Below are 56922 nucleotides of genomic sequence, written 5' to 3'. Positions count from 1 at the left end.
GGAAAGTCCGGAACGATATTGCCGATGACGGCGTGTTCAAGCACTGGCCAGTTCTGCCAAGAGGGATCATGGCAGTGGCAACGCAAGATCCGGCCGTCGCCGGCGATCTCGAGGGCGACAAGGACTTCACCACGCCAGCCCTCTACCCAGCCTGCTCCGATGGAGATTTTGTTCAGCATCCGGAGGTCACCACATATCGCGCCACCCGGCAGCTCCGAGCAGATGGCGCGAACGAGCCGCAGGGATTCAAGCGTCTCGTCGAAGCGCATCGCCACACGTGCGGCGACATCGCCGTTTCGGTGCGTGGCCATCCTGACGTCTAACCGATCGTAGGGCGGCCATGCGTGGTCGCAGCGCAGGTCCGCCGCTTGCGCGCTGGCGCGCCCGGCGAGCCCCGTGAGGCCAAGCTGGGCTGCGAGTTGTGGCGCCACCCGCCCCGTGGTGAGAAAACGGTCCTGCAGGCCGGCATGTTCGTCATACACGATCCGCAGTGCGCGGACCTTGCGCTCGATGCCGTCGCACTGCTTGCGCAGCCAATCCAGCATCGGCGGCGTCAGGTCGATCGCAACACCTCCGGGCACCACTGCATCCATCATGAGCCGGTGACCGAATACCTCCTTAGACAGGCGCTGCCAGTCCTCGCGCAGTCGCGAGAACTGGGCCAACCCAAAGGCCAATCCGGCATCATTGCCCAAGGCACCGAGATCGCCCAGGTGGTTGGCCACGCGTTCGCGCTCCAGCATCATGGCACGCAGCCAGGCTGCCCTTGTCGGTATCTCGCTGCCCGACGCGGACTCGAGCGCCATGCAGTAGGCCCAGGCATAGGCCACCGTCGAGTCGCCCGATACACGGCCGGCTAGCCGGTGGGCTTCAATCGGTGCGACTTCGGTGAAGCGTCGCTCGATGCCCTTGTGCGTGTAACCCAGGTGGGCTTCCAGCCGCAGCACCTTCTCTCCGACGACGGAGAGGCGGAAGTGGCCGGGTTCGATGATGCCCGCGTGCACCGGGCCGACGGCGATCTCATGCACGCCATCGCCATCGACGCGTACGAAAGGGTAGGCCGTCGGCAGCTTGCCCGCGGCGACCAGCGGCTGCGTCCCGTGTCGCAAGGGAAATGACTCGGGCTGCCACAGGCCATGGTCCAGCCAAGGGCGTCGGTCGCGGCTGCCGTGCACATGGATGCCCGAAAGGTCAACCATGGCGCGCTGCATCCGCCCGGCGCACGGGAATATGGCGCTCAGATCCGGAACTCCCTGCGCTGGATCGTCGAGCCGCAGTTCGAGCCAGACCAGGCCCTCCGGTACGGCATACGCGGCACATGCCGCCAACGCGCCCCCCGCGGCGCTACGGTCGACACCCCACACCGATATGAGGCGCCCTCCCGTGTCATTAACCGTGCGCGCTGCCGCGCTCCATGCGTCGGGACTGACCAGCCCGTGCCATACCGGCAGCGGTGCCGGCAGGCCATTCAGCTTGAGTCCGAGTTCAGGCAGAGCCATGCGCTCAACTCCCCAGCATGGCAGCCGCCTGGCGGTACCATGCATCCAGATACGGCGGGATATAAAGTCCCAGCATCAATCCAAGTACGAGGTGTGTGAACACCGGAATCAGCGCCGGCGGGTGTGCCAGGGGTTTCAGGGTGGTCTCGCCGAAGACCATCGGCTGCACGCGACTGAATACCGACGCAAAAGCCAGGCCGAGCGCGACCAGCAGGAAGGGCGTGGCCCAGGGTTGCTCACGCATCGCGGTGGTGACGATCAGGAATTCGCTGGCGAATACCCCGAAAGGCGGCATTCCCAGGATAGCCAGCACGCCCAACATCAGGCCCCAGCCGACCGTGGGGCTGACGCGGATCAGCCCGCGGATCTCGTCCATGACCTGCGTACCCGCTTTCTGCGCCGCATGGCCGACGGCGAAGAAGATCGCGGACTTGACCAGCGAATGCACCGTCATGTGCAGAAGTCCGGCGAAGCTGGCGATCGGCCCGCCCATGCCGAAAGCGAAGGTCATCATGCCCATATGTTCGATGGACGAATAGGCGAACATGCGCTTGACGTCCCGCTGGCGGATAAGGAGGAAGACAGCCGCCACGACGGAAACCAGGCCGAAGCCCATCATCAGGTGGCCGGTGAGATGGTTGTTCAGCGCGCCGTCCGTCAACACCTTGCAGCGCAGGATGGCGTATAGGGCCACATTGAGCAGCAGGCCGGACAGCACGGCGGACACCGGGGTCGGCCCCTCGGCATGCGCGTCCGGCAGCCAGTTGTGCAGCGGCACCAGGCCGACCTTGGTCCCATAGCCGATAAACAGGAAGGCAAAGGCCAGGGTGATGATATTCGGGTCCAGCCGACCCTTGACCGCATCGAGGTTGGTCCACAGCAGCGCGCCGCCCTCGGTGCCAATGACCTGCTCGGCTGCCATGTAGAGCAGTACGGTGCCAAAGAGTGCCTGGGCGATACCCACGCCGCACAGGATGAAGTACTTCCAGGCTGCCTCGAGGCTGGCTGCGGTCCGGTAGACGCTGACCAACAGTACCGTGGTCAGCGTGGCGGCCTCCATCGCGACCCACACGATGCCCATATTGTTGGTCGTCAGTGCCAACAGCATCGTGAACGTGAATAGCTGGTACATGCTGTGGTACAGGCGCAGCCGCGGCGGCGTCATCTTGCCGTGGTCGCGCTCCACGCGCATGTAAGGCCGCGAGAAGATCGACGTGGTCAGGCCCACGAACGCGGTCAGAGTGACCAGAAACACGTTCAAGGCGTCTATGTAGAACGCACGGTCCCACACGAGCGTGGGACCGTCGTCGATGATCCGACCGGTGAGCAAGCAGGCCGCGATGAAGGTGCCCAGGCTGAACGCGACGTTGACATCGCGCGCACTATCGCGATGGCCCACCAGCGCCAGCACCAGCCCGCCGGCGAGCGGGGTTGCAAGCAGGAAGGCTAGCGCAATCAACTCAGTCCTCCTTCAGCTTCTCGAGGTGGCGGATGTCCAGGCTGTCGAACTGCTCACGGATCTGGAACATGAACACGCCCAGGATCAGCACGCCGATCAGCACATCCAGCGCGATGCCAAGTTCAACCACCATCGGCATGCCGTAGGTTGCCGAGGTGGCGGCAAAGAACAACCCATTCTCCATGGCCAGGAAGCCGATGACCTGCGGTATGGCCTTGGAGCGGGTGATCATCATCAGGAACGACAGCAGTATGCAGGCTAGCGCGATGCCGAGCGTGCCGCTGGCCAGCTTCACCGACAGCCGCGAGATAGGCATGGCCAGGTTGAACGCGAAGATCACCACCAGGATGCCGATCACCATGATGGTCGGGATATTGATCAGCGTCTCCACGTCCCAGCGGATATCAAGCCGGTCGATGACGCGGTGCAGGAGATAGGGGATCAGCAGCACCTTGAGCACGAATGTCACGCCGGCCGACAGGTACAGGTCCGGCTGCCGGGTCACGTAGCCAACCACGGCCGTCGCCAATGCCAGGGTGGCGCCCTGCAGCGTGAACAGGTGGATTAGCGAAAGGACGCGGCGCTGCGAGATCATCCCGAAGGCGAGGATGAGCAGCACCGCACCGAGCAGGTTGACGAACTGGGTCAGTAAGGTGCTCATGTCAGCGGGCAAGCAGCAAATGCACCAGCATGCCGATCACCGCCAGCAAGAAGGCAGTGGCCAGGAACTCGGGGACGCGGAAGATGCGCATCTTGGCACTCACTGTCTCCAGCGTGGCAAGCAGGATGCCGCCCACGGTGAGTTTGAACAGCAGCGCCGGCAGCGCCAGCAGCATGGACAACGGCGCCTGGGCCTCTGCGATGCCCCAGGGGAAGAACAACGCCAGTCCGATACAGGAGTAGGCGAACAGCTTCAGGCTTGACGCCCACTCGATGAGTGCCAGGTGGCGGCCCGAGTACTCCAGGAGGAGTGCCTCATGGATCATCGTCAGCTCCAGATGCGTGGCGGGGTTGTCGACCGGCACGCGGGCGTTCTCCGCCAGCGACACCATGGTGAAGGCAACGCCGGAAAAGGCCAGCCCGGGGTAGATCGCGAGGTCACGATGGGCGAGTGTCTCGACGATGGTGGTGAGCGACGTCGACTTGGAGACTAGCGAGGCCGAGAACAGCACCATCAGCAATGCGGGTTCGGCAAGAAACCCGATCAGCATCTCGCGCCGCGCCCCCAGGGTGCCGAAGGCCGTGCCGATGTCCATCGCGGCCAGCGAAATGAAAACCCGCGCTAGCGCGAACAGGCCGACCAGCGCGATCGCATCAGCCGCAGGTGCCAGCGGGAGGTCGGTCGAGAGCGTTGGGATGATCGCGCACGCCAGGGCCATACAGCCGAACACCACGTAGGGTGTGGCGCGGAACAGCGGCGACGCGTTGTCGGCCACCACCGATTCCTTGTTGAACAGTTTGTGCAACATGCGATATGGCTGCCAGAGGCTGGGCGCGGATTTGTTTTGCAGCCAGGAACGCCATTGATTGACCCAACCCGTCAGTAGCGGCGCCAGGGCGATCGAAATCGCGATTTCTAGCGACTGCGACAGCAAGCCGGAGACCGTCATGGAAGCCTCATCGCATCACCGCCAGCAGCGTGGCAACTAGTGTCAGGAAACTGTATAGCAGATATACCGAGATGCGCCCTTGCTGCATCAGGCTGGCCAGTCGCGCCAGGTATGAAGCCAATTCGGCAGTGGGTAGGTACAGCCAACGCCAGAAGCGGTCCTCGACGGTCACCCGGTAGCGCGGCTGTTCGTCGAACGGCGTCGGCAGGTCGCGCTGCATCAAAAAGAAGGGTTCGAAGATCTGACGGATTGGCTGGCCGAAACCCTCGGCGGTATCCTGCATGCGCGCGGTGCCCCAGGGAAATCCGCAGGCCCATGGTGGGCCGCGGCGCAGCCGGCCATGGTAAAGCCAGCGCACGAGCAAGTAGGCGAGCGCAAAGCTAGTCAGGATGCCGAGGAGGAAGATCACCGGCCCGTAACTGGCTTGACCTAGGCTGCTCGGCGCCAGCAGCCAACTGCTGGTAGCCGCTCGGGCGCCCAAACCGGCGGCAACCAGCTGCTTCGTTACCGGGTCGATCAGCTGGATGAACTGCGTCGGCAGCAGGCCAAGCGTCACACAGCCGAGGGCGAGCCATATCATGCCTGCGCGCTCCCAGGGACCGGCGTCATGCGCGTGGGCGAGTTTGTGCTCGCGCGGCTGGCCGAGGAAGATCACACCGAAGAACTTGACCATCGTGTAGCCGGCTAGGGCCGCCACCAGCGCGATTAGCGCAGCGACCACCGGGATCAGCATCGTCAGCAGCGGCACGGGCAGGCCTGGCGTGAACAGGAAGCTCTGCAGCAGCAGCCACTCCGACACGAAACTGCCGAGCGGAGGCAGCCCGGCGCTGGCCAGCGCGCCCAGTAGCGTAAGCCAGCCAACCCAAGGCATGTACCGAATCAGCCCGCCCAGCTTGCCGAGACTTCGCTCGGCGGTGGCATGCAGTACGCTGCCCGTGCCGAGGAAGAGCAGGCTCTTGAATAAGGCATGGCTTGCGACGTGATAGAGCGTCGCGGTCAGGGCCAGTGCCGCCATCGGCCTCATGTCGTAGGCCGAGAAGATCAGGGTCAGGCCCGTGGCGACGAACAGCAGGCCCATATTCTCGATGGACGAATAGGCCAGCAAGCGCTTCATGTCGCTCTGCACCGCGGCAAAGACGACGCCGAACAGGGCAGTGGCCAGGCCGACGGCCAGAAGCAGCGCGCCCCACCACCACAGACGCATACACAGCAGGTCGAAGGACACGCGCAACAGCCCGTAGATGGCTGTATTGAGCATGACGCCGCTCATCATCGCGGAGACCGGCGAAGGCGCGGCCGGGTGTGCCTCCGGCAGCCAGACATGCAAGGGCAGGACGCCGGCCTTGGCGCCGAAGCCGAACACGGCAAGCAGGAAGCCGACCGAGGCCCAGAAGGGCGTCAGAGCCTGGTCACGCATGTTCGCGAAGGTGTAGTCACCGGTGTTGGCCTGCAGAACACCGAAGCAGAGCAGAATCGCGATCGCGCCGATACGCGCCATCGTGATGTAAAGGTAGCCGGCGCTGCGTACCTCTCGAATGCGGTGGTTTGCTGTCACCAGGAAGAACGACGACAGCGCCATGGTCTCCCACATGACCATGAACGAGTAGGCATCGTCGGCCAGGATGACACCGGCCATGCTGGCCAGGAACAGGTGATATTCCAGGCACAGCAAGCCTGGCGGCGTGCCCTCACCCTTGCGGAAATATCCGGCTGCAAATATAGAGATGCCCGCCGCCGTACCACCGATCACCATTAGGAAATAGGCGGAGAGGCTGTCGAGCCGGATGTGGAAGGGCAGTGCTGGCAGTCCAATGGCTAGTACGGCGACCTCGGGCGTGCCAAGCACAGCGGCAAGTGCCAGGCCGAAAAGCGCCAGCCCAAGCAATCCGCCGAGCGGGAAAAGAACGCGAGACACCAGGGTCAGCCGCTGCAGCGCGGCAACGCCTGCGGCCCCGACGAACAACCAAGCCCCCACAACAACAAGCACCCAGTCGATATGGAGCCATTGAGCGACGGGGGGCACGCTGCTCATGGCCTAGGCCTTGCGACGTGTGGCGCGCCGTCTGGTGGGGGGGGGCGCTTCGGCCTGCGCCGGTGCCTGTTCCTGTGGCGGTGTTCCGTCGTCAGCAGGCTCGGTATTGCCCGCGTGCAACCCGCTGGGCACGTACTGGACCCCATGTTGAGCGAGGTATTCGCGGATGAGCTGGCGCACCACTTGCGATGCCGTCAGATCCTGTTGTGCACAAAGGCGCTCGAAAGCGGCCTTCTTGTTGGGATCGATGAGCAGCGTCAGCCGAGCAGTCTTGATCTCCATGGAGCCTCAACATGCCAATACGATGGTCAGATGCGTCACATCATACATGAACGCCGTGCGACCCAAAAGTGCTTGCCGCCGCCGCGGTTCACCGTCAATGAAGCGACGGCAAAGGTCGCTAATTGCTTGCGACAACCTAGCATACGGAATGAAGATTGCATATGCTACAGAACCTAATGTAATGCAGTAGCGGTGTAATCAACATGTTAATCCTATTAACATATTCCGTCCCAGATTGACCTTGTGCGCAGGCGCGCCCTAGCTGGTCTTTGGAACCTTTGCTCACGTGGCATTTTGTGAGAACCCTCATCTGCCTGAGGGTGACGAGGCGTGGGCGATAGGGAACGGTGATCGACTCTTTCGATGGCCTCGAATCCAGGCAGACAAGGAGAAAGATATGTTTGCGCATCTTCTGCTCGCGGTCGATGGCTCTTTTCTATCTGATGCCGCCTGCCATAAGGCGCTTGCCCTTGCGCAGCAAATGAACGCCCGGGTTACGGCGCTTCGGGTTGGCCCGAACTACCATGTTCTGACCTATCACACTGAAATGCTGACGGACACCCGAGAGCGTTTCACGCAGGAATCCTGGGAGGAGGCCACGAAATATCTACAAGGCGTGGCGAGCGAAGCCGCCGCCGCAGGGGTGCCCTGTGATACGACGTATCTGGTCAACGATCACCCGTACGAAGCCATCATCAAAACAGCCGAGGATAAGGGCTGTGACCTCATCGTGATGGCGTCGCATGGGCGGCGCGGCGTGCAGGGACTGGTGATTGGCAGTGAGACGCAGAAGGTCCTGACTCACAGCAAGATCCCTGTACTGGTGTATCGCTAGATACCATGGCATCGAAGCGCGTGAGGCATTGGCGACAATGGGCTGGCAATGCCATGGACGTCCATTCGCCTGGAAGCAAGCGGCGACAGGACTACGAACCGACCGGGGGAGTGACCATCTCCACTGGCCGTATGGAGGACGGAGAGGCGACCATGGAACTGCTTGTGGAACAGGTGGAGGTTTGGGTGGCAGGGATTCCGGACAAGCCAGGTGGACTGGCCGGATCGTTGGCCCCCCTATGCGATGTGGGAGCCGATCTGCAACTCATCATCGCGCGCCGCAATCCGGACAAACCTGGTGACGGCGTCGTATTTGTCACCCCACTACAGGGTGATAGAGAGATTGTGGCCGCGGCTCTGGTTGGCTTCAACGTGACACAAACGCTGCACTGCGTTCGTGTCATGGGGATTAACCAACCGGGCATCGCATCGGCGCTGACGGAGAAGCTTGCCAAAGCGAATTTGAACCTCCGCGGGTTCTCCGCTTCGGTGATCGGTACGCAGTTTGTCGCCTATGTGGCAGTCGACTCGCAAGCCGAAGCCAATAAGGTAGTTGAGGTTCTCCAGGCTGCCTGAGGTCCAGCGCTTATGCATCAAGGAGAGGAGTAGTGGGGCGCCGGAGCGCCGAGGAGACGTATTCACATTGCCCGCTTGAAGGGCATGGACTGCGGTCCTGCGCCACCCTGCCTGTTGCCGAATCCGGCTAGTTGACGCCAGCACCACGCATGGTGGCTGATCGTAGGCTCGTCCTGAGCCCAATGCGTCGCAATAGTGTCTGAATAGCGGCCGTGGCGACGTCGTCCGTCTCTTGTACATCCTTGAGTACCGCCTGAATCCGCAAGGCCAGCGCTTCAGCAAGCCTTGCCGCAGTGTCGCGCAGCGGACAAGCGTCGCATCTCGCGTAAAGCGCGACATCTCTAAGCAAGGCGTCACCCCGATAGATAGCCACCAGCACCTTCGGTTGGTAGCTACCGTCATCGAGCGCTTTTGCGCGCGGCGTGACGCGATAAGTGACCGCCGGCTTGTGCATGGATGCCTCCCGATAGTTGCCAGACCCTGACTCCGGTCTCGGCATGCCGTAAAGCCAAGTATGAGATTGAGGCCAGCACCACGCATGGAAGGTCCCGATTGGGCGGTAGGCATCTCGGGATGCCTCGCAGTGGTCATTATCAGTGCGATGCCGAGGCCGACCTGCAGGGTGAGGCTGGTAGTCCGCTATGCGGACATCGGTCACTCGCGGTCATTCTTAGCCAGAACCGTAGCGCCAACCTGGGGCCGGGTGGCATAGGCCACCCCATGCTGCTCCAAATAGTCGCGGATCAACTGGCGCACCACCTGCGACGGCGTCTGATCCTGCGCCGCGCACAGGGTTTCAAAGGCTTTCTTCTTCACGGGGTCGATCAACACGGTGAAACGAGCGGTCTTGGATTCCATGCAGCTTAGAGTAGTGTTGTATGATAATAGCGTTATCATTATATACAAGTGAGCGGCCAAGTGCAGCCTGTGGTTCGGGCATACCCAGACGAGCATGTTCCGCCGCCGGCGGCAAGCCATATGGGTAAGCGCCTGGAAGTTGCTTAGGGGCCGCTTTTTATTTGAGGGCGATGTGCTAGACGCGACAATTGAAATGACCAACCGCATGGGCTTGCAAGGTCGCGGCTCAGCGCGGCTAACCTTTACCGCTGCCCAGTTCGAGTCCGAGATCCTGCTTGTCAGCAATGACTGCACAGCGAACGCCAAGAATGTGATGGACGTGATGCGACTCTCAGCGCGGGCGGGAACTCAGGTACGTATTCAGGCCACCGGCCCGGATGAAGTTGCTGCCGTGAAAGTCATCGCCGCACTGCTGACGGAGTGAGGAATTGAATACCACGCCTGATGGAGCCCCACACATGGACCCCAATCGCACCTCCTTTGAAGCCTACTTAAAGTTTCTCTCCGAAGCCCCCGACGACGGCACGCCGACCGTACCGGAAACCCCACTTGCAATTTCACTGCATTTCGATGCGCTGGCTACCCAAAGCATCATGTCGCGACGCGACCCCGACAAGCTTGTTCTTGGCTACACGCGGACGATGATGGCGTTTTTACTGCTGCAGCCGGCACCCACCAGGATCTCGATGATCGGCCTCGGCGGGGGATCATTACTCAAGTATTGCTATCGGCATCTTCCGAATGCGAAGGTGGTCGCAATCGAAATCGATCCGGCGGTGATTGCATTGCGCGATACGTTTCATATTCCGCCCGACGACGAACGGCTCGAGGTGGTTTGCGCGGATGGCGCCGAGTATGTCAAGAATCAGGACGCGCGGCCGGAAGTCATATTGGTGGATGGTTTTCTCGCTCATGGCATGCCGACACAACTGGGCATCGCGGACTTCTACGCAGCGTGCCATGCCCGGCTCGCCGACGAGGGGGTATTGGTCGCGAACTTCCTCGACAGCGATTCCGATATCCCTTCCTATCTGGACGAAGTTCGTTCGGTGTTCGGCGACTCATTTTCCATTTCCCTGTCCGAGGACAGTTGCAACTACACGCTGCTCGCTTGGAAGAGCGCGCGGGCACTACCCTCGCTGGACGAACTGCTGATGCGCGCGCGCATACTGGAAACCACGCATCCCCTGAATCTGCGCGCGGCCGCGCGTCGTCTGAAACAGGGCAAACGGCTCGCGTCAGATCACACATTCTTGCAGAAGCTCACGGGCTGATGAGCTGGCGGGCCGATGTTGGATAGACACGGCCTGAACCGAAGGTAACGCCCACCGATGCGACCATGCCGATCCGATACTTGCGCAGACTGACTGGAAGGGAGCGCAGTCCAGAAGCCAACCGGCAACTGGCGCGTTATCTTGCCTTTGTGGCGGGCGCCACCAATGCAGGCGGATTCTTGGCGGTGCAGCAGTACACCTCCCATATGTCGGGCATCGTGTCCGCCATGGCTGACAATCTAGCGCTCGGCAGTGTCGGGCTCATTCTGGACGGCCTCGGTGCCTTGTTATCGTTTCTGGCGGGCGCGGCCTGCTCTGCGATTTTGATCAACTGGGGGCGGCGCGAGCGCCTGCACAGCGAATACGCGCTGCCGTTGATGCTGGAGGCGGCGTTGCTGGTATGTTTTGGTCTGCTAGGCAGCAATCTCGAGCATCACGAATGGCTGTTCGTGCCGGCGACGGTCATGGTGCTTTGCTTCATCATGGGGTTGCAGAATGCCATGATCACCAAGCTCTCGAAGGCCGAGATCCGGACCACGCATATCACGGGGATGGTCACCGACATCGGCATTGAACTGGGTAAGCTGTTCTACTGGAACCTGGCCAAAGCCGATGCCGCCAAGCCCATTGTGCTGGCCGACCGGAGAAAACTGCGAGTGCTCGTGACGCTGGTCGCGCTGTTCTTTACCGGCGGCGTAGTCGGGGCTGTGGGCTTCAGGCATGTTGGGTTCAGCGTCACCCTTCCATTGGCCACATTGCTGCTCGCCCTTGGTGCGGTACCCGTCATGGATGATGTGCGGATCCACATGTTGCGCTCGGATTTCCTCCCGCGGCAGGCCGCTCGTGCGCGCGTATGGGCACGCGAGGTCAAGCGAGACGTCCACGCGGTGTGGTTGGCAGCGCGCGACCCTCGCACGCCTCGGTATGCGAAAGCGCTAGCCGTGTTAGTCGCCGCCTATGCCTTATCTCCTATTGACCTGATTCCGGATTTCATCCCGGTCCTGGGCTATCTGGATGACGTGGTGCTGGTACCCCTCGGCGTGTTGCTGGTGGTCCGGTTGATCCCGGCTGAGGTGATGGAACAGCATCGCGCCGCCGCCGCGCTCGCTGCAGAGCGCCCCGTCAGTCGCGTCGCGGTCGTCGTGATTGTTGCGCTCTGGCTTGCCGCTGCTGCAGTGGTGGTGGCCTGGCTGGCTCGGCTGCAAGTTTGACTCGAACGCTCGAAATAGAAGTGGTGTACCCATGGTTGGGCAACTTGGTGCCAAATTGGGAACAGCGTGATGGCGTGGAGCCATGGATAACGTGCTTTGGGAGTGCTGCGAATGAATGCGCGTCCCATGCACGACTTTTGTGTGTCAGATGAACGATAACCAACAAACGAGCCTGCTTATGCTGATCGCGCTCGGCAAGGAGCGCGGATTCCTGACCCACGGTGAAATCAGCGACCATCTTCCTGACGGCAAGGACCAAGCCAGCATTACTGACAGAATTCTGGCGATGTTGGCGGAGCTTGGCATTGAGGTCGTGGATAGAGCGCCTGCTGACACGATGCTGTTAATCGAGGACGCGCCGGTCTCAAGCTCCGATGAGGCCACATTGGAGGAAGCTACCGCCGCCATCACGCAGAGCGATAACCGATTCGGTCGTACCACCGATCCCGTGCAGATGTATCTGCGGGAAATTGGCGCCGTCCAGTTGCTGACGCGCGACAACGAGGTAGAGATCGCGACCCGCCATGAAGAGGCAATCATGGAAATGGTTGACGCAATGGCGAGGTGTCCAACCGTCGTCTCCGAGATATTAGCCATGGCCGAGCAAGTCGAGCGCGACGAGTTGTCCGTAGATGAACTCGTTGATCACGTCGTCGATGCCCAAACCGTGCCCGCTGACAATCCGGGCAAGGATACCGGGTTACAGCTCGACGCCAGCGTAGGCGAGGAGGATGGAGAGCCCGATGATTGCGCCCGGAGTCCGAACACCGCCTCGAAGGCAACGTCAGCTGCCGCCTTGAAGCGGGATGTACTCGAGTGGCTCGCCAGCGTGCGAGCGCGGGTTATCGAATTGACCGCGTCCCACGGGCCTCATGAAGGTGGCACGCTCCGCGATATGCAGGCGCTGGCAGCGATTCGATGTGTGCTCGCCAAGCTGCGCTTCAGCCCAATCGCGATTGAGCGGCTCAGCCGAGTCCTCAACGTGCATCTTGAGGACGTTCGTCAAACGGAACGGCGACTCGCTGGAATCTTGATCGGTCAATGCGGCATGACACGCGATGAGTTCGCGCAGCGCTTAAAGGGTCGTGAAATCCAGTTCGACTGGCCGGAAGCGCTTGGGGCGGACTGTCCTACCCCCAACGGTTTGCTGCCGCGGCAGCTTCTGGAAATCCAGGCGCTGCAGCAACAACTGCTTGCCATAGAATCTCGCGCCGCTATTCCCCTTGAGGATCTGAGGGAAGTCGGCCGGCTGGTGACAAGAGCGCAGGTCAAGGCTCGCCAAGCAAGAGCCGAGATGATCGAGGCTAACCTTCGCCTGGTCGTCTCAATCGCCAAGAAATACATCAATCGTGGCTTGCCACTGTTGGATCTCATTCAAGAGGGCAACATCGGGCTGATGCGGGCGGCGGATAAATTCGACTACCGCCGTGGTTATCGATTTTCGACCTACGCGACCTGGTGGATTCGCCAGGCGGTGACTCGCTCTATTGCTGACAAGGCACCCACCATCGGCATCCCGATGCACCTCGTGGAGGTCGTTGGAAAGATCAATCGGGCCTCGCGCGAGTGCTTCAGTGAAACCGGAGCAATGCCGACGTCGGATATCTTGGCGGCCAAGGTGGGGATGAGCGAGAAGAAGATCAAGTCCATTTTGAACGTTGTCAAGCAGCCGGTATCGCTTGATATGCCGGTTGGGGAGAGCGGGGATGCGTTGCTGGGAGACACGTTGGCGGACGAGATCACCGCCTCTCCTCTTGATGCGGCAGTTCAAGCGGGGCTCAAGCGGGACTTGGAAGCCGTCTTGTCGACGCTGGGTGCGCGGGAGGCGAAGATTTTGCGGATGCGCTTCGGGATCGGCACTGCGACCGAGTACACGCTGGATGAGATTGGCCTGCAATTCGGCGTGACCCGCGAACGTATTCGGCAACTGGAAAGCCAGGCCCTGCGAAAGCTACGGAAGCCCGAGAGCACCGAACGCCTGAATGCCTATCGCGGCGAGTCGTGAGTGCTTCGCACGCGATGCGTTAGCAGGCCGGCAGGTCGACCAGAGGTACGCGGACAGGCCAATGGGGGTAGCCGCACAAATGATTAGTCAAAAAATTAGATTCTTTCGCTCACGGATTCCCTCATTCGAGTGCACCCCTGGATGCCATGACTGCTGTGGACCGGTGACGACCTCAACGGAAGAGATGTCGAGGCTTCCCGTCAAGAGCGATGCCGAGCACGAAGCTGCGCTTACAAACCTTAGTTGCCCTCATCTTGGCAACAAGGGGTGTCAAGTGTATGCTGAGCGCCCGTTGATTTGCCGGTTGTTCGGGACAACACCACGACTGGCCTGCCCGAACGGAAACCGGCCGGAGGCGATGGTCGATCCGTCTATAGAACGGCAGATTCAGCGCTTTTTCCTTGAAACGCGTCACGTGTTGGTTTGAGGTAGCGGGCGCGGTCTCCTACATGGGCGCAACGCGGTTCGAGGAAATACAGATCCAGACCGAAGCTACGCCACAGATGATGGCCTCCCGACTGAAGGCGCTTGAAGCGGACGGCATGGTCGAACGCCACCCATATAGCGAAAAGCCGTTGCGCTATGAATACCGTCTGACGGACAAGGGGTGGGCGTTCTATCCCGTGATCTACGCGCTGCGCGCCTGGGGCGAAACGTGGGCAAAGAAGAAGGACAGGGAACTGGCGATGCATTTCGTGCATCGCGAATGCGGGGACGACGTCGGGCTTGCCAGCATCTGCCCGCACTGCGGGAAACCGGTGGAGCGCAAGGATCTGCACGCTTCAATGGGTAACGATTTCGCGACGGAACGCGCAGCGCGACGTGCTTCCTTCAAGCGGAAATAACTAGACATCACGAATGGCGGCACGAGGCGCCCATGTCGCCTGTCCACTGAGCGCATGCCTTAGTCTGGCGCGAACGGCTGTCCAGAAGCGAATCGGCCTGTTCCCGGCTGATTTCTGATATCCGAGACCTGGTACTCCTTCCACTCGATCAAGCGGTTGCGAGGTCGGCATTCGGCCGAGGCGCTCTCCGACTGATCGCGCCACCTTCACACTTCCCGACCGCCTCTCCAACACGCGCAGCGCATGCGCGCACTGCGGGTCATCCGCCGCACTACCGCTGCGGTGTCGCTCCTGCTATTGCGGGCAGCCTTATCGAATCCTCTTCGCCTAGCACGCTCCTTTGATGACAGCGAGCTTGCCGCCACGGGCTACCGTCTCAGCCTTAATCGTCGGCGCTACCCACTGATCTCCCGTTCATCGGTCGCCGTCTGTCGTTGCTTTTCGTAGTCGCGACGCCCCTTCGGCCAACTGCCGTTTGTGAGCAGATCACCGCAAAGCCTTGTTTTTCTTGATACTATGATTTTCATAGCTACACTAAGACGTACCGATGTGTGAGACGTCACGCACCGTCAATCTTAAGCAGCAGGCGCCACTGCGAGAAGCGACTTTTTACTCAATGACCTCAAGGAAATCGATCATGACTAGCAACATCGCCAAGCGCTTCGTACTCACTATCGCCCTGGTTACCGCCGCTGCCGGGGCGCAGGCAGCCGGACTGTCCCATCACGGCGCGGGTGGCCCGTACACCGACAGCGCCCGTTCGGTGCAGGAACCACGCAGTCCGTACACCGACGGTGCGCATGTGGAGTCCCACTGAGAGGTAGGCAGGCGTATCCGATGAAGACGTGCCGCCGCACGAGTTCGATCCTGAAATCGTGGCATGTCGTGCGGTCGCTTTGCCGGCTCTGACTGTCGAACCGGCCGCGCTCAACCTGTTTCCCAAGGAAGGACCCCGCAATGTTCAGTCATGTAGTGGTCGGCACCAACGACCTGGAAAGAGCCAGGAAATTCTACGACGCCGTTCTGGGCACGCTCGGCTATGGCGAGGGCCTGCTCCGAGCTATCGGCGACTATGCCTATCTCTCCGACAAGGGCTTGTTGATAGTGACCCGGCCACTTGATGGTCAGCCGGCCACCCCCGCCAATGGCGGCACGATTGGCTTCACCTGCCAGTCGATGGACCAGGTGGATGCCCTGCATGCCGCCGCGGTCGCCAACGGCGGCAGATCCGTCGAGGATCCGCCTGGTGTACGCAACACGGAAGCGGGCCCGCTGTATCTCGCCTATGTGCGTGATCCGGATGGCAACAAGCTCTGCGCTCTGTATCGCATTCCTGCCTGACACAGCCGACAGCGACGAAGGCTCGTTCGAACGGCCCTGGCCACGGGGCATCCAGCGGCTTTGCCGCAAGTCCTCCACGAAGCGAGGGCGGAACCATTCCCGATATCGCGTCAATCGATAAACGGCCAGTCAATCAATTTACAAGCTGTGTACTCGGTGGAGTAACACCACTGACGACCACGACGCCCCAATCCTTCCACTTGCCGAGAAATTTGATATGCAAGATAAGCCCAATTTCAATCGCCGTCGCTTTTCCGCAGCCGCGGCGGCAAGCGTTACCGCGGGATCGCTCGGAATTTTCAATCTCTCACAGCATGCAAATGCCATGACTACAGGTGCCCCACTTCAGGGCAGTGACGGGGTTGCCGTGCATCCGTTTCATGTGAATTTTCCGGAATCAAAGCTCGTCGAATTGCGTCGACGCATCAGGGAAACAAATTGGCCTGAGCGGGAAACTGTTTCGGATGAATCCCAAGGTGTGCAGCTCGCGACGATTCAGGCACTCGCGCGCTATTGGGCGACCGGTTACGACTGGCGCAAGGTCGAGGCGAAGCTGAATGCTCTGCCGCAGTTCATAACCGAAATCGACGGGTTGAACATTCACTTCATCCACGTTCGTTCGAAGCATGACAATGCCTTGCCGCTGATCATCAACCACGGATGGCCCGGCTCGATCATCGAGCAACTGAAGATCATCGATCCATTGACCAATCCCACAGCCCACGGTGCGAGCGCATCGGACGCTTTCCACGTGGTGATTCCGTCAATGCCCGGCTATGGATTTTCAGGCAAGCCGACGAGCACCGGCTGGGGTCCCGAGCGCATGGCCAAGGCATGGGCAGTCTTGATGAAGCGCCTCGGCTACACCCGCTATGTCGCCCAGGGCGGCGACTGGGGTGCATTTGTCGTCGATCAAATGGGATTGCAGGCTCCTCAGGGACTGCTTGGCATCCACACCAATATGCCCGCGACGGTTCCAGCCGACATCGACAAGGTGCTCCAGATCGGCGGCCCGGCGCCAGCCGGCCTGTCAGCGGAGGAGAAACGCGCCTTCGAGCAGCTCGACCTGACGTTCAAGGAAGTGAACTACGCCCGGCTGATGGGCTCGCGTCCGCAAACGCTCTACGGCATTGCCGATTCACCTGTCGGCCTCGCCGCGTGGCTCCTCGACCATAACGATGCCGATGGTCAACCGGCTGCGGCAGTCGCCTCGGCTCTGCAGCGGACCAGCAGCGCTACAGGCGAACTGACGCGCGACGAAATCCTCGACAACATCACGCTGTACTGGCTGACGAATACTGGTGTTTCGGCATCTCGTCTCTACTGGGAATACAAGGGCGGCTTCTTTAATGCCAAAGGCGTCAAGATCCCGGTGGCCGTGAGCGTGTTCCCCGGCGAGCAATATCAGGCGCCGCGGAGTTGGACGGGGCGGGCGTATCCCAATCTCGTCTATTACAACAAGGTCGACAAGGGCGGGCACTTTGCGGCCTGGGAGCAGCCGATGCTTTTTTCCGAAGAGCTTCGCGCGGGCTTCAAGCCAGTTCGCGTAGAGACGATGCGCCCGCATGACAATTGACCTGTTCAAGCTCACGGGCCGCAAGCCAATGAGCATATAAGCCTTCGTGAGGCTGCACACATCTGACTTGACTCGCAAGGCAACACACAGTTTAAGGCTGGAGACCGATCCCATGTCAAACAACGCTCCCATATCCTCATCGCGCCGGCACTTTGTCGGTACGGCCGTCGCAGCGACCGCCGCCGGCTCGCTGAGCCCGCTCGGCTTCGCAGGCACAAGCCTGGCATTCGGCAAGATCACGGAGCCTGCGATCGGCGACAAGACCGCGATTCGCCCGTTCCGCGTTCACGTCCCCGAATCGCAGCTCGTCGACATGCGGCGGCGCATCAAGGCCACGCGCTGGCCGGACCGTGAGACCGTGCCCGACGAATCGCAGGGCATTCAGCTCGCAACCATCCAAGGGCTCGCTCAATACTGGGCGACCGGCTATGACTGGCGCAAATGCGAAGCGCGACTGAATTCGTATCCGCAGTTCATGACCGAGATCGACGGGCTCGATATCCATTTCATCCATGTACGGTCGAAGCACGAAAACGCGATGCCGTTGATCGTGACGCACGGCTGGCCTGGATCAGTCATCGAACAGTTCAAGATCATTGATCCGCTCGTCAATCCGACCGCGTACGGCGCTCCGGCTTCAGATGCGTTCCATCTCGTGATTCCGTCCTTGCCTGGCTACGGATTCTCTGCCAGGCCCACCACGACTGGCTGGGGGCCGGAGCGCACCGCGCGCGCGTGGGTCGTGCTTATGAAGCGCCTTGGCTACGACAAATTTGCTTCGCAAGGCGGCGATCTCGGCGGCGTTCTGACCAACATCATGGCCATGCAGGCGCCACCTGAACTGATCGGCATACACGTGAACTTCCCTGCGTCCGTGCCGGCGGACATTCTCAAGTCGCTTGTCGCGGGCGATCCGACGCCCGCTGGCTTGTCGGATGAGGAAAAGCATGGGTATGAGCAATTGAGCGCAAACTTCAAGAGAAAGCGCGGATATGCACTCGAAATGGGTACGCGCCCGCAAACGCTATATGGACTCGCCGACTCGCCCGTCGCGCTGGCTTCCTGGCTCCTCGACCATGGCGACGGTTACGGCCAGCCCGCCGCGGCGTTGAGCGCGGCCGTGCTCGGTCATCCCGTCAACGGCCATTCCGCCGGCGCGCTGACGCGAGACGACCTGCTTGACGACATCACGCTATATTGGCTGACCAATACTGGCATCTCGGCAGCGCGTTTCTACTGGGAATCGCACTCGAACTTCTTCCTTGCAGCCGACGTCAACGTGCCGGCTGCCGTCAGCGCGTTTCCGGGGGAAAATTACCAGGCGCCGAGGAGCTGGACCGAAAAGGCCTATCACAACCTGATCTACTTCAATAAACCTGAAACAGGTGGGCACTTTGCGGCGTGGGAAGAACCGATGATTTTCGCGAGTGAAGTGCGCGCAGGATTAAGGCCCTTGCGGACATAAAGCGCGAAACGCTCCGATGCGCATGTATCGGAGCGCATGTCTTCTACGACAATGCGTGGAGCGCGGAATAGGCCCGCGGCATTCGGTAATCTACAGGCGGCTCCATACTGAACATCAACGACGGGTGAGAGGCCGCTATTTGTTCGAGGCAGACGCTTGAATGTCCGGTCCGGCGCTCAGACGAATGACGCCCGATGGCCGACAAGCGCCTGATCGACCCCGAGATCCGCGACGCCAGTGTCAGTCGGCAAGAGCTGCCCTTCGGCCTGGGGCAGCCTCTACGACTGCGTCTAATGCTCAAGCAGTCATTCGAAGGGGCAAGTGGGCCGCAGGCTCATGGGCGCCATGCACCGAAATCACCACAGCCCAACGCGCGCTCCGCTTGAACTGCGTGCCCCCTGTCATGGACAACGCTGCGAACTTCGCAAGAGCGCACAAATCCGCATAAGGCGGTCGAGGCGTCGCTTGCGCGATTCATCAAGGCTTCGACCAGCCCGACATCGTCCGGGCGTGCGCGTTACTGGCCGAAATGACGCCTGGCAGGAATGGGTTATGCGGGATCTGCTGGGGGCGCTAGGGGATTGCGCGGCGCGGCACCGGAAGACGGTCGACGCGTGGCAAGGCCCGCGACGATTGCTTAAGCCGTGAGAATATTGACTAGATGCTCCATTTTGCCTTCTGCTTGTGCAAACGCCTCAGCTTCCTCCGTGATCGATCTTCCCGCTCGAAAGACCGTCTGAACAATGCCAGCGAGTGTGTGGTGTTTCACCAGGACGAATCCCTGATGCTTCCCAGAGGACAGGAGCTGCGTATAGGCTTTTAAATCGTGATACCCCACGCGTTTCTGGCTCTCCATTGCGCCCCCGTTTCGACGAGGAGGAATCGTAACGTTGGGGCAGTGCTCAGTGCGGCCTTGGACTGCCGCCAATGCGAGCGGAGAGGTATTGCCTATAGGCGTATTCAACGTCAGCAACGATCTGACGCAGGACCAGCGCATCGATCGTCGCGTTGATGATATCTACCGGCTGGTCCATCGTTTCGGCGGCGTCGCGCGCAGCGCGGATAGTAACCTCGTTGGCAGCGGTGCCGAGGTAGGCCTGGATGCCAAGGAATTCTCGCACGGCCCTGTAGTGCCGGAACAAGGTCGGCGACACCTTCCGGTCGTAGCCAAACTTCGTACCTAGGCTCAGGCCGGCACTGATGCGCACCAACTCCGTCACGCTGGCAGGAATAGTGTCAAGGTCCGGGAAGTGGTGTAACTGCTGAAAGACCTTCAGGAGCACCAGCAGACCAAGTCGGGATTCTTGCCCGCGTGTGGACCGGGTTGCCCAGTCCAGCTCTTCCGCGCTTGGTGTGTAACAGGCCCGCAATTCCTTGAGGGAAAAGACCTTCGGGAAACGCGGGTAGGCGGTACGCTCGACGGTGGCCATACAGGATCTCGACAATCGCTGAAAGGCCGGCCAGCCTAGCTGGGTCAGGTGACAGTTTGCTGCTTATTTCCACAAGTAATTAGTATCGCTTCTTATATAACCAGAAGGATTATGATAGCGGCTTGGGCGTATCTTGGTCAGGGGCCGCTACCACGATCATGACCGGTAATACTACCCAGATCGTGATCGACCTGGTCGATTTGTCGTCGGCCGGGCCTGAGCAGGCAGGCGCGATCCACGTGCGCTTGCGCAAGATGTTGCCCGCTGTGGCGGGCTTTGCCGCCGGTGCGGTGCTGGGCGCGCTGGCGTTCGCTGCCGTCAGCTTCTGCTGTGTCCTGCTGCCGGTACTGCTGCTGGCGGCGCTATGCCGCCAGCGGTGGCAGGCCAGGCTGGTGCTGGCGTGAAAACCTGCGAGGCGGCGCGTTCAACCATGACGCGACCCTCGCCCCCTGATCAAGACTGACGGGCCAGCCTGCTAGAACTTGTGACGGATGCCAAGCACCGCACCGAACTGGTTTTCCGAGCCGGAAACCGTGCCGAAGCCGGTCCCCTGAATGGAGCCGGTGCCACCTGCGGTCAGGCCTAAATTCGAGCCATCCTTGTTCTTGGTGTAACCGAGGTTCAAGTAGGCATCGGTACGCTTGGACAGCGCGTAGTCAGCCGATGCCACGAAGCTCCACGGATCCGCCTTGGTGCCCCGGAAGTCCTGGAAGTAGGCAACGCCGGTCAGGGACAATGCCGGGATCAGCTGATAGCGCAGACCCAGCCAGTACAGATTAGAGACGTTGTTAGCGCCGAGATTACCCGGGAGCGTGGCGCCACCGAGCGCCTTGGCCCAACGATATCCGGCGTAGGCCTTGGCGGGGCCGATGGAGTACGAGCCGGCCAGGCCGGCGCGGCGGATTTCGGCCTCCGTCAGGGGACCGGTCGCGGCCGCGCCGGGATTGGTTGAGTCGTAGATGGCGCCGACAGCGAACGGACCCGCAGCGTAGGTCAGGCTGGCACTGTACTCGCGCCCGATCCTCGGGCTGCCAGGGACTTCACCAGAGGCGCCGGCGCCGGTGTTCGCGCCAAAGCTGTACAGCGCCTTGGCGGACAGGCCACTGAAGGTGCCGATGTACTTGACCGAGTTATCGGCACGGCTGCCGAAAGCGGCGTCCTGCCCCAGGATCGAGTAGTTGGTGCTGACGGCCATCGGGTCGAAGTCAACGTTGAAATCATGGAACGGCGTCTGATGCCGGCCCAGGGTCAGGGCGTTCCAATTGTTCTGCAGGCCAACATAGGCCTGGCGACCAAACAGGCGGCCTGCGAAGGATGACTTGCCGTCGTCCACCGTGAAGCCGTTTTCCAGCACGAAGACACCCTTCAGGCCACCTCCGAGGTCTTCCACGCCGCGCAGGCCCCAGCGGCTGCCTGCCAGGTTGCCGGAGGTCATGCGCGTCACGCCATGGTCGCCGCCGGGTTGGTGGTTTTGGTACTCGATGCCAACGTCAATCAGGCCATACAGTGTCACGCTGGACTGGGCATACGCACTACCGGCAGCCAAGACGGCGACGGTGGCTGCAAAGTGTTTCATCTCCATATCGCCTCTTTCCTTGTTAGCATATTGGGAAACCTCTCTACAGTGCTTGTCCTGGCGAAAACACTGCGCGCAGTGCCTTGGAATAATAGCCCGTTCCCGGCTGACATTGACGGATCTTGGGCGACTTCAGTGCATTCGCGCCAGGCCGTGAATTGAGCGGCGAGCTGTTTGCGATGGCGCATGACCGGCTACGGGGACATTCCGATGACGGTTGCTGCCATGAAGGCGGGAGCAGAACACTTTCTTTCCAAGCCGTTCCGTGAACAGGAACTGCTCGATGCCGTCACGGAGGCACTACAGAAGGAGGGCTCGCGACGTGAGCATTTGTGCCGACTGGCTGCAGCGCGCGACTGCTTTCGTTCCCTGACGCTGCGGGAGAGTGAGGTCATGGCGCATGCCACATCAGGTTTGACAAACAAGGAGATTGCCGCCGCCATGTGCATCAGCGTGGTGACTGTCAAAGTTCATCGATGCCAGGCAATGCGAAAAATGAGGGCTCGGAGTTTCGCTTATCTGGTGCTACTTGCGCAAACTCTCGGTCTCGTGCTGCTTCCCTCTAAGTCCGAAGCTGCTGAGCAGCCTGCTATCCGGCTGCGGCCTCGACAGCTTAGAACCGCAACCCGAGCGTAGGGACGGCATCGGGCGGCGTGCAGAGGACGAAGGTCATGTAAGGACTGCACGACACACTCACGATGGAGGAGTGTCCGTCTTGCGAGGACGCAACGCTTTTTCAATGCAGTGGATCATGTCCGTATCCTGGAAGGGCTTGTAAAGGACGCACGTCGCACCCAATGCCATGGCACGCTGATCGAATCCCTCATGCGCAAATGCAGTCATGAAAATGACAGGCATATCGAGATTGCGTGCGCGCAGGGCCTCTATCAAAGCGAAGCCGTCCATGCCGGGCATTTTCGCGTCTGTGATCACGCAGGACAGGCAAGGCAGCGAAGTGCACCGCAGTAGCTCTTGACCGCCTCCGAACAATTGCACGCCAAGATCGAGCGAACGCAGCAGCCCGCCCACGGCATTTCGGACAGCGACATCGTCGTCAACTATTGCGATCGTGGCGCGAGCTATCACACTGACTCCTTGTATACGCGTTGAGCGCTGGCAATGCTCTGCTGGAATAGTAACGCCAAACCGGTGCATACCCTATCATACGATGGTATTGCCGATTCCTCGGGTGCACGTCCCACGCTACGTTGCGATGAAGTCACGCTGGCCAGGAAAATCAGTCCCCCCGCGATAGTGAGCCGGCCAGCTATTCTGTCCGATTCATACCAAGGTATTACATACATGGTTGCTTCGAAATGGCACCGCATATTCAAAAGTCCTTGTGGGTGCGGGCGGCCCCGGGACCGTTTGATGATTGATGATTGATGGTAGATGGCGCTATTGGGATTGTCGATGCTGCTGTAGTAGCGGAGCAGCGTCGCGTCCTTAGCCTGCAGTCGGCCTGCTTGCCCGCAGTGACGCGTTATCTTGCTGAAATCGTCGAAGGCACGAGACTTGGCTTGGTGCCGCCAGCCGCTCGATCGCAGACCGCGGCAAGTGCCAGTCTTGCTGGTACCGACTCAAGTTCCCGCTGCCCTCCGGAGCAGGACAGCGGTGAATCGGTCAGCTTACTTTAGGCAGTTCACTGCACGCCGGATTCCTTCACCATAGGTCGGATCGGCCTTGGTGAAATTCTCAATCTGCACGCGCACGATCTCCTCGGGCACGCCCTGCATCGCCACCGCGATGTTCGCGAACAGCCGCTGCCTCTGGCCGTCGTCGAACACCTGCTTTGATTGCGTCGTCGTTGCGTCCGCTGGTCTGATAGTGCTGGTGGATTTCATAGGCGAGCGTCAGGTTCAGGTTGCCGTGGTCATAGGCGGTGGCAAAGGAATACAGCGCCGGATTGCGCGGCACCGTTGTTTTCTCTTCCGGCAATCCCCAGGCGATGGCGCCGCTCAAGCCGTGCCACGTCGGCGACTGGTAGTACAACGAGTTCTTCTGCCGTCGATCAAATGAGCTGGTGTTCTGGACATTGTCGCTGGTAGAGGCAGCGCCATTGCCTATCAGCGCCATGTAACCCGCAGTGGTGGGGTAACGGGTCGTAGCTCTTGGTCGCACTTGTGTATGGTGTGTCCCAGTTGCCCATGAATAGGGTGCCGTACGGGCTCTGAAGGCCGAGCCGGGTATCTCGCGCGGCGATTTGCCCCGTGCCGTTGTCAATCGACAGGGCGCTTTCGATTTGCCAGATCGCCTTGATCCCGTTGGCCAACTGTTCCTCGCCCCGTAAGCCGAACACAGAGCGGTTATTCGTGAGCCGCGCCGTATTGCCCAATCTGGTGCCGTCGGTTGCGGTGGTCACGGTCACATACTCGATCGCCGTGTTCAGCCGGCCATAGATCGCGACGTTGTTGTCCGCCACGGCAGAGGTGCCGCGGCCGCGGCCAAAGACGCAGCCAGGGCCACGTGAATGCGCCGGGGCGCGATTGCGTTAGTGCGGCTGGCAGGTGCTTCGGGCTGCTTTCGGGAGCGGCTCATGCTGTTATTGGTTCCCTTCCTTGCTACGCGCGGGGAGGGATGCCGACGGTTCAACGGCCGTGTCCGCTTTGGGCGGTGTACCCGTAATCTTCGGGACGCATTCGCCGCGGAACCATGCAATGGTGACGGGCTCGCCGGCCAGCATGCGCTTGACCGGCGGCACAACCTGCTCGCCAATCAGCATGCCCAGCAGCCCGATCAAAGCAATTGCGGGCGGCGCAGGCGAGCGGACCTGCATCAGTGCATAGATAATGCCGACCAGGATGCCGGCGCCAAGGGAGATGAGATAGAGTTTCATATGTGACAAGGTTGGAGAGGGGGAAATCGGTGCGACGTCACGCCGGCGGCAAGCCCAGGCCGAGCAGGTGTCTCACGTGGGGCGGCTCGACGCCCACGTGGAAGCTGGCCAAGTCGCGCTGCACATCGGCATCGGCGTGCGGTACGCGCTCGTGCTGGCGCAGGTGCTCGGCCCACGACTCGACCAGGAACCACTCGGTCAGCAGTTCGGGGTTGGCCGGATCTTCCATCACGCCCCAGCTGAACGCGCCGTCACGCAAACGCTCTTCCGACAGCTTGTGCACCGCATGCAGAAACGCATCGCGGTTGGCGGGCGGGATGCAGTATTCGATCAGGATCATCACCGGACCACGGTCGTGCGCGATCTCGCCGGCCATCTCCGGTTCGGGCCAGTGACGTGCGGGACCGAGGTCTTCTTCGCCGCGCGGCAGCCGCATGCGGTGCAGGATCAGCGCGGTAACGACCAGCCCCGCCGCGGCGATCAGCAGCGCATGCGGTGTGCCCAGTGCCTGCGCCACAAAGCCCCAGACCAGGCTGCCACCTGCCAGCGCGCCGTTGAACACCATCTGGTAGACCGCCAGCGCGCGGCCGCGCACCCAGTTCGGCAGGATCGCCTGCGCCGCGCCGCCGAGCGTGGTCAGCGCCATGATCCACGCGGCGCCAAGCAGCAATAGCAGCGGCAATGCCAGCCATATGGGTGGTGCGCTCGACAGAGCCGCCATGACGACCGCCGTGACGATCGCGGACAATAGCACCATGCCATCTGCATCGAGCCGCTGCTGCAGCCTGGACATCGTCAGCGCGCCAAGGATCGCGCCAGCGCCCACTGCGCCCAGCAACACGCCATAGAGGCCGGCACCGCCATGCAGCAGCTGACGGGCTACCAGCGGCAACAACGCCCATACGCCGCTGCCGAAGGCAAAATGCACGGCAGCGCGCGCCAATACTACGTGCAGCTTGCTGTGCGCGCGTGTGAAGCGTAAGCCTGCTCGGAAAGCGCTGAAGAAGTGTTCGCGCAGCGGATCGCTTGGCTTTTCGGGACGCTTCCACCAGATCAGCGCAGCGATGACGAACACATAGCTGAGCAGGTCTGCGCTATACGTGGCAGCCGCGCCGAATGCCGCGAGCAGCAGACCCCCGGTAGCCGGTCCAATCGCACGGGCGACGTTCACGCCCAGCGAGTTCAGCGCCACGGCCTGTCGCAGCGTGCTCGGCGGCACGAGTTCGGGCACGATCGACTGCCACGTCGGCCCCATCATCGCCGCACCCACACCGCCGACGAACGCCAGCCCAATCAGGATTTCGATTGTCAGCGCCTGGCGCCACGCCAGCAGCATCAGCGTGCCACTGACCATGGCCAGTCCGATCTGGATCACGATCAGGAAGCGGCGCCGGTCGAGGATGTCGGAGAGCACACCGGCCGGAATCGCTAGCAGGAATACTGGCAGCGTGGCAGCCGCCTGGATCGTGGCGACCGCCGCCGGTGAAGTGGAAAGATCGGTTGCCAGCCATGCGCTGGCCACATCGCGCATGAAGCTGCCAATGTTACCGAGGATCGTGGCCACCCACAGTACCGCAAACGTGGGTTGGGCCAGCGGGGCAAACGTGCCCCCCGATGCAGGCCTGGCTGCCGAGGTGGCAGATTGCGTCATGGTTGTCTCCGCGTGCGAAGGTCATCCCACGCCACGAGCAGGAACCCACCCACCAGGCCCAGATGTTCGAAGAACGCGTTAGCCATCATGAACTACGCCTCGGGCGGTGCGCTCCAAAACCGGTTGGCCAGGAACGTGGCCATCAGCGTGAACGCCGCCAGCGCCAGTGCGCCTAGCCAGCGCCAGAAGCCGGTCAGGATCATTGCCGACGCACCAAGCTCCAGCGCAATCGTCGCCGCAGCCAGCGGCACGGCGGGCGACAGGCCGAAGCGCTGCATCTCTGTCACTGCGCTGGAGAAGTCAAACAGCTTGACCAGCCCGCCTTGCAGGTACGCCGCGCAAAGCAGCAGCAGGGCGATCCAGCGCACCCAGCGCGGCAGCAGGTGGGAGGAATTGCCGGCTGCCACCAGCGGAGAAGACGAGGAATGCATGGCGGGTCTCCGGTTTCAATACGGTACGGATTGCGAGATGCGTTAGCGGCCGGGAACGTTCAGAACGCCCAGCACGAGCAGCCCAGCGCCCCCCAGAAGCTGCTTTCGTCCGACGTCGGCACGCTCGATGTCCAGGCCTTGGCGTGAGCATGACCATGCACGCCGCACGAGCTGGCGCAGCCACAGGCGGTGTTCATCGCGAGCTGCTTTGCCTTGGCCGTCGGGCGCGGCTGGTACTGGCTGCCATGACGGGCCGGAGACCAGTCCGGCATCGCCGGCGGAATGTCCGGCGAGTGCTTGCCGAATTCGTTGTCGCCATAGACCACCTTGCCGCCCAGCACCGTCATCACAGACGTGATGTCCTGGATGTCGTCGCCCGGCACGGCGAAGTAGTCGGCCGACAGCACGGCCAGGTCGGCCAGCTGGCCCACCTTGATCTGGCCCTTCTTGCCCACTTCAGATGAGAACCAGGTGTTGGCCTCGGTCCACAGGCGCAGCGCCGTTTCGCGATCGAGCAGGTTGGCCTGTGGATACATCGACATGCCGCCGACGGTCTTGCCCGTGGTCAGCCAGTACAGCGAGACCCACGGGTTGTACGAGGCCACGCGTGTGGCGTCGGTGCCGGCGCCGACTTTCACGCCTCTTTCCAGCATCTTCTTGACCGGCGGCGTGGCTTCGGCAGCGCGTGCGCCATAGCGCTCGACAAAGTACTCGCCCTGGTAGGCCATGCGGTGCTGCACCGCGATGCCGCCACCGAGCGCGGCGATGCGGTCGATATTGCGGTCGGAAATCGTCTCGGCGTGGTCGAAGAACCAGTTCAGGCCGTTGAACGGGATGTCTTTGGCTACCTTCTCATAGACATCCAGCGCACGGGAGATGGTCTGGTCGTAGGTGGCATGCAGCCGCCACGGCCAGCGCTTCTCCGCCAGCAGGCGGATCACCGGCTCCAGATCGGCTTCCATCGACGGCGCCATGTCGGGGCGCTCGACGCGGAAGTCCTCGAAGTCCGCCGCCGTGTAGACCAGCATTTCACCGGCGCCGTTGTGGCGATAGAGGTCATCGCCCTGGCCGGGCTGCACCGTCGACGTCCACGTCTTGAAGTCGCTGAGTTCTTCCTTCGGCTTCTGCGTGAACAGGTTGTACGCCAGCCGCACCGTGAGCTGCCCGTCCTTGTGCAGCTCCTCGATGATGTTGTAGTCCTCGGGGTAGTTCTGGTAGCCGCCGCCGGCGTCGATCACGCCGGTCACGCCCAGGCGGTTCACCTCTCGCATGAAGTGGCGCGTGGAGTTCTTCTGGTATTCGGGCGGCAGCTTCGGCCCCTTGGCGAGCGTCGCATACAGAATCGTCGCGTTCGGCTTGGCCAGCAGCAGGCCGGTGGGATTGCCAGCCTTGTCGTGCACGATCTCGCCGCCCGGCGGATTTGGCGTGTCCTTGGTATAGCCCACCGCGCGCAGCGCCGCGCCGTTCAGGATCGCGCGGTCATACAGGTGCAGGATGAACACCGGCGTGTCGGGCGCTACCGCGTTCAGTTCCTCGATGGTCGGCAGGCGCTTTTCTGCGAACTGGTGCTCGGTAAAGCCGCCCACCACGCGCACCCATTGCGGGGCGGGCGTGCGGGCGACCTGGTCCCTGAGCATGCGCATGGCGTCCGCCAGCGAGCGCACGCCGTCCCAACGCAGCTCCATGTTGTAGTTCAGGCCGCCGCGGATGATGTGCATGTGGCTGTCGATCAGCCCGGGGATGGCCCGCCGGCCGTTTAGGTCGACAACCTTCGTCTGCGCCCCGGCCAGTTTCATGATGTCCTGTCGCGTGCCGACGCCGACGAAGCGGCCATCGCGCATGGCCACGGCGTCGGCCTGCGGGTTGGTACGGTCGAGCGTGGCGAACTTGCCGTTGACGAGGATGAGGTCGGGAGTCGGGGTCGGTGACATGGCGAGTAGCTCCGAAGAGGCTGCCGCACCGAGGGCGGCAGCCGAGGCGATGAAGTGCCGGCGGGTAATGGACATCTCGGCTTATGCGTTCAGGAAGGCCAGCAGGTCAGCATTGACCTGGTCGGCGTTGATCACGCACATGCCGTGCGACGCACCCGGATATACCTTGAGCGTGGCGTTCTTGACGATCTTGGCCGACAGGCGGCCCGAATTGCCGATAGGTACGATCTGGTCGTCGTCACCGTGCAGGATCAGCGTCGGCACGGTGATTTTCTTCAGGTCCTCGGTGTAGTCCACTTCCGAGAACTCCTTGATGCAGGCGTACTGGCCCAGGAGGCCACCGGCCATGCCCTGCGCCCAGAACGCATCGATGGTGCCTTGCGAAACCTTGGCGCCGGGCCGGTTGAAACCGAAGAACGGCACGGCCAGGTCCTTGTAGAATTGCGAGCGGTTTTCCGCCACGCCCTTGCGGATGCCGTCGAACACCTCCATCGGCAGGCCGTTCGGATTGGCCGCGGTCTTGAGCATGATAGGCGGCACCGCGCCGATCAGCACCGCCTTGGCCACGCGCTTCGTGCCATGACGGCCGATGTAGTGCGCCACCTCGCCGCCGCCGGTGGAGTGACCGACCAGCGTTGCGCCCTTGATGTCGAGGGCGTCCAGCAGCGCGGCCAGGTCGTCGGCGTAGGTGTCCATGTCATTGCCCTGCGCGGGCTGGTCCGAACGGCCATGGCCGCGCCGGTCATGGGCGATCACCCGAAAGCCCTTCTGCACGAGGAACAGCATCTGGGCGTCCCAGGCGTCGGCATGGAGCGGCCAGCCGTGGGAGAACACCACCGGGCGGCCCGTGCCCCAGTCCTTGTAGAAGATGCGCGTGCCGTCTTTGGTCGTGACGTAGTGGTCCTGCTTTGTGGCGCGGCTGCTGGCTGGCGCGGCTTCCGCGGCCGTGGGCGTTAGTGCGACAATCGAAGCCACTGATGCGGCCGCGGCGCCAACGGTGCTGCCTACCAGCAGTTGCCGGCGCGATGCATCGATGTTGTGACCTGGGTCCTGGGTGTGTTCTTTTTGCATGATCAGGGCTAGCCGAAAGTTGGCACGAAATCCTGGATGAATGAGATCGCTGGTTGCATCGGCCTATGCGCGGAAATCGTGCGTAGGCCGATGACTGTCTTTTTCTTGATCAGCTGTTTAGCGTGCGGGCACCGGGGCGATGGCTTCATGCGCCGTGGCCGTGCGCTGGGCGGCCTTGTGGACCATCGTGTACGCGTAGTCGACACCCATGCCGTAGGCGCCCGAGTGTTCCTTCACCAGCTTCATTACGGCGTCATACGTGTCGCGGTGGGCCCAGTCGCGCTGCCATTCGAGCAGCACCTGCTGCCAGGTCACCGGCACCACGCCGGCCTGGGCCATGCGCTGCATCGCATAATCGTGGGCTTCCTTGCTTGTGCCTCCCGAAGCGTCGGCGACCATGTAGATCTCGTAGTTGCCTTCGAGCATGGCGCACAGCGCGAAGGTGGTGTTGCAGACCTCAGTCCACAGGCCGGCCACGATCACCTTGTTGCGGCCGTTGGCCTTCAACGCATCGCGCACCTTCTGGTCGTCCCACGAGTTCATAGAGGTGCGCTCCAGCGTCTTCTGGTCCGGAAACACGTCGAGCAGTTCCGGATAGGTGAAGCCCGAGAACGACTCGCTCTCGACGGTGGTGATCGTCGTCGGGATATTGAAGATCTTGGCCGCCTTGGCCAGGCCGACGACGTTGTTCTTCATCGCCTGGCGGTCCATCGACTGGACGCCGAAAGCCATCTGCGGTTGATGGTCGATGAAGATCAGCTGGCTGTTCTGCGGGGTGAGGACTTCAAGCTTGGGATTGGACATTGCGTGCTCCTGTTGGGGGCGAGAGTAGGGCTGCCGCGGCACCAGCCGCCGCGACAGAGCCGCGTCGGGGCGGCTAGGCATAAGGGCCGCGACTGGCGTTTGTATCCGGATCGCAACCTGACGCAAGAATAGTCGGCGCTGTCGGCCATGGCCATTGTCGATTCGTATTAGTCGTGCGCGCCTTGGTTTCATCGCGACACCGCTAGGCCGTGCCACAGCAAACGGGAATAGCTTCCCCGGCCCTTGCGGCGTGAGGAGACATAGGGCTGTGTGCGACTCTGATGTGTTGCACCCTGCATACTGGCTGGCTGGCTGGGGCTGGCTCCGAGAGCCACGCCGAACTAACCCCATGGTATAAGTATTCAGGATCTCGGCAATGTGATGTAATACAAAGTTTTGCGGGGATCATGCCAAATTGGCGTGAGTGGGCCTGCCCAGACCCGCGCACCGATGAGTGCACTGGAGATTGACTGTGACAATCAACAGCTTCGTAACCGCGGACACCAGTGCGAGTGATGAAGCGATGGTGCTAATCGTTGATGACGACGCGATGCTTCGCGGCGCGTTGGAGAACCTCTTCCGATCAGTCGGGATGCGCGTCGCACTGTTCGCATCCGCTGCCGAACTGCTAGCATTCGAGTTCCCGGACGCGCCCACTTGCCTTCTGCTCGATGTCAGGCTCCGCGGGCAGAGTGGCCTGGACCTACAGACTCGGCTGTCCCAAATGGGCATCCAAGTCCCAATCATTTTTATGACTGGTTACGGCGACATCCCCATGACCGTTGCCGCTATGAAGGCTGGTGCTGAGGATTTTTTGGCGAAGCCATTCCGCGAGCAGGTCCTGCTCGATGCCGTGGCGGCCGCCTTGCAAAAGGATCAGCATCGCCGCCATGGCATGCGTAAGCTGGATGAACTGCGAGCCAGCTACCAGGGCCTGACGCCGCGTGAGGCCGAGGTCATGCGCATGGTGGTGACCGGTCTGCTGAACAAGCAGATCGCCAGCGAGCTAAGTATCAGCGAGGTCACCGTGAAAATTCATCGCGGCCAGGCCATGCGCAAGATGAAGGCGCGCACCTTTGCCGAGCTTGTATTGATGGCACAGCAGCTCGGCATTTGCGAGTCGCTGCTTTGAGTCCCTGTAGCCGCCCGCCGTCGGCGGGCGGCATCTAGTCTTGAGGCGGCAGGGTGAACTGAAACACGGCCCCGCAAGGCGCGTTGGGGCTGGCCCACAGCCGCCCTCCATGTGCCTCGACGATCAACCGGCAGATCGCCAGGCCCATGCCCAGACCTTCGGCCTTGGTAGTAAAGAACGTCTGGAAAACCCGCTCCGGATCTTCCGGCTCCAGTCCGATGCCAGCATCCTGAACGGCAACCAGCACAGCGCCGGATGCGTCGAGGCTTGACCGAATCAGCAATTCCCGCGGCCGCTCTGCCACCTCTTTCATTGCCTCGATGCTATTCATCATCAGGTTCAGGAGCACCTGCTGCAACTGCACCCGGTCACCCACAACCGGCGGCAGGTCCGGCGCCAGCTCCGTCCGGAGCAGGACTTGATGGCGGCTTACCTCTCCCCGGATGAGGCCAATCGTGTCTTCGATAAGGGTGTTCATGTCAAGGTGCACCGTGACGGCGGCCGTCTTCTTAAGCAGCGCACGCATTCCTCCAATCACTGCGCCAGCCCGATGGCCATCCTGAACGACGCGCCCCAACGTCTCTCGCACCTCGGCGAGATCGGGCGGCTGGCGAGCGAGCCAGCGCAGGGCCGCATTGGCGTTGGCGACGATGGCGGTCAACGGCTGGTTGACCTCGTGAGCGATCGAGGCGGTCAGCGCGTTCAACGTCGTCACGCGGGTAACGTGTGCCAGTTCGGCCTGTGCCTGGTGCAGTGCCTCCTCGGCGCGCTTGCGCTCGGTTAGATCAAGTATGTAGGAGACACCTTGGTCCCCACCCTCTTCGAATGTCGCGCACCCTAGCAGGACGGGCACGCGGCTTCCATCCTTGCGGAAGAACTCTTTTTCGAACGGCGGCAAGGTCCCGTTGATCCGAAGGTCCTGGAGCAACCGTGCGTCACGCTCGCGCCAGTCCGGGGGCGTCAGGTCCGTCCAGCGCAAGGGGGCTGAGGCGAGGTCCTCGCGGTCGTAGCCCAGCATGCGGAGGAACGCGTCATTGGCCTCGAGGATTCGGCCGTCCAGGTGCCAGATACAGATCCCGATGATGTTGGCCTCAACCAGGCGCTGGATCTTCGCTTCGCGTTGTGCGAGATCCCGATACAAACAAGTAATCTCCAGGGCGATCGCGGCCTGCGAGGCGAGCATCTTCAGCACGGCGGTTCGGCTCGGCGCGAAGACGCGTGGTGAGAGGTTGTTCTCGAGGTAAAGCACCCCGATGAGCTTGGCCTGTGTGAGCAGTGGCAGGCAGAGAATCGATCGGGCATGATGCTGCAGAATGTACGGATCGGCGGAAAATGGGTTCTGTGTCGCGGCATTGTCGAGAATAATGTTCTCGCCGGTGCGCAAGACATAGTGGAGCATCGATACCGGCAGCGCAGTCGCAGTCACGCTCTCGTCGCGGAGCTGCACCGTGACAATATCGCCACCGGTCGTAGCCTCTGCTGCGATGCGCTGATCGGCCCCTCGGGGCAGGATCAGCAGTCCCCGTTCCGCGCCGGCCTGTTCAATCGCGGTGCGCATGAGGGTGTCGAGTAATTTGTCCAGGACGATCTCGCCGGACACAGCTTGCGACACCGCAATCACGGTGGCGAGGTCCAGGTGTTCGACTGGCGCCCCGATCGTCGTCGTCGGTGCGGGTGCTCGCTCTTCCCCCCAGAGGTGCGGATACAACGCATCGAGTTGCCGCACCTTACCGCCGGCGCCCCAGCGGAGATAGCCATGGCGGGCATCCTGCAAATACACGCGGGCAATCTTTTCAAAGCCACGCGCAGCATAGAATCGCGCGGCCAACTCGTTGGCGAGTGCCTGGTTATGGATGAAATCATTGTCCTGTGCAGAGCGGATGGCCTGCTCGTAGAGGCCCATTGCATCAACTTCGCGCCCATCGAGGCGGGCGATTTCCGCGCCAACCAGTGCGGCTCTGTTCTCGAAATTCTCTGGACAATGCTCGGACCAGATAAGGAGCTGGCGATGATGTACGGCCAATGCCTCCAGGTGCTGGGTCCGTTCTGGCGCGGCGGCCGTGCTGCAGCATGCGGCCCGCGCCAACGCTGCGTAGAAGTGGTATTCCGCCTGCTCGAAGAACGATGGCGATGTCCAGAGGAGACTTTCTGCCCTGTCCGCCGCCGTTATGGCGGCTGCGTGGTCGTCGGCGAGGAGGCGTGCCTGCAGTTTTCGGATCCAGTACCAGCAGGTGGCGAGGGCGGGGCCCGGAGCCTCATCCAGATACCGCTCAAACTGTTCCTCGTTGAAATCATCATCATCGAAGACGCCGAAGATCGGGGTCAGGCCGCGCAGAGTTCGCGCTAGCTGGAGCTGGGGGGTAACCCGGTCGACGGCGAGACCGAACCTCGCCCGGCGCGCGAAGCCGATCGCGGCCTCGGCTTCGTTCTGCACCTCGGCAAGCGGATCGCCGCAGGCGAGCAACTGCGTAATGAGGTTGTTGCGCGCGAAGGACGCATAGGTAAGGTCACCAAGCTTGCTGGCCACGTCGAAAGCGCGCCGCACCAGGCTGCGCGAGGCACGGATGGGTTGCGTCCATTGCATCACGTGGCCGCCGAAAGCCTGGTAGACGCGGGCCCTGAAGCGGTCCAGCCCGCGCTGCTCGACCAGGTTCAGGCCGAGCTGGCCGAAGCGGAATGCCGCCTTGTAGTCGCCGGACCGAGGCCCCAGGAGCATGCCGAGCCAGGTATAGGCGAGGCACGACGCGTCGCTGTTGCCATGCTCGAGGCTGAGGTTTGCCATCCGTCCGATGATGAGGGAGCCCAGGTTCACGTCGGTGTACCAGGCCGGCAGCATTAGCGCGGTCAGGACATCCATTGTCTCGCACGCGACCGCATTGGTCATCATCGGCAGGTCGAGCAGCGCCTCGATCGGGCGGTCGCCAAGTTGCCGCCACATCCGATCGTATTCCTGCAGAACCTCCTCATCTGTCGGGTGTGCCGAACACTGGACGCCGGCCCGGTACAGGCTGTCGAGGCCCACCTCGACGGCGCGCTCGCGCTGGCCGAGGGCCAGAAACAGCTCCAGCCGCAGCTGGGTGATGGAGGCCAGATCGGGGAGGCTGGCGGGACGGCACGCAAGCTCGGCCAGGCGCGCGTCCGCCGCGGCCGACGCGCCGGTCAGAAATTCGCATTCGGCGAGATGGAACTCGAGCGCGAAAGCAAACTTTGGCCGGTGCTTCCAGGCGTCCCCCTGCACGAACGCTGCACCGGCGGTGAGATAGGTTAGCGCCGAGGCGTAGGCCGTGGACGCTTTGGCGCGCTGGCCGGCGAGCAGATTCAGCTCAGCCACTTGCTCCCGCTCCTCGGCCGCGGTGATAAGGTCGGCGCCACGGTTGAGCTGGCCGACGATCTCGAAGACACGCTCAGCTATTGCCTCGGGCGGCGTGCCCGCAGCGAGCTGTCTGCCAATAGCGAGGTGCGCTGCCGGCCGCGCGCCTTCAGGAATCAGGGCGTAGGCCGCCTCCTGGATACGATCGTGCAGGAATCGGTAGATATTTCCCAAACGCAACACAAGTCCGGCGCGTACCGCCGGCCACAGGGCCGCGTCCAGCTCCGCCTCGCTGGCATCCTGGACCATGGTCAGGATGGCGATCGGCGCGTCATTACCGAGACACGCCAACTGCGTCAGGGCGTTACGGGTCGCCGCGGGAAGGCGTCTCAGCTTGGCGAGCATGAGATCGACCACATTGTCGGTGAAGCCCTTCGCCCGAATCTGCTCAAGGTCCCAGGACCAGCGCGCGCCACGATGATCGAAAACGAGCAGCCCCTCTTCGCTCAGGGCGGTGAGGAACTGGATAGCGAAAAATGGGTTACCGCCAGTCTTCTCCTGCACCAGGCGGGCCAGAGGTGCGGCGTCCCCAGTTGCGCAATGCAAGGCATCGACGATGAGTCTGCTTACATCGTCGAACCCAAGGGGGCAAAGTGCAATGTCATTTACCCGCCCCCCGGCCTGGCGGATTGCCGACAATCGCAGTAGCAACGGATGTCCAGGCTTGACTTCATCATTCCGATAGGCTCCGATAAGCAGCACGTGGCGTACCTCCGGCTGGGTCGCCAGATACTCGAGCAGATCAAGTGTTGCCGCATCCAGCCACTGCAGGTCGTCGAGAAAGAGTGCCAGCGGACGCGCGGGTTGAGCAAAGACGGCAAGCAGGCGCTGGAAAACCATCTGGAATCGGAGCTGTTCGTCGCGCGGCGGCAGCTCCGGAACCGGCGCCTGCGGCCCCAGAATCAGCCCGAGCCCGGGTATGAGCGGCACCATGAGGCCGCCATTCGGGCCCAGCGCCTCCGCCAGTGCGGCGCGCCAGGGCGCCAAGTCGGCCTCGCTCTTGCCCAGTAGTGGGCGGACCAGATTCTGGAAAGCCTGTGCCAGCGTCGCATACGGGATGTCTCGCTTGTACTGATCGAACTTGCCCGAGGCAAAGAGACCATTCCTGAGAGCCAGTGCGCTGCGCAACGCAAGCACGGCCGAGGTCTTCCCGATACCGGCGTAGCCGGAGACCAGCACAATCTCTGACGTGCCCTGGGTCACCACCCTATCGAAGGCTGCGAGCAAGGTCTCAATCTCGCGCTTCCGTCCATAGAGCCGCTCCGGAATCAATGGGCGATCAGGCAGGTCGTGCTCGCCGAGCGGGAAGGTGTCAATGCTTCCCCGGTTTTCCCATGTGGCCAAACTGCGCCGTAGATCGGCCTCCAGCCCCGCTGCGGTCTGGTAGCGCTCCTCCGCCGTCTTGGAAAGCAGCTTCATCACCATGGCGGAAAGCAATGGCGGGATCGACGGTACCCGTTCAGCCGGCGGGGTTGGCTGTCGGGCGAGATGGCTGTGCAACAGGTCCATCGGGTCGTCGGTGGTGAACGGTAGCACGCCCGTGAGCATTTGATAGAGCGTGACGCCGAGCGAGTAGAGGTCACTCCGCGCGTCGATTGGCCGGTTCATGCGTCCGGTCTGCTCGGGGGCCATGTAGGCCAGCGTGCCGGCGATCTCTTCCGGTGGCGCCAGTGCCTGGCGCTCGCGCGACTGGCGCGAGGCAATGCCGAAGCCCGTGAGCCGCGCCTCGATAGCGGCATCGTTCACCAGTATATGGGCCGGCTTGATGTCCTTGTGTATAAGACCCCGCTGGTGGACCTGGTCCAGGGCCGTGGTGATGCTGATGGCCAGGCGCAAGAAACGGCCTACCTCCATGGGGGCGCCCAGTAGCCCGGCAAGCGGCTCGCCGCCGGGGTCCTCAAGCAGCAAAACAGTCCGACCATGTTCCCGCACAAGCTCTAGCGGCCGCACCGCCCAACTGCCGTCCAGCGCGCCCTTCAAGTCGTATTCGTGTGCGAGGCGAGCGAGGCTAGAGGGCAGCGGGTGCTCGGCCGCGGGCCACACAGCCAGCACAGCCTTCGGCTCGCCATCTGGGCCGAGTCGCGAGCCTCGACCGACAACGCGATCGCCGTCCTCCCATGCGACCTGGAAGCCGACGCCAGTCTCAGTACCGAAAGAAAATAATGAGTTCATCTGCCCTGTTCCACTCTCAAATCGGTAACTGCCATTGCTGTCTCTGGACCGGATCCGTCGAACAAATGTTTCTGCTACTGTCGTACGGGTGAGCTGGTCTTGGTGGGCGATTTTGCCACGGGCTATGCCTTCATGCTTCGCGCGCGCATCTCGCATCACATTTTCTATTGCAAGGGCCGCACTCGCGTCCCTTGCGACGGCTTTACAGGCTCTTGGGTTGCTCGCGCAACGTTTCGAGCGAGAACACGATCAACAGACCGCCCTTGGGTTACCCCGTTTTATCGGACACCCATTAGCGGGACGGTGTCAAGTGAGCAAAGGACACCCGCGTCTGCTTGAGCGACCGATTTTGAATTCGAGTATCCGAATGCAGTGGCCCGAACTCGTCCGTTAATGAACAGGATGCCGGACAGCGAACTGACCAAGGCAAGGAGCGGTCCAGCCAGCTCGTGCTGCGCCAGCGGTAGTAGCAGCATCACGGCCGGCACATTCGATACGAGGTTCGACAGAAAAAAGGTGGCCCCGAATAGCGGTGCAAGCCGGTCGAGGTGAAGACCGGCAGCGGCGAGGTCGTTGATGACGGCGGCGGTGACGCCGGATTGCTGTAGCGCATGATTGACCACGAAGAGCGCCATGAACAGGATCAGGAGCTCCCAGTCGACGAGGCCAAGCGTCCGAGTGGAATGCATTTTGCGGTTCATCAACAACACGCCCGCGCCGATGAGCGCCACGTGCTCGCGCGGCCAAAGCCCGACAAGGAACGCCACGAGTAGYACTGCCGCAACTGCGAGTCCCTTGGTAGTCTGCCAGCGGTCCAGCGGCACTTCGTCGGCACGCCGTGCCGCCTCATCAAACGTGCCCGCAGCGCTTGCGGGAGCCGACCTGCGACCCTTTACCTGCCAAGTAATCAATGCCCAAGTTGCCAAAAGTCCGAAGGTGACTGGCACCATCGCCTCGCCAACATAGGCGAAAAACGGCATGTGCAACGTCTGGCCGATCAGCATGTTCTGTGGGTTCCCGATCAATGTGGCGGCGGAGCCAATATTGGAGGCACAGGCAAGCTGGTTAGGCGGGTCAACCCCGTTGGATGGAATTGGAGCGCCAGGGTGCCCACACGCGGATCGATGTGGATGACATCGTCGATGCGCATCTGAGGGCGCAGGACGGCGACGCGTACGCGCAGCGCCACGCCGACCGCGAATCGCAGACGCTGCGGGCCGGACAGGGTCCGCCGCAGGTGTATGCCGCTCACGTCGGTAATAGTCAAGGTCACGAGGGTGATCTTGCCCGGATGGCGAGCCTCGTTCACATCGGCGCCGAACTTGCCCGCATCTTTCGGTTGGCTGTCCAGCACAGTGATGCTGGCTGGCCCGTCGAGATTTTTTCCCCGTCGCGACTCTGAACGGCTGTCCAAATCCGGCTTTCAAGCCTGCGGTTCCCCATTGGCTTAACGCGCCTGGCAATGACTTGAGCCGATGTCGCATTCTGCACACCCTTCCAATTGACGGGACGATTGGGTTATTACCCGCCGAGCATCAACTCATACCCTTGCTTCACCGGTAAAAGGCCGGAAGGAACCATATCGTCAATCAGGACGGAGCAGGAGGAGAGCGCATGAAGAGGATGGGAGCACTCTGGGTAATGGCGGTTGCAGCGGTACCTGGCATCGCGGCAGCAGAATCGGGGGTAACCCTGTATGGTGTAGCCGATCAGTACATGGAGTACGTCAATACCGGTGCGAGCCATGTTGCGCGCGTGGAAGACGGCGGCCTGTATCAGTCGCGCTGGGGCCTGCGTGGCAAAGAGGAACTGGGGAAGGGCGTATCCGCGGTCTTCACGCTGGAGACCGGCCTCGCACTTGACAGCGGCACAGCGCAGCAAGGTGGTCGTCTGTTCGGGCGCCAGGCCTGGGTCGGTCTGAGCAGCAACGAATGGGGCGCGGTGACACTCGGCCGCCAGAACACGCCGATCTACTACATCGAGGGGCAGGCATCGGCCTTCGGCTTCTCGCCATATGGTCCCTTGGGACGCCTGCAGAATAGCGGTCCTGCTGGCAGTAGCTTGACCGCACGTGCCGACAACTCTATCCGGTACGAGAGCCCGGAGCTTGGCGGGCTGCAGGGGAGCGCCATCTACTCGTTCGGCGCTGAACGGACCGACGCCCCACGTGATGCCGACACGTTGGCGGCCGGCAGCCTTACCTATTCGCGCGGTCCCCTGTGGCTGGGCGTCGCATACGAACGCACCTACAGCATTAGTGCCGTGGCGGGTGCCGATCGGGACGAGCGCGCACTTGGCGCCACCTATGAATTTCCCTTGGTGAAGCTGTTTGCGAACGTGCGCCAAGCTACGCGTTGGGTACCTGGGCAATCTACCCTCAAGGACCGCGGATTCCATATTGGCGCCACCATTCCTGTGGGCGGAGCTGGCCTGGTGCTGCTGGCGTATGGCTTTCAAGAATCGGTGGGCACACCGAATCGTGGGCAGCAGGCCTCGATCGGCTACCAGTACGCCATGTCGAAGCGCACTACGCTCTATGCCAACGCAAGCAAGATCTGGAATACGAATCTTGCAAACTACACGTTCTCCAACATCCCGAACGGGGTCACTGCGACCAGCGTGAGCGATCCGCGCGGGGTCATGATGGGCATGCGGCACCTCTTCTGATCCAGGCCGTCAGGCCGGCACTGGCGCCGGCCTGATACGGTGCCTCGAAGAGACATCAATCATAGGAAAATCATGAAGCTTCCCGGTATCGCCTTGGTCTTGGGCATGCACTTTATCTGCGCGTCGGTCGCGTCTGCGGCAGACACGACACAGTTGCAGACCCTTAGCGCGGACGCAGCGGTTCGGCTTACGGATGCCGCCAGTCGCTTTGCCAAGGACCGAAAACTAGCTGTCAGCATTGTCATAGTCGACGCTTCCGGCCATTTTCTAAGCGGCGTAAGAATGGACGGGGCGCCGTTTGCGACGTTTGATGTCGCACGCGGCAAGGCAATCGCTTCAGCAGCGACTGGTGGAGTGTCTGGAGCCGAGCTTGTAAAACGATATCAGGCAAACCCCATCGTTTTCGGCCAGATGAGCTCCCTTGTGTATGGCGGACCGGTCTTCCCGTCGCAAGGGTCCCTGGGTGTATATGTTGAAGGCCRGTTTGTCGGCGCAATCGGAGTCAGCGGCGGGCCCTCGGATGCGGACGAAGAGGTCGGGCGCCGCGGCTTGGCAGCAATCGGTGCCACCGAGGCCCCCTGATCTGATAGCCTGCCCCGAGCAACTCGGGGCACGTGACATATTGCGTCAGTTACAGGCCGTGGCGCTGGATCAGGAATCGCTCGATCCGCGTAGCAAGGTCCACTGGGGCTTCATCCATCGGATAGTGTCCGGCGTTTTGTATGACATCGATGGTCAGATCGCGAAACGCCTTCCCGTACGTCTGTGCCATGACATCAGTGGTCAGCGACGGGTCATGCTCACCCACCAGCAACAGCGTTGGGATGCTGGTGCCCGCAATGTCTGCAGAGAGATCGGTGTCCGCCCAGGCCCGGAAATAAGCGGCAAAGGCGTTGACATCGGCATGCCGCGTTGAAGCGCGGGCCATCCTGTCCACCCAGTATCGGCTCAGACGATCGCCGGTCGAATGGTTGAGGACAGCGGCTCGTGCTTCCAGTTCGTTCGCGGCGCGCTCGAACAGGGCGCGTGTCGGCGCGTCGAACGGTGTCGGTGTCGGCGGCACCGGAGCAATGCCAACCATAGCTTGGACCCGGGTGGGGGCCAGCAAGGCGACGCCTTGCATGGCCTTGCCTCCCATGGAATGACCGATCAGCGAAAAGCGATGCCAACCCAGCTCGTCGCCCAAGTTCAACACGTCCGTGGCGATCTCCTGCAAGTCAAACCTGCCCAACATGTTCTGCCGGGTCCCATAGCCTCTGTAGTCGATGAAGGCGTAGGTGAATCGCTCGACGTCGAGTACATCTACCAGGGGCCCCCAGCCTCGTGCATGACCGAACCACCCATGCAGGGCGATAACATGGTTTGGGCCGTGGCCGATGGAGACCACATCTTTTTTCTCGGTGTGAAGCATTACGTTTCCTCCCCTTATCGATGGGCGTCCATATTGCATGACGGCCGGCGTCACCAGCGATCCGCCTGCAAGTTCTCGGACCATCCGGTAAGAACCTGTCCATGCGGCATGCGGCAGTGGCCGGCGGATGTATCGGAGCCGCAGAACGGAGGACGTTTTGGTAAACGGCTCCCCAAATTGGGAAGCGACTTCTGCTCGAATCAGTAGAGTACGAATCGGGCAAACGCAGCCGCCCACGTACAGAGATTCACGAGGAGATAAGAGTCAATGCCAAGTCGAACGTCTTCAACATTTCGCACCGCACCCATGAAGAAAACCAAGCGTGTCGCCGTCGTTGCTGCGGTGATCGCGACACTGTCGGCGGCGATCGCCGGGACGTGGGCTGGCGCCGCCAGTGCGGCATCGGCTGACCCCAGCGCACAGGCCAACTGGAAGCCGTCGAAGCCCATGGTCTTCATCGTGCCGTTTCCGCCGGGCGGCATCAATGACGTACTGGCCAGGACGGTGGCACAGCGCCTGTCGACCACGCTGGGACAACCTGTCGTCGTGGAAAACAGGCCAGGTGCGAGTGGCAACATTGGTGCGGAAGCGCTGGTACGCGCTGCGCCAGACGGCCACACCATTGGCATTCTGAACAGCATTCATGCTGTCAATGCGGCGTTCTATCGAAAGCTTCCGTATGACGTGACGCGCGACGTGCTGCCTGTCGCGCCGCTGGGCGAATCACCGCTGGTGCTCGTCACGAATCCAAACACGCCTTACAAGTCTGTCCCTGAGTTGATTGCCTACGCCAAGGCCAACCCCGGCAAGATCAACTACGGCGGCCCGGCCAGCTATCCGCTCGAAATGATCAAGACGATGGCCGGGGTCGACATTACCAATATTCCCTACAAGGGCAGTGGCCCGACGATCAACGACATGATCGCTGGTCACATTGACCTGGCGACGGGCCCTCTGCTTGAGTACATTCCGCATGTGAAATCGGGCAAGCTGAAGATGTTGGCCGTGGGTGCCGCGAGTCGTCTCAAGACGTTGCCAGGGGTGCCGACAGTAGCAGAGAGTATTCCCGGCTACGACATCACAGTCTGGTATGGCGTATTTTGCCCCAAGGGCACGCCGGCACCGGTGGTGGATACCCTGCGGTCCGAGATTCGCGCGATCATGAACGATCCTGCTATCCGCGCAAAGATGGAAGGCTTGAGCGTCGACACCGCCTTCAGTCAGGCCGGCGTGGCCGGGCTGACTACGCGACTGACGCGCGAGACGCAGCGCGCGCATCAGATCGTAGCCAAGACCGGTGGATATCTGAACTAGACAGGGCGACGACCCTGTTGCGAGGAGCTCAGACGTGAAACTTCCCATGGTTCGCCGGCGGCTGATTGCCTGCACGCTGGCGTTGTGCGCGCTGGCCTTGCCGTCGCTCGCTCAAGCGGCGTCGGAATCGAGCGACGCGTCACCCGCGCGGCTCGTGGTCGAGCAGGTATGTGCCGCGTGCCATGGCATCACTGGCCAGAGCACCGGGAAAGGCTATCCGAGTCTGGCTGGCCAGAACGAGGACTATCTGTTCAAGCAACTGCGGCAGTTCAAGGGTGGCGCCAACGGGCCGGCGCTACGTCAGGACGCCACCATGGCTGCAGTGGTCCAGAACATGAGCGACGCGCAGATGCGCGAGGTGGCGCGCTATTTCAGCCAGCAGCCGCCGGCGCACGGCCAGGCCGCCCGGCCGCAACTGGTCGAGGCCGGCAAGGCAATCTACTGGAAGGGCAATCCCGCCAGTGGACTGCCGGCTTGTGTTTCGTGCCACCGGCCCAACGGAGAGGGTATCGCGCCCGACTTTCCGCGTATTGCAGGCCAGCAGCCAGACTACGTGGTGAAGCAACTGCACGCATGGAAGTCGGGCACGCGCGGCGGGCCGGGCAAGCTAATGAGCCTGCTGGTGCCGCTGATGACCGACGAGGAAATTGTCGCGGTTGCGCAGTACTTGGCGCAGCTTCTCTAATTTGTTGCACATCGCCGTCCAGCACCGAGCTGATGCCCGGATGCCCGGATGGCTCAATGAAAGGAAATCAAAACCATGAAGATCGACAGGAGACACTGGCTCAAGGCAGCCGGCGCGCTTGGACTCGGTGCCGCTGCGCTGGAAGCGGGAGCTCAGGCGACGGCAGGGCGGAGCGTGCCGCCTGCTGCGCCAGGTACCAATGCCCTGCCCGTGATCCGGCCCGGCAAGACCCACCGGATCGAGTCCGCCAACGAAACCGTGCGCGTCGGCATTCTCGACCCAAAAGCCGCGCCCATCGCCAGCATCGATTCGGGCGATCTTGTGAAGTATCCCAATACATGGGTCAACTGGGCAAACGGGGCAGAGTATGGCATGAGCTACGAGGATCGAGAACCTGTGCGCAAGCGATTTCCGCAGGGACCGTACTCGAACATCGGACCAGTTGAAGTGCGTGGGGCGATGCCCGGCGATGTGGTGGAGTGCCGGATGGTCAAGTTGCGTCCAATTGGCTGGGGTTGGAACTCGGCGCCCAAAGGCGTCGGCGCGCTGCCGAGCGATTTTTCCAAGCCGTACCTGCGCTATTTCAAGTTCGAAGAGAACCGTCAATACACCGAGTTCGCGCCGGGCATCCGCATCAAGCTCGCGCCGTTCCAAGGCGTGATGGCCGTGCAACCGGCGGGCGACGAGCCGGTCAGTGGCATTCTCAGCGGCCCGTACGGCGGTAATCTGGTATTGCGGGAACTGGTCGAAGGGACGTCACTGTTCCTGCCCGTCCAGCGGCCAGGTGCGATGGTCTGGACTGGCGATTCGCATGCTGCGCAAGGCGACGGCGTGGTGAATCAGACCGCCATCGAAACAGCGATGGAAGACATGCAGATCCAGTACATCCTGCACAAGCAACGGCCCCTGGCGCTGCCAATGGCGGAGACGCCCAGTCACTGGATCATCCTTGGCTTCGGCAAGAACCTCGATGAGGCGCTGGTCGCGAGCCTGCGGCAGATGCTTGACTGGGTAAGCGCCGCGACCGGCATGGATCGACAAGATGTCTATTCGCTTGCCAGCATCACCTCGAATTTCCGCATCACGCAGTATTCGAACCAAACGAACAGCAACTACACTTCGATTCCTGCGAAGACCGTGCACGGCATGCTGCCAAAGGCTATCTTCGATGCCGCGATCCAGGAAAAGCTGTCACGTTCTCTACGCGGCTGAGCGCAGTGCGTGCCGGGCGTATGCCTCAGTCCGCCGCCGCACTGCCTGGTATGCCGGTGCGGCGGAACTCCGAAGGGCTGAGTCCCAGGTGTTGGACGAAGAAGCGCGTAAAATGCCCTTGCGCGCTGAATCCGAGTTGATGAGCGACGTCACCGATGGTGGCGTGCCTCTCTGCCAGTAGCTGCGTGGCGATGCCTATGCGGATCCAATCGAGATACTGTTGAGGCGAGATGCCCATGCAAGCCTTGAACTGGTGGAAGAGCCGGCTGCGGGACATGCCCACGGCGCTGGCGACCATATCAACATTAGGATTCTCGCTCGCGTGGCTCCGAATGAATTCGGTCGCACGCTTTATCCGATAGTCCAGTGGCCTCGTGTTTGCCAGCACTTCGGTCATTGACCTCCGCTGGAGATGATCGGCGGACACTTTGCGCGCCAGCTCCGCGATGGCAACCTCGCAGTCGAACGCCCCGATTCTTGCGTCGTCAGTCAAATCGCGGGCCAGGTACGTACCAAGCATCATCAGCGACGCGATGGTATCTGCATCCATTCGTACCTGCGTGTCACGGAATCGTAGCGCGATGGCTGGATTGTCCACGCCGAGCGTCCGGCCAAGCCATTCCGGGTCCAGCAGCAAAGCCAGCAATAGGGAAGGCGGTCCTTCCTTCGAACTCTTCGCGTGGGTCTCCCAAGGGTTGATTAGAAGGGCGCAGTTGTCGGTAAGCGTTGCTGGTTGATTGTCAATTTTGAAATGTGCGTCCGTGCCACCGATCTTGAAGATCAGATGAAATTCCGCATGGGCATGGGCGACCAACGGTCCCGAGATGCGATGCAGGGTGGCACGACCAAAGCCGCCGTGGACGATCCGTATCTGACGGTCTTTTTCCATTCAAGTGTCTCCTCAAACCGCCAAGAGGGCAGGCGGACAAACCGTAGACACGAAGCGCACAAATTGCTTGTGCGCCCACCACGAGCCCCCCTTTTTGGTGCAAACGTTTGCAGCGAGATTATGTCAGACCCGCGATATCGTCAAGGGAGATGTTGTTTTGTGCTTTGTCAGCCCCACGGCGCGCATTGCTATACCCAGGGAGTGCAGATACCTGCCTGGCGGGCGAGGTTCCGGAGCGCGTCTGCGGTCGCCGGCGCCAGCGCAATCCCGTTGACGCTGCGCTCCTTTGCAGCGGCATGGCCGCGCTCTCCAGGCAGCCGTGGAGGCCCCTCGGCAGAAGCGGGGAGATCGTGGATGGCAGTTGTCAGATCGGCTAGCTGCGCATGAAACACGGCTGGGTCGACCACCTGGGCGATGTCCACAACGAGCATCCACGCGTTTTGCGTGTGGCCACGCGCGGCGGTTCCGGCCTGCAGCGCCGGCGCCAGGATGGGGTGGGCGGTCAGGAGGCTGCACGCGATCTCCGCCATCAGCGCCAAGCCGGAACCCTTCGGGCCGCCAAGTGGCAGCGGGGTCGTTGCCTTGTGCGGGTCGGTGGTCGGATTGCCCATGGCGTCGATTGCCCAGCCCGGCTCAAGCGCTTGCCCGCTAGCACGTGCCTGCATCAGCTTGCCGAAAGCAATGGCACCCGACGCCATGTCGAACACGATTGGCGAGTCCAGTCCCGGGCTCGCCATTGACACTGGCGCTGTCGAGACGCCTGCCACAGCGGCGCCATGGTACGCCATGAGTGGTGCCGACGCGGCCATCGCCATGGCGAACATTCCTGCGCCGGCCACATGCGCTGTGTGAAACCCAAGAGCGCCGGTATGCGTCGTCTCCCGCAGGAGCACCAGACTGGCACCGCTTTGCCTTGCGCCGGACATCGCTCGCCCGGCGGCGAAGCGCATGCCCAGCGCGCCGGCGCAGCGATCGCCTTCGACGACCATCAAGGCGGGCAAATCGAGCCCGACACGCGGATGCGCCTGACCATTCATCTCGCCGGAGGTCAACCACGCAATGTACTGCGGGATGCGAGATACGCCATGTCCTGGCGCACCACGCATGTCAGCCCATACCAGGCCTTCTGCCACGAGGGCCGCAGCCGACCCCTCAAGGCCGGCGGAGACTAGCAGCGCTTTGGCAAGGGCTTGTAGATCAGTGCCGCTGGTCAAGCTTGGTGGGCGCGCAGTCATGCCGCCTCCGAACGCATGCTGCGAGCCGGGAAGAATTTGTGCAGCCATTCCGTGACAAGATTCAGCGCCGCACGGTTGTCATCGGAGAAAATGAAGTGATCGATTTCCGACAGCAGATGCAACTCCGTCGGCATCTTTGCGTTGCGGAACAAGCCGATCGACTGATCCGTGGGGGTAACTGAATCATCCGCAGGGTGCAAAAGGAGGAGCGGACGCGGAGCGATGTTGCCAACCACGGCATTTGGCTGGAAGCGCAGCATGCTTTCTACCACTTCGAACGGGAATTCCATAAAACTCCCAGCAGGCAGATTGCTACGCATCTCCGGAGGAATTGGCACGATATCGAAGCGCGAGACCTGCATCGAATGGCCAAGAGCCAACTGCGCACGGCCCTTTTGCACCATTGCCTCGAAGCGCTCCCAGGCACCCGGACCAGCATGTTGCTGGCGGAGTTTTGCCGCCCCGTCGCCCCAACCGGCTGATGATATGCAAGCGCCAATACGAGGATCCACGCCGGCTGCATGGACGGCAACAGCAGCCCCGAAACTGTGCCCCATCACGGCAATTTTCGCCGGGTCCACTTCGGGCAGGCTCTGCAAATAACTGACAGCGTTGAGCGTATCGCAGACTTGATCCTCACACAGTACCTTGCCACGTTCGCCGTCGCTCGTGCCACAGCCACGCATGTCAAAGCGTAAGACCACATAGCCGAGCAACGAAAACAGGTTTGTGGCCAATTTCACCATGCCGTCATCCTTGTTGCTGCCGAATCCATGCAAGACTGCGATGGCAGGGCGACGTTCGCCATCGGCGAGATCGGCGGGCAAATGCAAGGCCCCCGTGAGTTGCAGTTCATCCGACTCAAACATGACTTCTTTGTGCATCCTGATTTCTCCGTGTTCATTGGCATACGATCTTCTACGAATTCGCCCTTTTCCTGGCTGCCCAAGCATCCACGGACTTACCGGATCGTCCGCTTAGTTTTCGGTTGCGTCGCTCGGGTTCGAACTGTTTCGCTGCCCTGATGCGCGAAGAATGCAGAGTCTGTAATGTTCCCTTCTGATGGCAATAATGTGGGCGGGGCGGCGCAATGGCCACACGCTTTGTCAGATCGCACGACTGTTCGATCACTCTCCCTCATCTGTACAAGGTCTTCTTGCGAGAACTGATGTGAGACAGCCAGCACTATTTTCTGACAGCGGAGAAGGCAGCCTGCAAACAATGCCGGGCTTTAAAATCGAAAAAGATAATGTCAAATGTCGTGTGCGCAATATGGCACATTAGCCTCGAAATTTTCGGCTGGAACCTGAATAAGACACTAAGATAAAAATTCAACCTCGCCCGCAGGGGCATTCTTTGGCTGAGGGGGAATCATGTTAAGAAAGCTCGCCGCAGCGATCCTTTGCGTACTGACGCTTGGCGTGTTTGGCTGTGCCAGCCAGACGCTGAGCGCCCAGCAATCGCAGCGATTCACGACGGATCCGTATAACTACGATTTAAGCAAGAATCTATGAGTCGGCGGCATGCCGACGAGAAACCGGCGCACCTGCATCTGGCCTTCACGGCCGAGAGTCGCCAGCAGGTCGCCGTGGTCTATCGCGCGAATTGCTATGCCGCCTTCGTCATTGGCCCGAACGGGCACAACCTCGGAGAGGTTTGCCACGCTGAGGCCTGAATCCGTTCCCAGCCATGGCTAGGGTTTGACCGGATGCCATCGTCGGCGCCTTGATTTCGCGGTGTTTTCCACGCGCAAGTAGATATTCAGCCACTTTCCGTCTCCGCTTCCGTGCTTGCCATTCGCGCGGAACCGATCATAATGCAAACGTTTGCAAAAGAAGGAGATGGTTATGGAGACGAAACACGCCAAGCCGGCGCCCAAGCCGGTCAGTGCGCTTGCCCTGATCGAAGGGGAGGCGTCGGTGACCGAGGTCGTCGTGCAGGCAATGGCAAGGACGGAGGACGATCGCCTGCGGACCGTGATGGCCGCGCTGGTATCGCATTTGCACGCCTTCCTCCGCGAGGTCAGGCCCACCGACGAGGAATTCGAGCGAGGCCTGGCGTTCATCGCCGCGCTGGGGCACGCGACGCACGCCACCAACAATGAAGTCGTGCTGGCCGCCGACGTACTCGGCCTGTCGACGCTGGTCACGACGATCAACAACAGCACGCAGGGTGGCCGCACGCCCGGCGCGTTGCTGGGACCGTTCTATCGCGCCAATGCGCCGCGCTACCAGTGCGGTGACTGCGTGGTGCAAGACGACTCTCCCGGCTTGCCATTGTTCGTCAGCGGCACGGTGCGTGCCACGGACGGCTCGGTGTTGCCTGGTGCGATGGTGCAAGTCTGGCAGGCGTCGCCAGTCGGCCTGTATGACAACCAGGACCCGCGCCAACCCGACCGTAACCTGCGTGGCATGTTTCACGCGGATGCCGACGGCAACTATCACTTCCGTACGGTGCGTCCCGCCGGCTATCCGGTTCCCACCGATGGCCCGGTCGGCACGTTGCTTGCCGCCCAGCACCGGCATCCGTATCGGCCCGCGCACATCCATTTCATCGTTGCCGCACCGGGATATCGCACGCTCGTGACGCAGGTCTTTGCCGACGACTCCGACATCCTGGAGACCGATGTCACGTTCGGTGTGCATCGCCAACTCGTCGGCGCGTTCCAGCTTGTGGACACGGGGCTGAGCCCCTGGGGCGACCTGCCCGCGCCGTACTACACGCTGCAGTTCGACTTCACTCTCGAACCCGGCGAGCAGACGTTTCCAACACCTCCGATCGGCTGATGGACTGATCGACTGATCGACTGATACACAAGGCTGTCCACCTATTCACTGCGCCACACCATGACCATTACTACACTCTCCGGCAAGGTTGCCGTGATCATTGGCGGAGCCGGCGGTATCGGCTTTGCCACAGGCCGCGCGCTGGCCAATCTGGGCGCCAGCGTGGTGCTGACCGGTCGCAATGCCGATCGCACCGCGAAAACGGTCGAGGGCCTGCCTGCCGGCAACCATATGGCCGCGTATGCCGAGGTGGCCGATAGCGCTTCGCTTCGGGAGCTGGCTGCCGATGTGCAGCACCACTATGGCCGCGTGGACATTCTCGTCAATACGTCAGGATTCACACGCGCCATTCCACACGGCGATCTCGACGCCCTCGACGACACCCTGATCGACGAACTGTTCGCAGTCAACTGGCGGGGCCAGTTCGCGGCGATTCGTGCCTTCGCGCCGGCATTGCGAGCCGGGGGCGACGGCCTGGTCGTCAATGTTGGCTCGATTGCGGGCCGCACGGGGCAGGGCAGCAACGTTGCGTATTGTGCCGCCAAGGCCGGCCTCGACGTGATGGCGATGTCGCTGGGCCGGGCGCTGGCCCCCGAGATTCGCGTCCTCAATGTTTCTCCGGGCGTGGTCGATACGGCCTTTGTACCCGGCCGCGACAGCACGTTCAATGACCGGGCCGCCAAAACCACGCCGCTGCGCCGCATCGGCCATGCGCAAGACGTGGCGGATGCCATCGCTGCATGTGCCACGTCGCTGCGGTTCGCCACGGGCACCACCATTGTTGTCGACGGCGGCCGCCAGCTCGGCTGACTATTCCTCAAGCCCTTATTTTTCGAATTGTCCATGCACGCAAGAAAGACCATCATTACCTGCGCGGTGACCGGCAATATCGTGACACCCGAGCAGCACCCCGGCTTGCCAGTGACGCCGGCCCAGATCGCCGACGCCGCGCTCGAGGCCGCCGAGGCCGGCGCTGCGGCTGCGCATATTCACGTGCGCGACCCGAAGACTGGGCGGCCATCGATGGAGCTCGACTACTATGCCGACGTCATCGACCGGATTCGCGCCYGCAATCGCAGCCTGATCATCAATCTCACCACAGGGCCGGGCGGACGCTTCGTGCCCGACGAGAACGAACCGCGCGTGGCCGCGCCTGGCACGACGCTGTTGCATCCGCTCAAGCGCGTCGCGCATATTGCGGCCTTGCGTCCCGATGTCTGCTCGCTGGATCTCAACACCATGAACTCGGGTGCGGATGTGGTGATCAACACGCCGGCAAACGTACGCAAGATGGCAGAAGTGATCCGCCGGGCAGGGGTCATGCCCGAGCTGGAGATCTTCGACTCTGGCGATCTGAATCTGGCACTCGACTTCATACGTGATGGCGTGCTCGATGGTCCCGGGCTCTGGACTTTCGTGCTGGGCGTGAAGTACGGCTTTGCCGCCACGCCGGAGACGATCTTTTATGCCCGCAGCATGCTGCCACCAGGCGCGCGATGGTCGGCATTCGGCATTGGTCGCGCCGAATTCCCGATCGTCGCGCAGGCGTGGCTGGCCGGCGGTCACGTGCGTGTCGGTCTCGAAGACAACATCTATCTCGAGAAGGGCGTTCTGGCGCCTAGCAACGCAGCGCTCGTGGCCAAGGCCCGTGACATCGTCAAGTCGCTTGGCGGCGAGATCGCTTCCGCGTCCGACGCGCGTGTGCAGTTGGGCCTGCGCGAAGCCTGACCGTTCCAGAAGTCCCAAATCCTCCACGTTTCTTGTTATCCCATTCATCATGAACACCATTCAGGTTCACCAGAAAGCTCCGACCATCGATGCGCTCGAACTGTCGCTGGTCGGGATGCCGCGACCGGAGGCTGGCATCGGCCAGTGCATCGTCGAAGTGGCCAGCGCGGGCGTCAATCCCAGCGATGTGAAGGCCACGCTTGGCCTGATGCCGCACGCGATCTGGCCGCGCACGCCGGGACGCGACTATGCGGGCGTCGTCATCGACGGACCGAGCCAATGGATCGGCCAGCAGGTCTGGGGAAGCGGCGGCGAGCTCGGCATCCGTCGGGATGGCACGCATGGCAAGTACCTGCGCATCGGCATTGACGCCGTGCGTGCCAAGCCGGAAACGCTGTCGCTGATGGAAGCCGGTGCGGTGGGCGTGCCATTCATTACGGCATACGAAGGGCTGCGGCGTGCTGGCATGCCCAAGGCGGGTGACGTGGTGCTGGTCGGCGGTGGCAACGGCAAAGTCGGGCAGGCGACGATCCAGATCGCCACCGCGCTTGGCGCGCGCGTCTTCGCCGTGGAGCGTAAGGCGGGGCCGTATCGTGGCCACGCCAGCGGCCCGGTGCGCATGATCGACTCCAGCCGCGAGACCATTTCCGACGTGGTCCGCGACGAAACCGGTGGCCATGGCGCCGACATCGTCTACAACACGGTGGGCAGTCCCTACTTCGAACAGGCCAACCTGTCCATGGCAATCGGCGCCACGCAGATCTTCATTTCGACCATCGAGAAGCCGGTGCCGTTCGATATCTTCGCGTTCTACCGGGGGCAGCACACTTACGTGGGCGTGGACACCCTGGCGATGGACAGCCAGGCCTGTGCCGGGATTCTCGACGCGCTGGCTCCGATGTTCGCCACCGGCAAGCTCAAGCCGTTCCCCGTGTTGCCGGACTATACGTATGCGCTGGCCGATGCCAAGGACGCCTATCGCGCCGTGCTGCAAGGCGCCACCGAGCGCGTGGTGCTGACGCCATGAATACGACACGATTTGCGCAGGCGCCGGCCTACTACCCGGCCAACCACGAGGGCATGCAGTGCCTGCGTCTCCAGGGGCATGAGGCGGGCCCTTCGGATGCCTTGTGGATGGGCGTATCCGTCATCCTGCCAGGCGGCCATACCTCGCTCGATGCGTCGCCAGTCGAAAAGCACTACGTCGTCCTGGAAGGCGAGGTCTGCATCCGGACCCCGTCCGAGAGCGTCACCCTAGGGCGGTTCGATTCGGTAAGGCTCGCGCCGGGAGAGGCCCGCCAGGTCACCAATCCATTCAACCTGCCGGCCATGCTGCTGCTGGCGATGCCGTATCCCGCGCGGGCAGCACCGTAGTGTTTTTTGTTTGCCTTTGCAAACGTTTGCACACCATCCATAGAAACAGGAGGAGACCCCAGATGCGAAAGAAGACGTCCAGGCGCACGGCGCTCTACGCGTATTTCAGCCACATCAACAACAAGAAAAACGCGACCTACGACTTTGCCATCAACGAGCTTGGCGTCAAGGCCAGCGCCGATCCGCAAGCGATCGCGTTCGGCATGCGGCACTTCTTCTGACGCCCGGACAGGACATTGTTGCGAGGAGACCATCATGATTCGACTGTTTTTCCGCCCCGTTGCTTTCCGGCCCCGTGTTTTCCGTCGCCTTGCGGCTTTGGCGCTGGCGCTGGCCGCCGCCATGCCGACGCTCGCTAGCGCGCAGCCCCAGTATCCGGCCAAGCCGATTCGGCTGGTCGTGCCATTTTCCGCGGGAAGCGCCACCGACATCCTGGCGCGGATCATTGGCACCAAGATGGGCGAGAGCGGCCATTGGCAGGTCGTGGTCGACAACCGGCCGGGCGCCGGCGGTACGCTGGGCGCCACCACGGTTGCCAAGTCCGCGCCCGATGGCTACACCCTGATCCTGGTCTCGGTGGGGCATGCGATCAATGCCACGTTGTATCCGAAGCTGGGCTACGACACGTTGAAGGACTTCGCCCCGGTATCGCTGGTGGCCTCGGTCCCGAATGTGCTGGTGGTCAATGCCGCCAGTCCGTACAAGTCGGTCCGCGACATTGTCGCGGCGGCGAAGGCCAAGCCGGGCGCGATGAACTTTGACTCGGCCGGTTCGGGCAGTTCCACGCACCTGAGCGGCGAGATGTTCAAGATTCAGGCGGGCATCGACATCATGCACATTCCGTACAAGGGCACCGGCGAGGCACTGACCGATGTGATGGCCGGGCGTGGCGACATGATGTTCGCGCCTACCGTATCGGCGATGCCATTCGTCAAACAGGGCAGGCTCCGTGCGCTGGCCGTGACCACGCCGAAGCGTGCCGCTGCGCTCCCCGACATCCCCGCCGTGGCGGAATCGGGGCTTCCCGGGTATGCATTCGACTCCTGGTTTGGCATCCTGGCGCCGGCCTCGACCCCGAAGGAGATTGTCAGCGCCCTCAATGCCGAGATCGGCAAGGCGCTGGCCGCCCCCGACGTGCGCGAGCGCCTAGCTGCGCAAGGCGCGGAGCCCCGATCCAGCACGCCTCAGGAATTTGCCAGCTATATCCAGGCTGAGATCGTCAAGCTGGCGCCAGTGGTCAAGCAATCGGGGGTGCGCGCCGGAGAGTGACGGGCGCCAGCGCGGCAGACGCTAGAATGGCGCATCTCAACGATCCAGCCTGGCTTCCGCCGTCCCATGTCCGAGCGCAAACGCGTGACCATCAAAGACCTCGCCGCAGAGGTCAATGTGCACTATTCCACGGTATCGCGCGTGATGAACCCCGCGACGCGCCACCTTGTGGCCGAGGAGGTCGCCACGCGCATCCTCAAGCTGGCCGAGGCACGCGGTTTTCGTCCCAACCGCATTGCGGCGGGGCTACGTACGCAACGCTCAGGGCTGGTTGGCGTAATCCTGCCCGATATCGCCAACCCGGTGTTTCCGCCGATTCTGGCGGGAATCGAGTCGGTGCTTGCCAGGATGGGCTATGTGCCGATTGTCGTGAATGCGGGCATTGAGCGTGCCCGCCAGCGCTTTGTCGTCGAACAGATGTTGGCCCGGCAGGTGGAAGGGCTGATTCTCGCGACCGCCGAGCGAGACGATCCGTTGCTCGACTACTGCGTGAAGGTCGGCATCCCCGTGGTGATGGTGAATCGCGGCGAACACACGGGCAGGGCGTCGTGCGTGGTCAGTGACAGTGCGCTGGCCATGGGGTTGACGGTCGACCATCTGGTGTCGTTGGGACATCGCTGCATCGGGCATATTGCCGGCCCGGCCAGTACCTCGACCGGGGAGTCGCGCCGCGAGGGCTTCCTGCACGCGGTCAAGCGCCATCGGCTGCGTCGCGGTGAACATGCGGTCGTCGAGGCTGACAGCTACGCGCGTGAAGCGGGTCGCAAGGCCTGCGCGCAACTCTTCGAGGCCCTGCCTTGCCTGACCGCCATCGCCGCGGGCAATGACCTCGTTGCCATGGGTTGCTACGACTATTTGCGCGAACGCGGCATCCGCTGCCCGGAAGACGTATCCATCGTCGGCCACAATGACATGCCATTCGTCGACGCGCTGACGCCGCCGCTCACGACCATCCGGATACCCGTGCATGACATGGGCGAACAGGCCGCCGAGCTGCTACTGCGCCGGATCGCCAAGCCGCTGACGGCCAGTGTCGTCATCGAACTGCGCCCCGAGCTGGTGGTGCGCGGATCCACGGCGCCGCCGCCGGCCTCCCGGTAGGAGACCGCGCCAAAACGGGGGCGAGCGACCGGACCACCGCCGAGAGGCCAATGAGGCACCTAAAATACGCGCATGGCTTCCGATCCCGGGCCGGCGACCTCCCTCCTTCAACTTCGCATTGCTCTGCGCGGCCTCAGCCCGTCGGTTTGGCGACGCGTCCTCGTTCCCGAGCACTTGACGCTCGGGCAATTGCACAATGTCATCCAGGTCGTCATGGGCTGGGCCGACGAACATCTGCACACGTTCAGTATTCGTGGCCGGCGTTACGGCGAAGTTCATGAGGGCGTCTTGCAGTTCTGCACCGTGGATAACGAACTGCCGCTGACCGCGTTTCATCTCCGCGAACACGAAGGCTTCGTCTACGTGTATGACTTCAACGCGTGGTGGCGCCACGAGATACGGATGGAGCGGCGTATGCTGCGGCAACATCCTGCTCGGCTGCCCCGTTGCGTGGCGGGTTTCGGGCCATGTCCACCCGAGGACATGGGCGGGATCGAGAGGTATCTGGAGGCCAGGGACGAACACAGTGAATATGAGTTCGTCGATTGGATCGAGTCACTGCGCGAAGGGCCTATCGTGTTGGAAGACCTACGCGACGCGGTCGACCGGTGGTTGACTTGGCTGGATCGTCGCTTTGACCGTCAGACCGTCAATGATCGGTTGCGACAACCGCGCCTTGGCAGTGGGTCAGCCCTGTTTCTTCCGGCTCGATTGAAGAGGCATCCGCTGCCTCAAGCGATTGGCCATGCACTTCGTGTGCGTCGCCGCCAGCCAGTACCGCATGCACAGCTACAGTGGCAGCGTTGGCGTCCAGAGGCTTGTCAACGGAATCGCGAGCGTTGAGCGCGGAAACGACTCCGCAGGTCTCCATGTTGGCCGCCGGAAGCACGTAGGTCGTTCCGCTAAGATCGCACGGGAGAGAATCGGTGCCAACGAACATGCTGGCCTTACTGAGCCGAAAACTTGGTGCCCCTCTGTCAGCGTTCAAGGATTTGTCGCTATCGCGGTAAAACATCCGCTGTTGCTGGCCCAGAACGTCACTGTTCCCAACACGCGTGCCGCCGTCGTAACGGTCGGCCAGAGGCTGACCTGTATTGCGAATACCCTCACCGTTCAGCGTATCCATCATCGCCCGCAAGTCTTCAATTTGAGGCGGTGTTAATTCCGCCAGTGCCGCAAACATCTCTCCAACCTGCTCTGAAAACATTGTCCTTCTACCCCGTCTTTCCGCCCCGCAGTCCGTGTCAATCGCCGTTCTGCGGAAACCATGAGTTCTGCCCGATTGCGTGCGCAACTACTTTACACGGCACAAGCCAGATGCCCGAAGAAGGCGCTCTTGGAAATGTGCGATTAGCGGATCTGCTAGGGGCATAGCTGTGGCCGTAACGCCAATGGAATGAGCTGCTCGCAACAAAAACATGCAAGCGATTCCACCGCTTTCCGCGTAATGTGCACCATGTAATACTTGCACCAAACTTTTGTGCATCTTGCGGCACGTGATGGCAATCACTGTCGTCCTATATGTGCCAGGCGGCCTCGCTTTGGATGTATTGAAAATACAACAAAAAGCTGTCGTGAGAGATGGGCATCCACCGCATGTTGTTCCCCCAAAATCGGGCTAGGGGCTTTTCAAGAATCTGCTCGAAGACATCTGCCTTTATGGTCGCCGCGCCGACCAATTCAAGGCGATCAGTCTGTACAGAAATCCTCTGTCGCGGATTGAATGGCCATCGGAGCAGCTTGCCATCGTTCGCCTGAATCTGGGCGCGAATTCGATCGAATGCCCGCCCGACGGGCTGGCGCGGGCGAAGGGAAAGCTGCGCGAAGCGTTCGGGCGGCCACCAAAGCACCGGCCACGGGCCCCGGGCTCGCTTGCACAATTGCATTTGCGAGCTAATGCTTGTTCTCATGTCACCTGCGCGGAGCAACATCATGGACACACGAAGCGAACTGCAAGCCACTGTGGACGCTCTGGTTCAA

The 56922-nt window shown here is 61.9% G+C and carries 51 protein-coding genes and 6 pseudogenes (1 of these 57 only partly in view); 30 read left to right on the top strand and 27 right to left on the bottom strand.

The genetic code is table 11. From position 1 onward, the window contains the following. The 6 genes in view from AB4Z48_RS32705 to AB4Z48_RS32680 are tightly spaced (at most 7 nt apart) and all read right to left on the bottom strand, a layout consistent with a single transcriptional unit that may run on beyond the window. Positions 1–1499, bottom strand: the 5' portion of a protein-coding gene (locus AB4Z48_RS32705) for a hydrogenase large subunit (protein ID WP_441621712.1). It extends 49 nt beyond the left edge of the window; 1499 of the gene's 1548 nt are visible here — the first part of the coding sequence; it begins with the start codon at positions 1497–1499; its stop codon lies off the left edge, out of view. A gap of 4 nt (positions 1500–1503) precedes the next feature. Then, entirely contained in the window at positions 1504–2958 is a 1455-nt protein-coding gene (locus AB4Z48_RS32700) for a hydrogenase 4 subunit F (RefSeq protein WP_441621710.1), read from the bottom strand. Between the two features lies 1 nt (position 2959). Further along, positions 2960–3619, bottom strand: coding sequence for a formate hydrogenlyase (locus AB4Z48_RS32695; protein ID WP_441621708.1), 660 nt, complete (start codon positions 3617–3619; stop codon positions 2960–2962). A 1-nt stretch (position 3620) separates the two neighbouring features. Further along, positions 3621–4568, bottom strand: a complete 948-nt coding sequence (locus tag AB4Z48_RS32690; RefSeq protein WP_441621707.1) for a respiratory chain complex I subunit 1 family protein — start codon at positions 4566–4568, stop codon at positions 3621–3623. 7 nt (positions 4569–4575) lie between these two features. After that, entirely contained in the window at positions 4576–6600 is a 2025-nt protein-coding gene (gene hyfB / locus AB4Z48_RS32685; RefSeq protein ID WP_441621705.1) for a hydrogenase 4 subunit B, read from the bottom strand. Positions 6601–6603: 3 nt separating this feature from the next. Then, positions 6604–6882, bottom strand: coding sequence for a ribbon-helix-helix protein, CopG family (locus AB4Z48_RS32680; RefSeq protein ID WP_441621703.1), 279 nt, complete (start codon positions 6880–6882; stop codon positions 6604–6606). A gap of 397 nt (positions 6883–7279) precedes the next feature. Between AB4Z48_RS32680 and AB4Z48_RS32675 the strand changes: the two genes are divergently transcribed. Further along, the gene (locus AB4Z48_RS32675; protein ID WP_441621701.1) at positions 7280–7717 is read left to right on the top strand and encodes a universal stress protein; all 438 of its coding nucleotides are present in this window, start codon (positions 7280–7282) and stop codon (positions 7715–7717) included. 152 nt (positions 7718–7869) lie between these two features. After that, complete coding sequence (locus AB4Z48_RS32670; protein WP_441621699.1) at positions 7870–8292, top strand: ACT domain-containing protein; 423 nt, start codon at positions 7870–7872, stop codon at positions 8290–8292. Positions 8293–8419: 127 nt separating this feature from the next. On the opposite strand, the gene AB4Z48_RS32665 is transcribed toward AB4Z48_RS32670, so the two are convergent. Together AB4Z48_RS32665 and AB4Z48_RS32660 are read right to left on the bottom strand one after the other, a co-directional pair. Beyond that, a complete protein-coding gene (locus AB4Z48_RS32665) occupies positions 8420–8746 on the bottom strand; it encodes a hypothetical protein (RefSeq protein ID WP_441621698.1) in 327 nt (108 codons plus the stop codon). Positions 8747–8946: 200 nt separating this feature from the next. Beyond that, a complete protein-coding gene (locus tag AB4Z48_RS32660) occupies positions 8947–9150 on the bottom strand; it encodes a CopG family transcriptional regulator (RefSeq protein ID WP_441621696.1) in 204 nt (67 codons plus the stop codon). Positions 9151–9322: 172 nt separating this feature from the next. Here AB4Z48_RS32660 and AB4Z48_RS32655 point away from each other — a divergent pair, with 172 nt between their 5' ends. The 10 genes from AB4Z48_RS32655 to AB4Z48_RS32610 all read left to right on the top strand — a co-directional run bounded on the left by AB4Z48_RS32655 (position 9323) and on the right by AB4Z48_RS32610 (position 18867). Then, complete coding sequence (locus AB4Z48_RS32655; protein ID WP_441621724.1) at positions 9323–9574, top strand: HPr family phosphocarrier protein; 252 nt, start codon at positions 9323–9325, stop codon at positions 9572–9574. Between the two features lie 34 nt (positions 9575–9608). Beyond that, on the top strand, positions 9609–10424 hold the full coding sequence (locus AB4Z48_RS32650; RefSeq protein WP_441621694.1) for a fused MFS/spermidine synthase: 816 nt from the start codon (positions 9609–9611) through the stop codon (positions 10422–10424). Between the two features lie 65 nt (positions 10425–10489). Further along, entirely contained in the window at positions 10490–11635 is a 1146-nt protein-coding gene (locus AB4Z48_RS32645) for a DUF1275 domain-containing transporter (RefSeq protein WP_441621692.1), read from the top strand. Positions 11636–11783: 148 nt separating this feature from the next. Next, on the top strand, positions 11784–13640 hold the full coding sequence (rpoD, locus tag AB4Z48_RS32640; protein WP_441621690.1) for an RNA polymerase sigma factor RpoD: 1857 nt from the start codon (positions 11784–11786) through the stop codon (positions 13638–13640). After that, positions 13618–14067, top strand: a complete 450-nt coding sequence (locus AB4Z48_RS32635) for a YkgJ family cysteine cluster protein (RefSeq protein ID WP_441621688.1) — start codon at positions 13618–13620, stop codon at positions 14065–14067. The genes rpoD and AB4Z48_RS32635 overlap by 23 nt, the downstream gene beginning before the upstream one ends. After that, positions 14042–14485: a winged helix-turn-helix transcriptional regulator gene (locus AB4Z48_RS32630; RefSeq protein WP_441621686.1), complete on the top strand. Its 444-nt coding sequence runs from the start codon at positions 14042–14044 to the stop codon at positions 14483–14485. Before AB4Z48_RS32635 ends, AB4Z48_RS32630 begins: the two co-directional genes overlap by 26 nt. Positions 14486–15122: 637 nt before the next feature. After that, entirely contained in the window at positions 15123–15302 is a 180-nt protein-coding gene (locus AB4Z48_RS32625) for a hypothetical protein (RefSeq protein ID WP_441621684.1), read from the top strand. Positions 15303–15442: 140 nt separating this feature from the next. Then, positions 15443–15826, top strand: a complete 384-nt coding sequence (locus AB4Z48_RS32620) for a VOC family protein (RefSeq protein ID WP_441621683.1) — start codon at positions 15443–15445, stop codon at positions 15824–15826. Positions 15827–16043: 217 nt separating this feature from the next. Then, positions 16044–17402 carry an epoxide hydrolase family protein gene (locus AB4Z48_RS32615; protein WP_441621681.1) on the top strand — a complete coding sequence of 453 codons (1359 nt, stop codon included), beginning with the start codon at positions 16044–16046 and terminating at the stop codon, positions 17400–17402. Between the two features lie 112 nt (positions 17403–17514). Next, positions 17515–18867, top strand: coding sequence for an alpha/beta fold hydrolase (locus AB4Z48_RS32610; protein ID WP_441621679.1), 1353 nt, complete (start codon positions 17515–17517; stop codon positions 18865–18867). A 974-nt stretch (positions 18868–19841) separates the two neighbouring features. Here AB4Z48_RS32610 and AB4Z48_RS32605 read toward each other — a convergent pair. Next, positions 19842–20297 (bottom strand): annotated as a pseudogene (locus tag AB4Z48_RS32605) (DUF4158 domain-containing protein); the annotation flags it as partial. A 122-nt stretch (positions 20298–20419) separates the two neighbouring features. On the opposite strand from AB4Z48_RS32605, the gene AB4Z48_RS32600 reads away from it, so the two are divergent. Further along, on the top strand, positions 20420–20701 hold the full coding sequence (locus tag AB4Z48_RS32600; RefSeq protein ID WP_441621678.1) for a DUF1275 family protein: 282 nt from the start codon (positions 20420–20422) through the stop codon (positions 20699–20701). A gap of 71 nt (positions 20702–20772) precedes the next feature. Here AB4Z48_RS32600 and AB4Z48_RS32595 read toward each other — a convergent pair whose 3' ends face one another. Beyond that, a complete protein-coding gene (locus AB4Z48_RS32595) occupies positions 20773–21879 on the bottom strand; it encodes a porin (protein ID WP_441621676.1) in 1107 nt (368 codons plus the stop codon). Between the two features lie 180 nt (positions 21880–22059). Between AB4Z48_RS32595 and AB4Z48_RS32590 the strand changes: the two are divergent. After that, positions 22060–22509, top strand: a pseudogene (locus AB4Z48_RS32590) (response regulator transcription factor); the annotation flags it as partial. Between the two features lie 57 nt (positions 22510–22566). Here AB4Z48_RS32590 and AB4Z48_RS32585 read toward each other — a convergent pair. From AB4Z48_RS32585 to AB4Z48_RS32545, 9 genes and pseudogenes are all read right to left on the bottom strand, one after another. Then, positions 22567–22959, bottom strand: a complete 393-nt coding sequence (locus AB4Z48_RS32585; RefSeq protein ID WP_441621675.1) for a response regulator transcription factor — start codon at positions 22957–22959, stop codon at positions 22567–22569. A 542-nt stretch (positions 22960–23501) separates the two neighbouring features. Continuing rightward, positions 23502–23609, bottom strand: coding sequence for a hypothetical protein (locus AB4Z48_RS32580; protein WP_441621673.1), 108 nt, complete (start codon positions 23607–23609; stop codon positions 23502–23504). A gap of 46 nt (positions 23610–23655) precedes the next feature. Continuing rightward, positions 23656–24295 (bottom strand): annotated as a pseudogene (locus AB4Z48_RS32575) (porin); the annotation flags it as partial. A gap of 120 nt (positions 24296–24415) precedes the next feature. Beyond that, positions 24416–24709, bottom strand: a complete 294-nt coding sequence (locus AB4Z48_RS32570; RefSeq protein WP_441621671.1) for a XapX domain-containing protein — start codon at positions 24707–24709, stop codon at positions 24416–24418. Positions 24710–24746: 37 nt separating this feature from the next. Then, on the bottom strand, positions 24747–26360 hold the full coding sequence (locus AB4Z48_RS32565) for an MFS transporter (RefSeq protein ID WP_441621669.1): 1614 nt from the start codon (positions 26358–26360) through the stop codon (positions 24747–24749). After that, positions 26357–26791: pseudogene (locus AB4Z48_RS32560) on the bottom strand (DoxX family protein). Before AB4Z48_RS32560 ends, AB4Z48_RS32565 begins: the two are co-directional and overlap by 4 nt. 59 nt (positions 26792–26850) lie before the next feature. Then, entirely contained in the window at positions 26851–28797 is a 1947-nt protein-coding gene (locus tag AB4Z48_RS32555) for an amidohydrolase (RefSeq protein ID WP_441621667.1), read from the bottom strand. A 6-nt stretch (positions 28798–28803) separates the two neighbouring features. Beyond that, entirely contained in the window at positions 28804–29793 is a 990-nt protein-coding gene (locus AB4Z48_RS32550; RefSeq protein ID WP_441621666.1) for an alpha/beta fold hydrolase, read from the bottom strand. A gap of 117 nt (positions 29794–29910) precedes the next feature. Continuing rightward, on the bottom strand, positions 29911–30597 hold the full coding sequence (locus AB4Z48_RS32545) for a hydrolase (protein WP_441621664.1): 687 nt from the start codon (positions 30595–30597) through the stop codon (positions 29911–29913). A 523-nt stretch (positions 30598–31120) separates the two neighbouring features. On the opposite strand from AB4Z48_RS32545, the gene AB4Z48_RS32540 reads away from it, so the two are divergent. Continuing rightward, complete coding sequence (locus AB4Z48_RS32540) at positions 31121–31729, top strand: response regulator transcription factor (RefSeq protein WP_441621722.1); 609 nt, start codon at positions 31121–31123, stop codon at positions 31727–31729. Between the two features lie 34 nt (positions 31730–31763). Here AB4Z48_RS32540 and AB4Z48_RS32535 read toward each other — a convergent pair whose 3' ends face one another. Beyond that, on the bottom strand, positions 31764–37271 hold the full coding sequence (locus AB4Z48_RS32535) for a trifunctional serine/threonine-protein kinase/ATP-binding protein/sensor histidine kinase (RefSeq protein WP_441621662.1): 5508 nt from the start codon (positions 37269–37271) through the stop codon (positions 31764–31766). 278 nt (positions 37272–37549) lie between these two features. Beyond that, positions 37550–38365, bottom strand: coding sequence for an SLC13 family permease (locus tag AB4Z48_RS32530; RefSeq protein WP_441621720.1), 816 nt, complete (start codon positions 38363–38365; stop codon positions 37550–37552). Here AB4Z48_RS32530 and AB4Z48_RS32525 point away from each other — a divergent pair. The 3 genes from AB4Z48_RS32525 (at position 38359) to AB4Z48_RS32515 (ending at position 40520) form a co-directional block, all read left to right on the top strand. Then, positions 38359–38673: a hypothetical protein gene (locus tag AB4Z48_RS32525; protein WP_441621728.1), complete on the top strand. Its 315-nt coding sequence runs from the start codon at positions 38359–38361 to the stop codon at positions 38671–38673. The two genes, AB4Z48_RS32530 and AB4Z48_RS32525, sit on opposite strands and share 7 nt — an antisense overlap. Before the next feature lie 212 nt (positions 38674–38885). Then, complete coding sequence (locus AB4Z48_RS32520) at positions 38886–39938, top strand: porin (protein WP_441621660.1); 1053 nt, start codon at positions 38886–38888, stop codon at positions 39936–39938. 72 nt (positions 39939–40010) lie between these two features. Then, on the top strand, positions 40011–40520 hold the full coding sequence (locus tag AB4Z48_RS32515) for a GlcG/HbpS family heme-binding protein (RefSeq protein ID WP_441621658.1): 510 nt from the start codon (positions 40011–40013) through the stop codon (positions 40518–40520). Between the two features lie 49 nt (positions 40521–40569). On the opposite strand, the gene AB4Z48_RS32510 is transcribed toward AB4Z48_RS32515, so the two are convergent. Next, on the bottom strand, positions 40570–41349 hold the full coding sequence (locus tag AB4Z48_RS32510; protein ID WP_441621657.1) for an alpha/beta fold hydrolase: 780 nt from the start codon (positions 41347–41349) through the stop codon (positions 40570–40572). A gap of 306 nt (positions 41350–41655) precedes the next feature. On the opposite strand from AB4Z48_RS32510, the gene AB4Z48_RS32505 reads away from it, so the two are divergent. The 3 genes from AB4Z48_RS32505 to AB4Z48_RS32495 all read left to right on the top strand — a co-directional run bounded on the left by AB4Z48_RS32505 (position 41656) and on the right by AB4Z48_RS32495 (position 44560). Continuing rightward, the gene (locus tag AB4Z48_RS32505; RefSeq protein WP_441621655.1) at positions 41656–42663 is read left to right on the top strand and encodes a Bug family tripartite tricarboxylate transporter substrate binding protein; all 1008 of its coding nucleotides are present in this window, start codon (positions 41656–41658) and stop codon (positions 42661–42663) included. A 34-nt stretch (positions 42664–42697) separates the two neighbouring features. Further along, complete coding sequence (locus tag AB4Z48_RS32500; RefSeq protein ID WP_441621653.1) at positions 42698–43348, top strand: c-type cytochrome; 651 nt, start codon at positions 42698–42700, stop codon at positions 43346–43348. A 75-nt stretch (positions 43349–43423) separates the two neighbouring features. Beyond that, positions 43424–44560 carry an acetamidase/formamidase family protein gene (locus AB4Z48_RS32495; RefSeq protein ID WP_441621651.1) on the top strand — a complete coding sequence of 379 codons (1137 nt, stop codon included), beginning with the start codon at positions 43424–43426 and terminating at the stop codon, positions 44558–44560. A 25-nt stretch (positions 44561–44585) separates the two neighbouring features. On the opposite strand, the gene AB4Z48_RS32490 is transcribed toward AB4Z48_RS32495, so the two are convergent. The 3 genes from AB4Z48_RS32490 to AB4Z48_RS32480 form a co-directional block, all read right to left on the bottom strand. Further along, the gene (locus AB4Z48_RS32490) at positions 44586–45449 is read right to left on the bottom strand and encodes a helix-turn-helix transcriptional regulator (protein WP_441621649.1); all 864 of its coding nucleotides are present in this window, start codon (positions 45447–45449) and stop codon (positions 44586–44588) included. Between the two features lie 188 nt (positions 45450–45637). Continuing rightward, a complete protein-coding gene (locus AB4Z48_RS32485; RefSeq protein WP_441621647.1) occupies positions 45638–46684 on the bottom strand; it encodes an Ldh family oxidoreductase in 1047 nt (348 codons plus the stop codon). Further along, the gene (locus tag AB4Z48_RS32480) at positions 46681–47568 is read right to left on the bottom strand and encodes an alpha/beta hydrolase (RefSeq protein ID WP_441621645.1); all 888 of its coding nucleotides are present in this window, start codon (positions 47566–47568) and stop codon (positions 46681–46683) included. The genes AB4Z48_RS32485 and AB4Z48_RS32480 overlap by 4 nt, the downstream gene beginning before the upstream one ends. Positions 47569–48531: 963 nt before the next feature. On the opposite strand from AB4Z48_RS32480, the gene AB4Z48_RS32475 reads away from it, so the two are divergent. The 9 genes and pseudogenes from AB4Z48_RS32475 to AB4Z48_RS32435 form a co-directional block, all read left to right on the top strand. Continuing rightward, positions 48532–49470, top strand: coding sequence for a dioxygenase family protein (locus AB4Z48_RS32475; RefSeq protein ID WP_441621643.1), 939 nt, complete (start codon positions 48532–48534; stop codon positions 49468–49470). Positions 49471–49530: 60 nt separating this feature from the next. Beyond that, entirely contained in the window at positions 49531–50280 is a 750-nt protein-coding gene (locus AB4Z48_RS32470; protein WP_441621642.1) for an SDR family NAD(P)-dependent oxidoreductase, read from the top strand. Positions 50281–50313: 33 nt separating this feature from the next. Then, on the top strand, positions 50314–51198 hold the full coding sequence (locus tag AB4Z48_RS32465) for a 3-keto-5-aminohexanoate cleavage protein (RefSeq protein WP_441621640.1): 885 nt from the start codon (positions 50314–50316) through the stop codon (positions 51196–51198). 49 nt (positions 51199–51247) lie between these two features. Further along, positions 51248–52225: a quinone oxidoreductase family protein gene (locus tag AB4Z48_RS32460; protein ID WP_441621638.1), complete on the top strand. Its 978-nt coding sequence runs from the start codon at positions 51248–51250 to the stop codon at positions 52223–52225. Then, the gene (locus tag AB4Z48_RS32455) at positions 52222–52572 is read left to right on the top strand and encodes a cupin domain-containing protein (protein ID WP_441621637.1); all 351 of its coding nucleotides are present in this window, start codon (positions 52222–52224) and stop codon (positions 52570–52572) included. Before AB4Z48_RS32460 ends, AB4Z48_RS32455 begins: the two co-directional genes overlap by 4 nt. Positions 52573–52649: 77 nt before the next feature. Next, positions 52650–52793: pseudogene (locus AB4Z48_RS32450) on the top strand (porin); the annotation flags it as partial. Positions 52794–52914: 121 nt separating this feature from the next. Further along, positions 52915–53841, top strand: a complete 927-nt coding sequence (locus AB4Z48_RS32445; RefSeq protein WP_441621718.1) for a tripartite tricarboxylate transporter substrate binding protein — start codon at positions 52915–52917, stop codon at positions 53839–53841. Positions 53842–53907: 66 nt separating this feature from the next. After that, positions 53908–54942 carry a LacI family DNA-binding transcriptional regulator gene (locus AB4Z48_RS32440; RefSeq protein WP_441621635.1) on the top strand — a complete coding sequence of 345 codons (1035 nt, stop codon included), beginning with the start codon at positions 53908–53910 and terminating at the stop codon, positions 54940–54942. 72 nt (positions 54943–55014) lie between these two features. Continuing rightward, a pseudogene (locus tag AB4Z48_RS32435) lies at positions 55015–55434 on the top strand (plasmid pRiA4b ORF-3 family protein); the annotation flags it as partial. 157 nt (positions 55435–55591) lie between these two features. On the opposite strand, the gene AB4Z48_RS32430 reads toward AB4Z48_RS32435, so the two are convergent. Next, positions 55592–56149 (bottom strand): hypothetical protein, encoded by a 558-nt coding sequence (locus tag AB4Z48_RS32430; protein WP_441621726.1) that lies wholly within the window; start codon positions 56147–56149, stop codon positions 55592–55594. Positions 56150–56459: 310 nt separating this feature from the next. Beyond that, positions 56460–56852, bottom strand: a complete 393-nt coding sequence (locus AB4Z48_RS32425) for a hypothetical protein (protein WP_441621633.1) — start codon at positions 56850–56852, stop codon at positions 56460–56462. Positions 56853–56922: the final 70 nt, after the last annotated feature.

Source organism: Cupriavidus sp. 2TAF22, from assembly GCF_052115045.1.
Classification (GTDB): domain Bacteria; phylum Pseudomonadota; class Gammaproteobacteria; order Burkholderiales; family Burkholderiaceae; genus Cupriavidus.
The sequence above is the reverse complement of the archived record's forward strand: the minus strand, read 5'-3'. Positions and strand labels throughout refer to the sequence as shown.

Excerpts from the sequence above, each read along its gene's own strand:
- AB4Z48_RS32695 (WP_441621708.1), bottom strand. The coding sequence starts at position 3,619 with ATGAGCACCTTACTGACCCAGTTCGTCAACCTGCTCGGTGCGGTGCTG.
- AB4Z48_RS32690 (WP_441621707.1), bottom strand. The coding sequence starts at position 4,568 with ATGACGGTCTCCGGCTTGCTGTCGCAGTCGCTAGAAATCGCGATTTCG.
- hyfB (WP_441621705.1), bottom strand. The coding sequence starts at position 6,600 with ATGAGCAGCGTGCCCCCCGTCGCTCAATGGCTCCATATCGACTGGGTG.
- AB4Z48_RS32680 (WP_441621703.1), bottom strand. The coding sequence starts at position 6,882 with ATGGAGATCAAGACTGCTCGGCTGACGCTGCTCATCGATCCCAACAAG.
- AB4Z48_RS32675 (WP_441621701.1), top strand. The coding sequence starts at position 7,280 with ATGTTTGCGCATCTTCTGCTCGCGGTCGATGGCTCTTTTCTATCTGAT.
- AB4Z48_RS32670 (WP_441621699.1), top strand. The coding sequence starts at position 7,870 with ATGGAACTGCTTGTGGAACAGGTGGAGGTTTGGGTGGCAGGGATTCCG.
- AB4Z48_RS32665 (WP_441621698.1), bottom strand. The coding sequence starts at position 8,746 with ATGCACAAGCCGGCGGTCACTTATCGCGTCACGCCGCGCGCAAAAGCG.
- AB4Z48_RS32660 (WP_441621696.1), bottom strand. The coding sequence starts at position 9,150 with ATGGAATCCAAGACCGCTCGTTTCACCGTGTTGATCGACCCCGTGAAG.
- AB4Z48_RS32650 (WP_441621694.1), top strand. The coding sequence starts at position 9,609 with ATGGACCCCAATCGCACCTCCTTTGAAGCCTACTTAAAGTTTCTCTCC.
- AB4Z48_RS32645 (WP_441621692.1), top strand. The coding sequence starts at position 10,490 with ATGCCGATCCGATACTTGCGCAGACTGACTGGAAGGGAGCGCAGTCCA.
- rpoD (WP_441621690.1), top strand. The coding sequence starts at position 11,784 with ATGAACGATAACCAACAAACGAGCCTGCTTATGCTGATCGCGCTCGGC.
- AB4Z48_RS32635 (WP_441621688.1), top strand. The coding sequence starts at position 13,618 with ATGCCTATCGCGGCGAGTCGTGAGTGCTTCGCACGCGATGCGTTAGCA.
- AB4Z48_RS32625 (WP_441621684.1), top strand. The coding sequence starts at position 15,123 with ATGACTAGCAACATCGCCAAGCGCTTCGTACTCACTATCGCCCTGGTT.
- AB4Z48_RS32620 (WP_441621683.1), top strand. The coding sequence starts at position 15,443 with ATGTTCAGTCATGTAGTGGTCGGCACCAACGACCTGGAAAGAGCCAGG.
- AB4Z48_RS32615 (WP_441621681.1), top strand. The coding sequence starts at position 16,044 with ATGCAAGATAAGCCCAATTTCAATCGCCGTCGCTTTTCCGCAGCCGCG.
- AB4Z48_RS32610 (WP_441621679.1), top strand. The coding sequence starts at position 17,515 with ATGTCAAACAACGCTCCCATATCCTCATCGCGCCGGCACTTTGTCGGT.
- AB4Z48_RS32595 (WP_441621676.1), bottom strand. The coding sequence starts at position 21,879 with ATGGAGATGAAACACTTTGCAGCCACCGTCGCCGTCTTGGCTGCCGGT.
- AB4Z48_RS32580 (WP_441621673.1), bottom strand. The coding sequence starts at position 23,609 with ATGCAGGGCGTGCCCGAGGAGATCGTGCGCGTGCAGATTGAGAATTTC.
- AB4Z48_RS32570 (WP_441621671.1), bottom strand. The coding sequence starts at position 24,709 with ATGAAACTCTATCTCATCTCCCTTGGCGCCGGCATCCTGGTCGGCATT.
- AB4Z48_RS32565 (WP_441621669.1), bottom strand. The coding sequence starts at position 26,360 with ATGACGCAATCTGCCACCTCGGCAGCCAGGCCTGCATCGGGGGGCACG.
- AB4Z48_RS32555 (WP_441621667.1), bottom strand. The coding sequence starts at position 28,797 with ATGTCCATTACCCGCCGGCACTTCATCGCCTCGGCTGCCGCCCTCGGT.
- AB4Z48_RS32550 (WP_441621666.1), bottom strand. The coding sequence starts at position 29,793 with ATGCAAAAAGAACACACCCAGGACCCAGGTCACAACATCGATGCATCG.
- AB4Z48_RS32545 (WP_441621664.1), bottom strand. The coding sequence starts at position 30,597 with ATGTCCAATCCCAAGCTTGAAGTCCTCACCCCGCAGAACAGCCAGCTG.
- AB4Z48_RS32540 (WP_441621722.1), top strand. The coding sequence starts at position 31,121 with ATGGTGCTAATCGTTGATGACGACGCGATGCTTCGCGGCGCGTTGGAG.
- AB4Z48_RS32535 (WP_441621662.1), bottom strand. The coding sequence starts at position 37,271 with ATGAACTCATTATTTTCTTTCGGTACTGAGACTGGCGTCGGCTTCCAG.
- AB4Z48_RS32525 (WP_441621728.1), top strand. The coding sequence starts at position 38,359 with ATGGAATTGGAGCGCCAGGGTGCCCACACGCGGATCGATGTGGATGAC.
- AB4Z48_RS32520 (WP_441621660.1), top strand. The coding sequence starts at position 38,886 with ATGAAGAGGATGGGAGCACTCTGGGTAATGGCGGTTGCAGCGGTACCT.
- AB4Z48_RS32510 (WP_441621657.1), bottom strand. The coding sequence starts at position 41,349 with ATGCTTCACACCGAGAAAAAAGATGTGGTCTCCATCGGCCACGGCCCA.
- AB4Z48_RS32505 (WP_441621655.1), top strand. The coding sequence starts at position 41,656 with ATGAAGAAAACCAAGCGTGTCGCCGTCGTTGCTGCGGTGATCGCGACA.
- AB4Z48_RS32495 (WP_441621651.1), top strand. The coding sequence starts at position 43,424 with ATGAAGATCGACAGGAGACACTGGCTCAAGGCAGCCGGCGCGCTTGGA.
- AB4Z48_RS32490 (WP_441621649.1), bottom strand. The coding sequence starts at position 45,449 with ATGGAAAAAGACCGTCAGATACGGATCGTCCACGGCGGCTTTGGTCGT.
- AB4Z48_RS32485 (WP_441621647.1), bottom strand. The coding sequence starts at position 46,684 with ATGACTGCGCGCCCACCAAGCTTGACCAGCGGCACTGATCTACAAGCC.
- AB4Z48_RS32480 (WP_441621645.1), bottom strand. The coding sequence starts at position 47,568 with ATGCACAAAGAAGTCATGTTTGAGTCGGATGAACTGCAACTCACGGGG.
- AB4Z48_RS32475 (WP_441621643.1), top strand. The coding sequence starts at position 48,532 with ATGGAGACGAAACACGCCAAGCCGGCGCCCAAGCCGGTCAGTGCGCTT.
- AB4Z48_RS32470 (WP_441621642.1), top strand. The coding sequence starts at position 49,531 with ATGACCATTACTACACTCTCCGGCAAGGTTGCCGTGATCATTGGCGGA.
- AB4Z48_RS32460 (WP_441621638.1), top strand. The coding sequence starts at position 51,248 with ATGAACACCATTCAGGTTCACCAGAAAGCTCCGACCATCGATGCGCTC.
- AB4Z48_RS32455 (WP_441621637.1), top strand. The coding sequence starts at position 52,222 with ATGAATACGACACGATTTGCGCAGGCGCCGGCCTACTACCCGGCCAAC.
- AB4Z48_RS32445 (WP_441621718.1), top strand. The coding sequence starts at position 52,915 with ATGCCGACGCTCGCTAGCGCGCAGCCCCAGTATCCGGCCAAGCCGATT.
- AB4Z48_RS32440 (WP_441621635.1), top strand. The coding sequence starts at position 53,908 with ATGTCCGAGCGCAAACGCGTGACCATCAAAGACCTCGCCGCAGAGGTC.
- AB4Z48_RS32430 (WP_441621726.1), bottom strand. The coding sequence starts at position 56,149 with ATGTTTTCAGAGCAGGTTGGAGAGATGTTTGCGGCACTGGCGGAATTA.
- AB4Z48_RS32425 (WP_441621633.1), bottom strand. The coding sequence starts at position 56,852 with ATGAGAACAAGCATTAGCTCGCAAATGCAATTGTGCAAGCGAGCCCGG.